Source organism: Occallatibacter sp. (assembly GCF_049510455.1).
Lineage (GTDB): Bacteria > Acidobacteriota > Terriglobia > Terriglobales > Acidobacteriaceae > Telmatobacter.
Window position 1 is genome coordinate 1 of sequence record NZ_JBEKYX010000022.1, and the last position, 55,289, is coordinate 55,289.

Consider the following 55,289-nt stretch of genomic DNA (forward strand, 5'->3'; position numbering starts at 1 on the left):
TTTCCCATCGTCCCCCCGGCGCGTTACGTAATCACGCTCAGCTCCACCGGCTTTGCCGCTCAGACGCGCACAGCCGATCTGCTCGTCGATCAGCCGGCCACCATCAACTTCACACTCAGCGTGCAGGCAAATACCGTTACCGTGGACGTCAGTTCGGCGGCGGAGACGCTCAACTTTACAGACGCATCGATGGGCAATGCCGTCGGCAATACCACCATTGAAGCGCTCCCCATGGATGGCCGCAATCCCATCAACCTGCTGAGCTTGCAACCCGGCGTGCTATACATGGGCAATGAAGTCTCAGACAGCAGGCAAGGCGCTGTGGCCGGCGGCAGATCCGACCAGGGCAACATCACCCTCGACGGCATGGACGACAACGATCAGATCTTCGGCACTGCCTTCTCCGGCATTCTGCGTTCCACGCTTGATTCCACCGAGGAGTTTCGCGTAACCACTTCGAACGGTAACCACTTCGAACGGCACTGCCGCGGCGGGCCGTTCCTCCGGCGCTCAGGTCAACCTGGTCACCAAGAGCGGAACCAACAAGGAGCACGGCTCGCTCTACGAGTACTACCGCCCCACCAACACGGTGGCCAACTCCTTCTTCAACAAGAACCAACAGCTCATCTCGAACGATCCGAACATCCCTCAAAAATACGTCCTCAACACGTTTGGCGGCACCGTGGGCGGACGGATCAAGACGAACAAGCTTTTTTACTTCTTCAACTATGAAGGCCAGCGCCAGGCCATCTCCGATATCGTCGAAGCCACCGTCCCTACGCCTACCTTCATGCAGGGCAGCCTTCAATACACTGACACGGGCGGTGTGAACCAGCTCCTTACGCCATCGCAGGTAGCCACCTTGGACACGCCCTGCCTGAGCAACACCTTCAACGGCCAGCCGGTTTGCACCACGCCCGGCGCAAACGCCGCCGTGCTCAGCTACCTTGCGCCCATCAAGACATCCACCAACCCGGTTGGCGGAGACGGCGGCTTGAATAGCGCCGCCCTGTTCTTTGCCTCGCCTGCGCCATCCAGCCTCAACACCAGCATTATCAAGCTGGACTACATGCCCACCAGCAACCACCACCTCTTCGTTCGTGGAAACCTGCAGAAAGACACTGCCGCGGGAGCTGAAAACCTTCCCGGACAGGGTGCGTCCACCTTTTACGACGACAACACCAAGGGCATTGCGGCGGGCCACACCTGGACACCCACCATTCACATCGTGAATGACGCTCGTTATGCCTATATCCGCCAGGGATATCAGACCGGCGGAATCGCTCCCGGCAACTGGGTTGACATCTACGGCCTCACGCAGCCCACCGCGCAGACCGGCACCACCCTGCTCCACGTGCCGGTAAATAACATTACAGACACGCTCACATGGAATAAGGGATCGCACACCTTTGCCTTCGGCGCAAACTGGCGCGGCATCACCAACCACCACTCCGGCAACACCGCCTCTTTCGCCGGCGCCAGCACCACCTATCAGTACGCCAACTCCCTTGACCTGCCCACGCCCCCAAACATGAGCGCCAACTTTACAAATTCCTGGTCGCTTGCCTGGGCCGATCTCATGGGCATCATTCCGCAGGCAAGCCAGCCTTATAACTACTCCATTACCAGCCCCACTGCGGCAACAGCCCTGCCGGAAGGCACACCCGTCACCCGAAACTTCCGCTCCAACGAATGGGAAGGCTACGCTCAGGACGCCTGGCATCTTCGCAGCAACCTCACCATCACCTACGGCCTGCGCTACACCCTGCTGCAGACGCCCTATGAAACCAACGGACAGCAGATTTCCTACACCACGGACATGGATGCCTGGTACAAGAAGCGCGAGTCGGAAGCGCAGCAGGGCATTATTTACGAGCCCACCCTCGAGCTGGCCCCTTCCGGCAAGGCCAATCATGCTCCGGGGTTCTGGCCTGCGCAGAAGACGAACTTCGCCCCGCGCCTTGGCTTTGTATGGGCTCCCACGGCAAAAACCTCCGTCCGCGCCAGCGGCGGCATGTATTACGACCATTACGGCGAGTCGATCGTAAATACGTGGGACACCAGCGGCCAGAGCGAGATCGGCCTTGCGGCGGAAGTCACAAATGCGGCGGGCCAGTATGGCTTTGAGGAAGCGCCGCGCTTCACCGGGCCGCACGACATACCCGACATCCCGCTGCCGGCGCCTCCGGCTTCACCGACCTACCCCTTCGCGCCCGAAGTGGGTAACTATGGCATCAACTGGGGCATGGACAACCACCTCAAGACGCCGTATGCGTATTCCTTCAATCTTTCCTTCCAGCACCAGTTTCCCGCCGGCTTCACATTTGAAGAAGCCTACGTGGGACGACTTGGCCGGCACCTGCTGCAGCAAATCGATCAGGCCGAGCCAGTGGACTACGTTGATCCGCAGGGCGGCGGCGACTACTTCGGCAACGCCGCAATCCTCTCCAGAGAAGTGGACGAGTCGGCCGCTGTCCCCGGCCATCCCAACGAGAAGGTCAACAACAACATCCAGGCCATCCCTTACTTCGAGCATGTCTTCCCCTACATGAAGAACATTGACTACCAGGGAGAAAGCGCCACCCAGTCTGTCTTCAACAACGCATGGGCACCGTTCCGCTACAACAATGGCGAAACCTTCTCCCTCATCCTGATGGACGCATTCGGCGTATTTCCGGGCTCTCCCGGCACACCGGGCGGCGCGCCTCAGTCAACCTTCTGGAACAATCAGTTCGCCTCGCTGTACGCGCTGTCTTCCATCGGCAACAGCTCGTACAACGCGCTGCAGTTCACCCTCCGTCATCCCGCCTCACACGGTTTGACCGTTGACCTCAGCTACACCTTCTCAAAATCGCTCGATCTCGGCTCTGAAACCGAGCGCGCCAGCGTCTTCACAAATTCTGACGACGCATATACCAACTTCGGCATTCAGAACACCTGGAATCCCAAGCTCAACAAGGGAGTCTCGGACTTCGACACGCGCAGCCTGGTCAGTGGCGACTGGGTATACGCGCTTCCCGTAGGCCGCGGAAAGGCCGCGCTGAGCGGACTCAACCGCGTCGGAGACGCATTCCTTGGTGGATGGCAATTTGCCGGCCTTACGCGCTGGACCAGCGGACTGCCTTTCAGCCTCGAATCTCCAGCCTTCCCCACTAACTATGAAAACCCCGCAATGACCTTCAACGTGGGCGGCGTCAGAACTCACAGAAATTTCCAAAGCGGAATTCCGCACGTCTTTGACGCCGCAACCACCGCCGCCATTGGCAATGGAATTTATACCGGCAGCCCCATTCGCCTGCCCTATGCCGGAGAAGCCGGAAGCCGCAATGCCTTCCGCGGAGACGGCTACTTCGACATTGACTCGTCGCTGGCTAAAACCTGGGGCCTGGGCGACTGGGCAAAGCTGAAGTTCGTCGCCGAAGCCTACAACATCACAAACTCAGTCCGCTTCGACCCCAGTCCCAATGGCCTCACGGCGGGCACCGGAAGCGCTACCCTCGGCACCTACAACACTCCTCTCTCCACCTATCGCCGAATGCAGTTCGGCCTGCGGCTGGACTTCTAAACCTTCCACGACGCCCACGCAGCAAAAAGGCCGGAGTTCACGCTCCGGCCTCAGACTGATGAAAAACCCCATCTTCGCTTTTCCGGAGGGAGCGTGAGGCTTCAGCCTCACGAATAAGGCCAACGTATTCGAGAGGGCTTTAGCCCTGGGCTCTTCCTTGAAACCGCCAGACTGACTTTGTCGGCAATCTGAGGCCGGAGTTCACGCTCCGGCCTTTCATCGATGCCGGCCTTCCATGAGTAGGATGAGTTATGGGACTCAACACGCTCGATCTGGGAGTCATCGCCCTTTACCTCGCAGGCGTCACTCTCTTCGGACTCCGCTTCCGGTCCCGATCGCGCACCCTCAAGAGTTATTTCCTCGCGGACAAATCCATCCCCTGGTGGGCCATCTCGCTCTCCATCGTCGCCGCGGAAACCAGCACCCTCACCATCATCAGCGTCCCAGGCCTCGCCTACGACAAGGACTTCCGCTTCCTTCAGCTCGTCCTCGGCTATCTTCTCGGCCGCATCCTCGTCAGCTTCCTCTTCATCCCGCAATACTTTCGCGGCGAGCTCGTCACCGCCTACCAGCTCATCGATCGCCGCTTCGGCAAGCGCCTCCATTTCATCGTCGCTGGAATCTTCCTCGCCACACGCGCCGCCGCGGAAGGCGTCCGCGTCTTCGCCGTCGCCATCGTCATTCGAGCAGCAATGGGAGCGTTGCTCGGCAACTTCTCCGATCTCGGGCGCGACGTATGCGCCATCGGCATCGTGACCCTGCTCACGCTCGCCTACACATTTGAAGGCGGCCTCTCCGCCGTCATCTGGACCGACGTCGTCCAGCTCGCCATCTACATCGCCGGAACCATCACCGCCGTCTTCACTATCCTTCATCTCGTTCCCGGCGGATGGCCCGCGATCCATACCATCGCCGCCAACGCAGATAAATTCCGCCTCTTCGATTTCTCCTTCAACCTCACCAGCACCTACACACTCTGGTCCGGCCTCATCGGCGGAGCCTTCTTAACCGCAGCCAGCCACGGCACTGACCAGCTCATCGTCCAGCGTCTGCTCGCCGCGCGCACCCAGCGCCAGTCGCAGGCCGCATTGCTCACCAGCGGCCTGGTCATCTTCATCCAGTTCTCGCTCTTCCTCCTCATCGGAGCCATGCTCTACGCCTTCTATAAACTCATTCCGCCAACATCTTCGATCAACCGCACAGACACGCTCTTCCCCACCTTCATCGTCACCCGTATGAGCCACGGCATCGCCGGCCTTCTCATCGCCGCCATCCTCGCCGCCGCCATGTCCAATCTCTCCGCCGCGCTCAACTCGCTCTCTTCCACCACCATCGTCGATTTCTACTCGCGTCTCCGCCCGCAATCCTCTGAAGCGCAGCGCATCCGTCTCTCGCGAGCTTCAACCGTCCTCTGGGCGCTCGTACTCTTCGCCCTGGCAATCCTCTCGCGCAACGGCGGCAAAGTCATCGAAAACGGCCTCGCCATCGCTTCCATTGCTTACGGCGGTCTTCTCGGCGTCTTTCTACTCGGCGTGCTCACTCGCCGCGCCTCTGAGAACGGAGCCATCCTCGGATTCATCCTCGGATTCGCCGTCAATCTCTACCTCCGCTTCGGCACATCCATCGCGTTCACCTGGTACGTCGCCATCGGCAGCATCGTCACCTTCATCACCGGTTATCTCGCCAGCCTTATCCTGCCAATAAAACCCGTAGCTGTTTCAACAGAGGTCCCCCCATGCAGCAACTGAAGGAGCTCACCACCGAGCGCCGCAACCGCGCCTCCGAGCATCTTGATTCCATGACCGCGCTCGCCATGGTCTCGCTCATGAATCGCGAAGATGCCATCGTCCCTCGCGCCATCAAAAAAGTTTTGCCCAACATTGCGGAAGCCGTTGACGTCATCGCCGCCGCACTCGCCAAAGGAGGCCGCCTTATCTACGTCGGCACCGGCACCAGCGGCCGCATCGGCGCGCTTGACGCAACAGAAGTCCACCCCACCTTCGGCGCGCCCCCGGAAATGGTTCAGTTCGTCGTCGCCGGCGGAGAAGCCGCGCTCACCCGCGCCGTTGAAGCCTCGGAAGACTCCTCCGAGCTCGGCCTGGCAGACATCGCCGCCCGCAAGCCCACCAAGCGCGATGTCATCGTCGGCCTCGCCGCCTCCGGTCGCACACCCTACACCATCGCCGCACTGGAATACGCCGCCCGCAAAGGCGCAACCACCATCGGCATCGCATGCAATCGCGGCTCCGAACTCGGCCAGATCGCCCACCACTCCATTGAAGTCGACGTAGGCCCTGAAGTCCTCACCGGCTCCTCGCGCCTCAAGTCCGGCACCGCGCAAAAACTCATCTGCAACATGCTCACCACCGGCGCAATGGCCCGCCTCGGCTACGTCTACTCAAACCTGATGGTCAACCTGCACCTCAAAAACGAAAAGCTCCTTGAGCGCGGCATCGCCATCGTCGAAACTCTCGCGCACGTGGACCGCACCACCGCCGTCACCACACTCGAAAAAGCCGGCATGAGCCTCCCGTTAGCACTCGTCATGCTCATCGCCAAAACCGGCAAGCAAGATGCACAGAAACGCCTCCGCAAATCCAAAGGCAACGTCCGCAAAGCCATCGAAGGCTGATAGTAGTTCGTTCCACCACAACAACGGGTGCCCCTGGTCCCTCGCATTTGGGGACCAGGGATAGCAAGAACAAGGACCACCTTCTTCAGCCCAGGGGGTGGTAAGTCGAAGAACCTGCTTCTGTTTTTAAGTAAGTTCAACCACAATGACGGGTGCCCCTGGTCCCTCGCATTTGGGGACCAGGGACAGCAAGAACAAGGACCAAATGAACCAACCAAAACTACGCAGCCTCGCCATCCTCGCCGCCCTAACCCTCCAGGCCTTCGCAGCCGAACCAGTCCACCTCGACCGCAAAGGCGAGCACTGGGCCCAATCCACCCTCCACCACATGACTCTCGAAGAAAAAATCGGCCAGATGCTCATGATCTGGGTCCACGTCCAGTACATGAACACCCAGAGCCCCGAGTACCAGAAGCTCACCGACGCCATCCACACCTATCATCTCGGCGGATTCGGCGTCTCCGTAGCCGTCGAAGGCGGGCTGCTCCAAAAAGGCGATCCCATCGAAGCCGCCTTCCTCACCAACTCGCTCCAGAAGCAATCCAAATACCCGCTCCTCATGGCCGCCGACTTCGAACGCGGCGCATCCATGCGCCTCATCGGCGCCACCGACTTCCCCGCCGCCATGGCCTTCGGCGCAACAGGCGATCCCGCGCTCGCCCGCCAGTTCGGCCAGGTCTCAGCACAAGAAGCCCGCGCCATCGGCATCCACTGGAACTGGTTCCCAGACGCCGACGTCAACTCCAATCCCGCCAACCCCATCATCAACACTCGCTCCTTCGGCGAAGACCCCGCGCAGGTCAGCACCATGGTCACCGCATACATTCAAGGCGCACGCGGCGCAGGTCTGCTCACCACCGCCAAGCACTTCCCCGGCCACGGCGATACAGACACCGACTCCCATCTAGCACTCGCCCGCGTCACCGGCAACACAGACCGCCTCAACTCGCTAGAGCTAGTCCCCTTCCGCGCCGCCATCGCCGCAGGTGTCGATTCCGTCATGATCGGCCACCTCGTCGTCCCCGCCGTCGAGCCCGACCCCAACAAACCCGCCAGCGTCTCGAACGCCGTCATCACCGGCCTGCTCAAAGACAAGCTCGGCTTCAAAGGCTTGGTCGTTACAGACGGCATGGACATGAACGGCCTCGTCAGCACCTTCTCCGGCACGCGCCCGCAAATCTCGGCAGAAGAATCCATCGCCGCCGTCCTCGCCGGCGACGACATGCTCATCCTCCCGCCCGATCTCGACGGCGCCTACCACGGCCTCATCGACGCCGTGCACCAGGGCAAAATCAGTCAGCAGCGCATCGACGAATCCGTCCTCAAAATTCTCCGCATGAAAGCCTCCGTCGGCCTCAACACCAACCGGCTTGTCTCACTCGACGAAGCTCAGAAAAACATCGCCGCGCCTGAAAGCGTCACCCTCGCCCAAACCGTAGCCGACCGCGCCATCACCCTCGCCAAAGACATCTCCAATCTCGTCCCAATCCAGCCCACGCAAAAAGAAAAACTCACCGCCGTCATCTTCACTGACTCACCCCGCGGCTCCGACGGCACCCGCGCCTTCATCTCCGAACTCCGCCAGCGCGCCCCCGAAGCAACCATCCTCGCCGTCGATAACGTCAACGCAAAATTCATCTCAGACAGCGTTCTCGATGCAGTCAAGCAATCCGACCGCGTCATCATCCTCGCCGAAGCCGTTCCCAGCGCAGGCCGCATCCGCGCCGGCAACGCCACAGGCTCCGCCGGCCTCGATTCAGGCCCCGCTGAACTCCTGGCCTCCATCGCAGAGACCGCCGGCTCCAAAACCATCTTCACCGCCTTCGGCAATCCCTACACCGGCGTCAACGTCCCCGGCATCGAAACCTACATCTGTACTTTCTCCAACGTCCCCACCTCAGCCCGCGCATTAGTCCGCGCCCTCTTCGCGGAAATCCCCATCCACGGCCACCTTCCCGTCACCCTCCCCGGCATCGCCACCCGCGGCACCGGCCTCACCCGCTAACCATCTTCGTTCCACCAAAAACTTTGGGTGCCCCATTCATGGCGCAGTCTCATCGCCACCCTCTCACAACCGCTCATACAACCGCCCTTTGCGCATACCAGCGGCAATCGGCGCAGCCTTGATCATCCCCGTCAGCCGCTGATGCCATGCAACATCCCGCCACATCCCCACAAACTGCGGCTCGCAGAAATTACTCGTAGCCATCGCCAGCCACTGCCCCGTCGCCGCGGCCCGCTCCACGCCCACCGCGCACAGCTCCTTCACCCAGTCCCACTTCAGCAGCGGCCAGTCTTTGTAATCCACAATCGCCCAGCACTCGGTCGTAACCAGCGGCACATGAATCGCGCGCGATACCGCCGCCATCCGATCGATTTTGTCCGTCAGCAGCTTCTGCCAATACTGCGGCCGCGCGCGATAAGCCTCCTCCGCCTTCAGGCTCAGGTTCGTATACCCCTTCGGATCGAACTTCTCATAGCCGTATCCCATCAGCTTGTAGAACTCGCCGCCATTCTGCTGCACCATCCACTCATGCAGGTCCAGAAGGTCAAAGTCAGCCAGTTCCGCGCCGTCGCTATCGTCCGGCTCCCCGGCAATCGAGTACAGCAGCGGTAGTTGCGGATACCGCTCCCGCACCACCCCCAACGCGCGATGCATCCAGCGCAGTGAAGCCGGCTCCTTCCACTGCCCAAACGTCAAATGATCCGGCGCAAATGGCGCCCAATCCTGCCCCGGCCACTCATTGCACAGGTCCACATAGAGAATCGTCTCCAGCAGCCCCGCCTCCCGGATCAAATCCAACGTGCGAATCCACTGCTCGGCCTGCATCTCCGGCGACAAAATCTTCTCGCGGGTCTTGTCCTCATCCTCCCGATACCACGTCGAGAGCCCTACCTTGATTCCCCGCTTCCGGCACTTGCCAAGAAACTCCGTCAGCGCCGGCAGCAGCGTCACGCGGTTCACATCCGGCGAACCCCAATCCTGCGTATTCCAGTGCGGCAGCAGCGTCCATGTCTTATGCGGGTCCGCGGCCAGCAGGTGCGGAAACGGATCGATACGCACCGCATCGTAGCCGCGCAATTGCAACCCATCCAGCACCGCATCCCAATCCTCAAACCCAGCCCCCGGCCAGCGCCGCTCAATCCACGAAAACTCCCACATGGTAATCGCGCGCGGCCGTTTGCCTATCCCCGTCGCCGCGTAAGAGGAGGCTGTCGCCAGTGCGGCAGCAGAGGATGTTGTCAGGAATTCACGCCGATTCATTTCGAGTCTTTCATTTCGCATCCAGCATACTTGCCCGCGGGTGCCCCCCCCGTCTCGATTCTGAGACCGGGGATAGCACTCCCACCCAGCCCCCAAAAATTGCCATCCTGAGCGAACGGAGCCCCAGACCCGGTATCCCCGCTTTTCTTGTCAAGCCCCAAACTCAAAACTATTTTCTAACCCACTCATTCTAAAGGCCAAGATTTTTCGCCCACTTTGCACATAATTACGTGGCTTTATGCCACACTAAGAATCAGCAGCAAAAGAACCGCCATCCTCACCGGGTGGCGGTTTTATTTTTGGCCGCCGAGCACATCGATCACAAGGAGACATATATGTCCATCACCCTCCCCCAACCCTACGAACCCGGCGTCAACCCCGCTGTCCAGCACTGCCTCGATGCCTGGCAGGAGACCCTTGACCGGCAGGTTGCCAACGGAATGGATGAATACTCCGCCGCCCGCTCCGCGCATAAGGCCTATCGCCTCGCCATGCCCAATCCCGACAGCGACCAGACGATCCGGGACTTCATCGCCTGCGTCAGCCGCGGCATTCTCATCGGAGCCATCAAGGACTCCGACGCCGCCCGGCTCCTCTACGCCGCCCAGGTCGCCCGTCAGGCCTGCGGCACTCCGGCAAAATCCCAGCGCGAAAGCGGAACAAAGAAGCCCATCCAGCCGGAATCCGCCTCCAGCACCGAGCAGGCGGTTGCCTGACACCCCCACCCCCACCCTTTCGAAATTCAACTCGAAATACCAATTAACATCACTGAAATCAACAACTTGAAAAATAAAAACCTCCTGAAAATATCGATGCGGGAGCGATGCGAATTCGAAGCGCAAGCCTCAAAACCTTGCTCCTCCTGCATCAAACGCGGTGCTTTTTCATCCCAACCAGGGTTTCTGGCCACGCTACAGCAGAATCCGAGTTGCTATATCCGGAACCGGCACTGGCTCAGTTTGAATTGCTTTGTAACAGGGCACGACTTCAGTCGTGCCGAAAATCCGGCTGATAAAATCTTCGGGCTTTAGCCCCTGCGGGATTTTTTCAAACTGAGCCATTACCCCGGAACCGCATCGCTCGGATTCTGCTCTACAATCGCCTCACCATGAACCGCCGCAAATTCGTCACCGGTTCGCTGGCCGCGGCGGCGCTGTTGCCGCGCGCCAGCCATGCGGAAGCTCCGCCCGTCGATTCCGACATCTCCTTCACCACCAGCGATGCGCATTACCAGGCTCGCTACCAAAGCGCGCTCGATACCCTCGCTGCCAACACCGTTGAGCTGGCCGGGGTTCCCGGCCCAGTTCCCAGTCCGGTCTTGATCGAAGGCAGTGAATATCGTGGAATCTGGCTCGAATGCGCCCCGCACGAAGGCCTCGTCTATTCGCTCATCCGCAGGGACATTGCCCACAACAACCACATGGCCTTCTTCAAGCTCCAGCGCGAAGACGGCCAGATTCCCTGCAACATGCGCTCCGGCGGCATCGGACTCAGCCAGATCCAGATGGTAGTACCCATCGCCGCCACAGCCCTCGAACTCGCCCAGCAAACCGGCGATGAGGAACTCCTCACCACGGCTTACGAGTCATGCAGCCGCTGGGACGCATGGCTCCGCAAGTACCGCGACACCCGCAAAACCGGCCTCTGCGAGGGCTTCTGCATTTGGGACACAGGCCACGACAACTCCCCGCGCTGGGCCGGCATGCCCAACGCCTGCCCAAACGGCGACGCCCGCAAATGCCCGCCAAATCCGAGCCTGCCGCGCCTCTGCCCCGACCTCTCGGCCACCGTTTACGGTGGCCGCATGGCCCTTGCAGCAATGGCCAATGCTCTTCACAAACCCGCCGATGCCGAAAAGTGGGAAACCGACGCCGGATCCATCCGCAAGACAATCCTCGACCGCCTATGCGACCCCACCATCGCCTGCTTCTACGACCTCGACGCGCAGAACAAATTCGTCCGCATCCGCGGCGACCTGCTCACCCGCGTCCTCGGCGAACATGTAGTAGATCAGCAGCTTTTCGACACCATCTACCAGCGCCAGATCCACAACCCAAAAAGCTTCTGGGCACCATATCCACTGCCCTCCATTGCACTCGACGATCCAACCTTCGTCCGCCCCATCCCACGTAATTCCTGGGGTGGCGCATCGCAAGCACTCACTGCCCTCCGCGCCCCACGCTGGATGGAGTACTACAACAAACCCGCCGATCTGGCGCACCTCATGCAGCAATGGGTAGCCGCCCTGCTCCACGCTCCGGATGGCATCCAGGCCTTCCGCCAGCAGATGGACCCCATGACCGGCGAATTCACCCAGAGCGGCTCACCCGGTTACTCTCCCGCCGCACTCGCATTCATCGATTCCACTTGGCGTCTTGCCGGCGTTCGTTACGCCAGGAATACATTTGAATGGAATATTCGCCCTGGTTTTGCGGGGCCCAACGCCATCTTCCGGCTTCGTGTCTCACCCATCGAAATCGCTGAAATCCGCTACTCAGGCAACCGTGCAGAGCTATATATCAACAATCAACTGCTCCACCGCGTTACGGGCACACTCCGGCTGAAGACAAGGCGCGACGGATCGATCATTGAACAAGCAGGCATAGCCGATACACAATCAACCGCGATGGTGGAGTCTCCCGATGGCAAACAGGAGCCATTCAGACTCGATCCCAATCAGGTCATTGGGTTCCTAATGCGCTTGAATCGCTAATTCGCCGCCTGCACCGGCACAGTCTCCAGCGTCTTGAGATAGTTCCCCGCACCCACGACAACCGTGGACCCGATCAGCAGCAGAATACCTACCGTGACCAGCAACTTGGTCCGCACGCTGGTTCCCTTCCACTCCTTCAGCACCAGCCCCCATAGCGTCGCGAACAGAATGATGGAAGCCATGTGAAGCGACCACGAAGAGAAGTCGAGCTTGCCCATCTTGGTCTGCCCCATGGAGTAGAAGAAGAACTGGAAGTACCAGATGACTCCGGCCAGCGCGGCAAAGAAGTAGTTCGCTACGAGCGTAGAGCCGGGCAGTTTTTGCAGCGCCGGATCGGTAGGGTCAAGATTCGCCACCGTATAGCCGCTGCCTGCGGATGAGCGCAACGGATTACGCCCCGGCTGGCCGAAGAACTGTGCGCCGGTGTGGTTGCGAAGAATCAGAATCGCCGACCAGATGAAGTTGGTAGCAAAGCCGCCCCAAAGCACCACGATCAGAACGGGAAGATTCTGCCACAGCTCCAATCTGCCGGAAGCGACAAGCTGGGCGCGGGACAGTTCGGCAATGGGCTTGCCTGCGTCTAGCCCTACGGCAAAGAAGCTGCTCATGATCCCGGCAAAGACGGCCACAGCCAGCCCGCGCCAGAGATTGAAGTCGCGCTCGCCCGCCTGCGACAGCTCTGCCCGCGAAACCTCATGCTCCTTGAAGTAACCGGCGACGCCATTGACAACAATGGCAAGGAGGCAAACGCCTACGCCTGCCAGCACCACCATGCCGGAGCGCTCATGCGCAATGGCTCCAAGCTGCCCATGCACGATAGGCGGCAGCAGCGTGCCGAATGCCGTGCAGAAGCCGAGCGCGATGGCATAGCCGAGCGCCAAACCAAGATAGCGAATGGAAAGACCGAATGTGATGCCGCCCATACCCCAGAGAACACCCCAGAAAATCGTCCACGCGATGACGCTGTGCGGAGTTTGCGCGAGAATGGCGAAGGGATGCGGAACAAAGATGGAGCAAAGAATGAGCGGCGCGACGATCCACGCTGCAAAACCCTGAATGATCCAATAGATCTCCCAGGACCATCTCTTGATGCCGCGAAAGGGAATAAAGTTTGTGGCGGAGGCAAACCCGCCGATCCAGTGATAGATCACTCCAAGAAACGGGTTGGCTCCCATGCGGCTCCGATCTGCAAGAATCTGTGAGAAGAGAATTGTAGCCAGCGCTGATTACATCTGGGAAATACAGCGGAATCCGAGCGGATGTACCGAGAGGCACGCCCCTCAAGTGGCTTTTTCATTAAGAAAAAGTCACTTCGCATGCATATCGGCTAGGCGCTGTTGCTCGGATTCCGCTCTAGAATCCCTATTGGAGGAGAAGCTGCTTGCGCGTATCCCTGTTTATCGCCTGCTATAACGACACTCTGTTCCCGGAGACGGGCAAGGCTGTGGTGCGGGTTCTGGAACGGCTGGGACATACGGTGGAGTTTCCTGCTGCGCAAACCTGCTGCGGGCAGATGCACTGGAACACGGGGTACGAGGAACTGGCTCTGCCGCTGGTGGCGCGCTTTGTGGAGCAGTTTGAGCATGCCGAGGCGGTGGTGGTTCCGTCTTCGTCCTGCGTGGCGATGATGCGCGACCATTACCCGCTGGCGGCGGAGAGGATAGCGCGCGAAGGCGGCGACGGGGCACTGGTGGAGCGCGTGGCTACGCTGTTGCCGCGTGTGTGGGAGTTTACGGAGTTCCTGACAAAGAAGCTGGAGCTGACGGATGTGGGCGCCTATTATCCGCATCGCGTGACATACCACGCAAGCTGCCACGGGCTGCGCAATCTTGGGCTGGGCGATGGACCGGAGAAGCTGCTGAAGGCGGTAAGCGGGCTGGAGCTTGTTGAGATTGAACGCAAGGAGCAGTGCTGCGGATTTGGCGGAACCTTCGCGGTGAAGAATGCGGATGTCTCCGGCGCAATGCTTGAGGAAAAACTACAAGCTGTGCTGAAGACCGGTGCGGAAGAGTGTACGGCGTGCGACAACTCCTGCCTGATGCATATCGGCGGTGGGTTGCATAGAATGCGCGCGGGAGTTGGAACGATCCATATTGCCGAGATACTGGCCGGCGAAGATAAGAGTGCCGCGCAATGAATAAAGCCGAACTCGATCCGCGCGTTGCGCTGCCGTTTCCGAAAGCGGCAAAGGCATCCTTGCGCGATGCGCAGCTACGCGCCAATGTGCGGCGTGCGACAGACACGATCCAGGCGAAGCGGCGCAAGCTGGTGGACGAAAAGAAGGACTGGCAGGAGCTGCGGGAGAGCGCGCGGCAGATTCGCGCGCATGTGCTTGAACATCTGGACGTGTACCTGGAAGAGTTCGAGCGCAACTTTACGCGCGCCGGCGGCCATGTACATTGGGCGCGCAATGACCGTGAAGCGCAGGAGATTGTTGTCGCGATTGCAAAGCAGGCGGGCGCGGACGAGATCATCAAGATCAAGTCCATGACCACGGAAGAAATTCATCTGAATGATGCGCTGGAGGCTGCGGGAATCCACGCGTATGAGACAGACCTTGCGGAGCTGATTATTCAGCTTGGTCATGACCGGCCTTCACATATCGTCGTTCCAGCGCTGCATAAAAATCGCGCGCAGATTCGCGAGATATTTCTGCGCGAGATGCATTTGACCGAGCTTGGCGAAAAACCGGCGGACCTGGCTGAAGCGGCGCGGAAGTTTTTGCGGGAGAAGTTTCTGCGTGTCGGAACGGCGGTGAGCGGCGCGAATTTCCTCATCGCGGAGACGGGCGGAATCTGCATCGTGGAGAGTGAAGGCAACGGGCGCATGTGTTTGACGCTGCCGGAGACGCTGATCTCTGTTGTTGGCATCGAGAAAGTGATTCCGCGATTCGCTGATCTCGAAGTGTTTCTGCAGGTGCTGGCGCGCTCGGCTACCGGCGAGCGCATGAATCCATATAGCTCGATCTGGAGCGGTGTGACGCCGGGCGATGGGCCACGCAATATGCATGTGGTGCTGCTCGATAACGCGCGTACGGCTGTGCTTGCGGATGGCGAAGGACGGCAGACGCTGCAGTGCATTCGCTGCGCTGCCTGCCTGAATGCCTGCCCTGTGTACAGGCAGACGGGCGGCCATGCGTATGGGAGCGTGTACGCGGGACCGATCGGCGCGATTCTCACCCCGCAACTGATGGAGATGCGGCATGGCGAGTCGCTTCCATACGCGTCGTCACTATGCGGCGCGTGTTATGAGGTTTGCCCGGTGAAGATCGACATTCCCGAGGTGTTGATTCATCTGCGGAACAAAGTGACGCAGCGGAACGGCTGGTTTGCGCGAGAAGCAATGGCGATGAAGGCTATGGCGACGATATTTCGATCGGAGCCGCGGTTTCGGGCGGCGCAGCGATTGGCGCGAATGGCGCAGCAGCCGCTAGCGAAGAAGGATTTGCCGATTGTGGGGCAAGATACGCAGGCGAGACCGGATTCGGCAGCAAGTTGGGTGAAATGGCTGCCTGGCATCTTAGGAAATTGGACTCAGACGCGTGACTTACGCGCCATTCCGCGGGAGAGTTTCCGCGAATGGTGGGAAAAGAGGCGCGCATGAGTTCGGCGAGAGAAGAGATTCTTGCGCGTGTCCGAAAGGCTTGCCCTGGAGATGTGGAAGATGTGGCGGCAGGCTATAGCCGGATTGCGCGGCAGTATCAACAGACTGCGAAACTTGGCAGAGATGAGATTCTTAGCCTCTTTACTGAGCGGCTGATCGAGTATGACGCGCACGTCTATCGAGCGCGTGAAGGGGAAGTTGCTGCGATGTGCGGCGAGCTCTTTGCGCGGAGAAATGCGCGGCGAATTGTGGTTCCGGGAGATTTGCCGGCAGAGTGGCTGTCTGGCGCGGAGTTTGTGGTGGATGAAGACCTGGATGCGCGGGCACTGGATCGCGTGGATGGGGTGATGACTGGCGCAACGCTGGCGATTGCTGAGACGGGCACGATTGTTCTGCAAAATGCGCGCGCGCAGGGTCGCAGAGCTATTTCTCTGGTTCCGGATTATCACCTTTGCGTGGTGCGCGAGCGGGATGTCGTCGAGACGGTAGTTGAGGGAATGCGCCTGCTGGAGGCCACTCGGCATCTTCCTACGACTCTTTTCAGCGGGCCTTCCGCAACCGCGGATATTGAAATGACGAGGATCAAGGGTGTGCATGGGCCGCGGTTTGTGGACGTTGTAATTCTCGAGACGTAGCTCGGTCAGGCGGCACTTTTCCTGCTGCGGAGACCGATTGCGGGCAGCGATGGGAAGATGTTCCAATAGATAGGTAATTTCAGAGGTAAACTTTTCATGAACCTGCACGACTGTGTCTTTGCCGCGCTCGATAGGTTTCGCATGGAAGTCCCGTCGTGGGGATTTGCGAATACTGGAACACGGTTCGGAAAGTTTATTCAGGCCGCGGCGGCAACATGCCTGGAAGAAAAATTTGCCGATGCAGGCGAGGTGAACAGGCTCACAGGCGCAGCGCCAACAATCGCTCTGCATGTGCTGTGGGATGTGGCAGGCGGCGTACAAGATGCAGCGGAGATAAATAGGCTGGAAGCGAAGTTCGGGGTTAAAACCGGGTCCATCAATCCGAACCTCTTTCAGGATCAGGCTTACAAGTTCGGATCGATTGCGAATCCCAGCGCGGAGATTCGCCGGCAGGCATTGGAACACCTGCTGGAGTCTGTTGAAATTGCTGCTGCGCTGGGAGCAAAGGATATTTCCATCTGGGATGCGGATGGATCGAATTATCCCGGCACGCAGAGCATGCGCCGAAGAATTGAATGGACTGAAGCGGCCATGGCTCGGGTTCATGGAGCGTTACGCCCGCAGCAGAGAATGCTGATCGAATACAAGCCCTTCGAGCCGCACTTTTATCACATGGATATTGGCGACTGGGGAATGGCTCTCTCGCTGGCTTATAAGGCAGGCCCGCAGGCAAAGGTATTGGTGGACACGGGGCATCACTACCAGGGGCAGAATATCGAGCAGGTCGTCGCGTGGCTTCTGCATCTGGAGATGCTGGGAGGCTTCCACTTTAACGACAGGAAGTACGCGGACGACGATCTTACGATCGGCTCGATCGATCCCTACCAGATCTTCCGCATCTTTCATGAGATTTTGAGCGATGAGACCGGCGCGGCTGCGAACGTCGCGTTCATGATTGACCAGAGCCATAATCTGAAGGGAAAGATGGAAGCGATGGTTCAAACTGTAGCCACGGCACAGGAGATATATGCGCGCGCCGCGCTGGTGGATCACGAACAACTTGCTGAGTTGCAGGACAAATGCGATCTGGTAAATGCGGAAGAGCTTTTTCGTAATTGTTTCTGGACGGATGTACGCCCAACTGTGCGGGAGTGGCGCGAATCGAAAAGGCTTCCGCCCGATCCGCTGGCAGAGCTGGCGCGCAGCGGATACGTGGAAGATGCGGCAAAAAATCGCGGACCGCGGAATACCGGGCTGATGGCGACTTACGCATAAGTGTTCGCTGCATAAATGGGCAATTTTAGATATTGCAAAAATCAGAATGGATGTGTGAGATGGCGGGAACGCTGTGTTTTCTGGAAGACAAGTGGGACAAGAAGCTGGCCGCTACGCTGGATGAGCCGGAGCTGCTGCGCTATCGATCGAATCTGCTTGGCTCTGACCTGCGTATTACGAACTTTGGCGGCGGGAATACCAGTTCCAAGATCGAAATGACCGATCCGGTGGACGAGACGAAGAAGCAAGTGCTGTGGGTCAAAGGCAGCGGCGGCGACCTGGGTTCCATCAAGCGTGAAGGCTTTGCAACGCTATATCAGGATAGGCTTCTCGCAATTGAGCGTATTTATCCGGGTGTGGAGCGCGAAGACGAGATGGTTGCGCTGTATGCGCTATGCACCTTCGGCGCAAATCCTGTGGTCGCTTCGATTGATACACCTCTTCACGGCTTTCTTCCGTTTCCTCATGTGGATCACCTTCATCCGGATTGGGGTATTGCGCTGGCAGCTTCTGCCAATGGCAAAACGCGGATGGAGGAGTTCAATGCGGAGTTTGGGCACAAGCTGGTGTGGCTGCCGTGGCAGCGCCCTGGATTTGAGCTCGGCATGATGATGAAGCGTGCCGTGGCGGCGACACCGGATTGCGACGGTATTGTTCTCGGTGGACATGGAATCTTTACGTGGGGCGATACACAGCGCGAATGCTACCTGAACACAATTACGCTGATTGACCGGATTGGGCAGTTCATCGAGAAGCATGACATTCGGCGCGGCAAACCGCACTTCGGCGGGCAGAAGCATCCAGCGCGTGAGGACAGAAAGAAAATTGCAGCCAGACTCTTTCCTGTGTTGCGCGGAGCGGTGAGCCTCAAACAACGGTTGATCGGCAATTACGTCGATCAGGAAGATGTGCTGACCTTTGTGAACAGTGTGCTGGCGCGCGAGTTGGCACATCTCGGTACAAGCTGCCCGGACCATTTCATCCGCACCAAGATTCGTCCCATGTTTGTACCCTGGGATCCGAGAGGGGATGAAAAGGAGCTGCCTGAACTGATTGAAGCGGCGCTTGAGCAATATAGAAAAGAGTACGGTGAGTATTACAAAGCTCATGCTCTTGCCGATTCTCCCGCACTGCGCGATGCCAGCCCTGCTGTGGTTCTGATCCCAGGGCTTGGAATGTTCACTTTCGGGAAGAACAAGACGGAAGCAAGACTTGTTGGCGAGTTCTACACCAATGCGATTCATGTGATGCAGGGAGCAGGCTCACTTGCGGGAGAAGCAGCAAGCTCCGAGGTGCCGCAGGCGGGTCCGGCTGCAAGCGCCGACCAATTCGGCAGGTGCGGGAATTACGTCGCGCTTCCTCCAAGCGAGGCATTTCGGATTGAGTACTGGGCGCTGGAAGAAGCGAAGCTTCGCAGGCAGCCTGCGGAAAAGGAATTGAGCCGCCGCGTTGCGCTGGTGGTTGGGGCAGGAAGCGGAATTGGCCGCGAGGTTGCCCTGCTGGCGGCTCAACGCGGAGCCGTGGTGGTGGTGGCGGATCTTGATTTTGCAGGAGCCCAGACGGTGGCCGCAGAGTGCCAGAAAATCGCGGGCAAAGAGATGGCGTTCGCGGTTGCGATTGATATTACAAAGCGAGAAACGATTCAGGCAGCGCTGGAGGCTACAATCCATTCCTTTGGCGGCCTCGATCTGTTAATCAACACCGCAGCGATTTTTCCGTCTGCTCCCGATGGCGCGATACCGGATGCGCTATGGACAACTACCCTGGAGATCAATGTCACGGCGAACTATAAGCTGTGCGATGAAGCCGCGAAGATTTTCAAGGCACAAGGTATCGGCGGATCGATTGTGTTGACAAGCTCGGCGAATGCCGTTGTTGCCAAGCGCGGCAGTGAAGCGTATGACGTATCAAAGGCCGCATTGAACCATCTTGTGCGGGAACTGGCTGTGGGCATGGCTCCAGTGCGCGTGAATGGCATTGCGCCGGCAACTGTGGTGAAGGGATCAACCATGTTTCCGCGCGATCGCGTGAAAGCATCCCTCACGAAATACGGAATTATTTTTGAGGACGCAGAGAGCGATGACGAACTGCGAAACAAGCTGGCTGCGTTCTATGCAGAGCGCACGCTGACGCATATTCCGATTGATCCAAGAGATTGCGCTGAAGCGATCCTCTTTCTGGCCGGGCCCAAAGCGCCAGTGACGACAGGGCACATGATTCCAGTGGACGGCGGACTGGTGGAGGCCTATCTGCGGTGAGTGACCGTAGCGCGCCTGAGATTGAGGATGATCGCGCGCTTATTGCCGTGGATCTTGGCGCGGAGAGTTGCCGTGTTTCTTTGTTGCGCTGGAGGCAAGAGGCTGCACAGATCGAAGTTGTGCATCGGTTTGCGAATGGCCCCGAGCAGCGCGCCGATGGCCTGCGATGGAATCTCGACCGCATCGTAGATGGTGTTGATGAAGGTTTGCGGCAATGCGCTGCGATTGCGAAAGAAGGTGTGCGTTCCATCGCTGTAGATGGTTGGGCAGTAGATTATGTCCGCCTATCGGAAGACGGCGCGGCGCTTCAATATCCATTTTGCTATCGAGACCCGCGAAGCGAAATGGCGCTGCAGGCGCTGCACAAGAGAATTTCCGCTGAGCGTTTGCGAGAGCTTACCGGCATTCAGATCCAGGCGCTCAATACCGTATATCAGCTTTATGCGGACCGGTTAGACGACGCATGGCAAGCGCGATGGCTTAACCTTCCTGAGTATCTGCTCTATCTTTGGGGCGGTGAACCGGTGACTGAGAGGACGAACGCCACTCACACAGGATTGGTTGGATTAAGCGGCAGTTGGTGCGAGGAGATTTTTGCGGCAGCAGGGTTGGATATAGCGCTTGCGCCGCGCATGGTTGAGGCGGGAACGAAGGTTGGCATCTATCGTGGCACAGTGACTGAGTTGCACGGCGCAGATCTGATTGCGCCATGTTGTCATGACACGGCAAGTGCCGTGGCGGGGATTCCGGCCGAAGGAGATGACTGGGCTTATATCAGTTCTGGTACGTGGTCGCTGGTTGGGTCAGTGCTGAATACGCCTTGCAACAGCGCGGAAGCTTCGCTTGTGAATTTTACAAATCTTGGCGCGGGTGGAAGCCGAATCCTGTTTCATAAAGGAATTCCGGGCATGTGGCTGCTGCGCCAGTGCATGAACACGTGGGGCACGGACGATGTGGACAACATGATTCAGAAAGCCGGCTCAGCGCCATCCTTTGGGCCGGATGAGTGGATCGACGTGGAAGATCCGAACCTGGTGCTGCCTGGAGATATGCCGGCGCGCATTGCCGCACAGCGCGAGCGAAAGCATCTGCGGCCCGTACATGAAATGCATGAGATGGCGAGATTGATTCTTGATTCGCTTGCCGGCCGTTATGCCGCGGTGCTTCGCGCGCATGAAGATATCACGAATAAGAAGCTACGGCAGATATATGTGGTTGGAGGCGGGTCGCGGAATGAATTGCTAAACCGCCTCACAGCGGAAGCAACGGGGCTGGATGTAAAGCGCGGCAGCATGGAGAGTTCCACGATCGGTAATTTCGTTGTTCAACTGGCTGCCGGAGAAGACGATATCTCTGCCAAAAATATTGCGAAATGGGCTGCAAGATTGACTTGATGGTGGTCAGCATTACTCTTTCCTGCCCGGCAAGCTACGCGACTTCATTTTTCATTAGGGAAATCCAGGTGCCTTTTGTATCCTACGCAAAATCCGCGGAGTTACAGTTTTGCCTAAGAAGAAAAACCTGTATCTGATTCCCGTATTGTCCAAGGCGCTCGATATTCTGGAGTTCCTGCAGACCGAGAACCGTCCGTTATCGCTTGAGGCTATTCATCAGCGCACCCGCGTATCGAAGACGACGGTCTTCCGAGTGCTTAAGACGCTGGTACATCGCGGCTACATTGTGCAGGCGCCGGATCGGACCTATCGCCACGTGGTGTGGCGGCGGAAGATGCGCTTTGGCTTTGCCGGCCAAAGTGTAGATATGCCTTTTTCAAATGATGTGACTCTGAGCCTTTCCGATGCGGCGCGGGCAGTTGGAGTAGAGCTGGTTATTTTGGATAACCACTACGATGGTCCCACCGCGGTGCAGAATGCTGAGACGCTGATTCGCAGCGGCGTAGACCTGATATTTGAGTTTAATGTTGCTCATGAGGTAGCTCCGGTCATTGGCGATCGGGTTGCTGCAGCTGGAATTCCTCTTATCGCCATCGACATTCCACATCCCAATGCGATCTTCTTCGGTGTCGACAACTACCGCGCGGGGGTGGACGCAGGTGAACTGCTGAGCGCCTACGCTGCAGAGCATTGGAAGAATACGGCTACGTGGATGCTGGGACTTGATTTGCAGGCCGCCGGCACCCTGGTTCAGGGGCGCATTTCAGGCGCATTTGAAGCGGTGCGCGCGGCGATTCCATCTCTTGCTCTGGAGCAGTGTCTGCGTATGGATGGACACGGACAGTTTGAAGCCAGCCGGAAAGCTGTTGGCGAGTTCCTAAATGCCCATCCGAAGGAAAAATGCATTTTGATCGCCGCAGCCACCGATACAAGCGCACTTGGAGCGGTTGCGGCAGTCCGCGAGAGGCGGCGAACACAGCATGTCGCAATCGCCGGACAGGACTGCATTGCAGATGCTGTTACGGAGATGTCTCGCGCGGATTCTCCGATGATTGGAACCGTCTCCCATGAGCCGGCCACGTATGGCCCGAGCCTGATGCACCTGGCGCTGGAACTGCTCAAGGGGCAGCCTGTATCCCCTTACAACTACGTCACGCATAAGGTGGTTCCGCGAGCGTCTGTTCTGCGGTGATGACGGCCCCATGAGATTGCAAACGGAATGCAAATCGCATAACGGAGAGAATTGTTGTCAGGAGGTATGGAAGACTCTTGTTCGTTGCGGTTATCCCCAGATAACCGGACATCAGCCAACATCTGAATAGCTGCAAGCGCGCTAGGGTCGCTTTACCAAGGTAAGATTCTTTCGCACGCTACTGGGATCGAGATTCATCATGCGGAAAGATCGCGGAAGATCCTTTTCCTCGAATTCAATTCCCGATGCTGCGAGTTCCAAGGCCGTCCTCTCAAGAGGAGCTCTTTTCGCCTGCAATTTTCCTGCGGCGTCGTCGCGATCTGCAGGTGAGGCAAACTCTCCGAAGTTGTCCAGGTAAGCGAGTTTGCGATCATACAGATCGATCTCCTGATGAAGATCTCGCAGAAAGTATTTATCGCGTTGCGGAGCTGGCTTCTTCATGGATTTCCTCCACCGAACCAAAGGGGCGGTCTAGATGGCCGCCCCTTTGAATGCGCTGTTTCAAACTTTAGGCGATTCTTACGTTTTCGGCCTGAAAGCCCTTGGGGCCTTTCACGACTGTGAACGTCACGGCCTGGCCTTCCTGCAGGCTTCTGAAGCCATCGCTCTGAATTGCCGAGAAATGTACGAACACATCCTCGCCATTGGGGCGGCTCAGAAAGCCGAATCCCTTCGCATCGTTAAACCATTTAACTGTTCCCTGTTCCATTGCACTTGTTCCTTTGAATAAATGTACCGCCGAACTCAATTTGGAGTTGATTGCGAGTAAGGCAGAGTAGCTGAACAAGCAACGAAGACCAGATCGGATTCACGATCTATCTCAGTGTACACCCCGGATAACGTTAAAGCAGCATAACGACTGCTTATTTGCCAGAGATGAGCGTTCTATATCCGCAGAAGATATGCATAATCAGTCGTTTTGAGGGATGTCTTCGGTTGGCTCGAACCTTCGCCGCATCCTGGGCGAATCGCCAGAAACGAAGGGCGCTCTCGTGTTGAAGAGCGCCCGATAAGTCAGTTAGCGGCTATAGCGGCGTCCGCCGCCACCTGCGCCACGGTTTCCACTATCTTTCTTTTTGGACTTGTAGCAGTCCTGGCAATAGACAGGGCGGTCGCCCCGCGGCTCAAACGGCACAGTGGTCTGCTTCCCGCACCCGGAACATGTGACCGTCGTGCCTTGCGGCTCACTCCGATAGTATCCACCGCCTCCTCCACCGCCGCCGCCCTGCTGCTCGTTCTTCTTTGCCTGGCGACACGGCTTACAGCGCTTCGGAGACGAGTAGCCGCGTTCCTGAAAAAATGCCTGATCTTCGCTTGAAAACGTGAACTCCTGCCCGCAATCGGAGCAAGTTAGTTGCAAATCCTGAGTCATAAAATCCCTTTGTCCGTGCTGTATTTCATTTCGCAGGATTGCTCGTTAACGAACATAACCTGGTAGTGGATTGACGATCTCCCATCCGGGAATCCAATGGCGCTGCGACGTAGTGCCGCTAAGCCCTGATAATTCTCCTCGGACTAAGCACTAAAGCGTGAAGATAGGAGCCTGATCTCAGCTTGGGACAAATACCAGACTCATCGAGCGCTTGCAGGGTAGCGTGCCACGACAATCTGATCTATCGGCTTGATTTGCCGACCAGCGCTATGGCAAGCTCACCTTTTCGGTATCTGGTTACCGCTAGGCTATCTGGACGTTATCTGCCTGCCAACCCTTAGGTCCCTTCACCACGTCGAACTGGACCGCCTGCCCCTCTTTGAGCGTGCGGAATCCCTCGCTCTTGATGGCCGTGTGGTGAACGAATACGTCCTCGCCGTTGGCGCGGCTGATGAATCCGAAGCCTTTGGCGTCATTAAACCATTTCACTGTTCCGTGTTCCATAACCGTTCCTCTATTGCTTGCTGTGCCGCTGAACTCAGGATGGAATTATTTGCGAGTAAAGCCGAAAAGCAGAACAGGCAAGAACGCCAAGTCGGATTCGACGACCAGCCGTAAGCATAGCACCTTTCTGAAGCGAGAGATAACAAATCCTGAGTGCCTGATACATACCTCCACAGTAGATAACCGCGGCAAATTAGGAAAAACGGCTTGCGTAGCGTATGCTGAACCCAGGGAAGATCGGTAATCCAATACCCTACGATCCTCGGCCCTCCTCGATATCCGCCGAACCTGCCTGCTACATTGTGAATCTTGAAATCATGCCGCAGACTGCTGCGGAGGCGAGCCAGGCTTTTGTTTCAAACGCTCCATCACCGGGAATTGAGGCAATTATGCGATCAGAGTTGGTGTATCAGGCCGGTCTGAAAATTGAGAATCGCTTTCTGCTGGCCGCAACAGCGATGCGGGCAGCGCGGAAGTTGCACGTCAGCTCGACGCGAACCGAAGACACTGTCAATAGAGTATTTACCGAAGTGGCAAGTGGCACGCGCGTATTTGGAAAGCTGCCCGAGATCACGCCGCCTCCGGCCATTGATGTGCTGCTGATTGCGCCTGCGGCCTAACGGCGGCAGACGCGCCTTTCGTTGTGCTGTTAAGTGGAATGCGCGTACAGAAAAAGGATTCTACTCTCAATAGTTTACCGATGCCGTAAACGTGGGCTCCGCTCCATTTTGTGAGGAGCCCATCGCCATTAAGGCACTCTCTTAATTACAGACGCGGAGTCGGGGCTTACACGATATTTCCTGGTATGAATGGCCAGCGCGCGTTCGATCTTCTTGAGAGCGTGCGCCTCGTCTGGAGCGGCAAAGGTTGACACCACTCCATTGCTTGCTGCCCAGCACGTTCGCCCCATGCGATGCACAAAATCCTCGGCTTCCTTCGGCACATCGTAGTTCACCATATAGGCAACACCGGCAACATCAATGCCGCGCGACGACAAAAGTTGCCCCCAGCGCGCGATGACGTCCCTCGGGAAGGCCCCGCAAAGCAGGACTCCGCTGTGACTGCGACCGGCCTCTGTATCTGTAGATGGGGGCCGCCGCGCGACACGATCCGTGCCTGGTTCGCATAGAGACCCGCATTTGTTGAACATCGCTTTATCTTGATCTTTTGGAGAACCTATCCCAACACCGATGGCGCTGAAGAGACCATTCATAAGCACAATCGGAAAGATAGCCGCTTGAGGCTCAGGAGCACTTGAATTAGAGACCTTCACTGGTTTTGAAAGGAGGGGTACGAACAGTTATTTACTAAACTTTAATTGGTTGCCCCCCAGGGATTCGAACCCCGATATGATGCTCCAGAGGCATCTGTCCTACCATTGAACGAGGGGGCAACTAGCGCAGAAAGCCCAGCCGGCGGCTTCCTGTGAGCTCATCATGACTGGCGTCACGTTTTTATGAGCCAACTCATCGATCATAAGGGATTGGCTCCTTCAGGTCAAACGATCAGCGGTGCCAGGTGGCAGGTTGTTTCATACTGACGAACGAATCTCAGTTCTTCTGACGGGACTCCTGCGGCACGCGCGTGGCCGGTTCAACTGCGCACCGCAGATTTTTTGCACTCCCTTTATGGCTCTGTTATGTCTAAGTGTGCAGAATCTGTATTAGACACCTAATTCTGAAATGAAACGGAAGGCTTACTTAGCCTGCTGGTAGAATAAGATCGGGATTGAGCGTGGAAATTTTTCTCAATATCGCCTGGGCTGTTCTGGCCATTGCGCTCGTGGTTTTATGGCTCCGTATCGGATGCCGCATGGACCAGAGCCGGCGCAGTCAGATCATTGCCATTGCGGTTCTGATCGCGATTCTGTTTCCGGTCATCTCCGTAAGCGATGACCTGATGGCAGTCCAGAACTCTGCCGAAACAGATAATGGCCAGCGAAGAGATCATCTTGCATCGGGAGATGCGCATCTTTTGCATACAGCTACGGCTATAGAGCCGCCTCCAATCATCACTGGAGCTGCTTTCGGCTTTTTGCAGCATGTTTCTCCTGGACAGGACGCGCCCAAAGTCTCTGATCATCTTAAATTGACTCCGTATGCAAACCGCCCCCCGCCAATGGCATAGCCGTCCTCTCCTCCTTGCATAACTAAGCTTTCTCACCTTTCCGAGTTCGCCGTGCAGACCGCGGCGCAAGGCATGTGTATGAATAGAGTCTTTCCTTCCCTGTCCGCACCGGCGGTGGCAGTGCTGCTAGCACTTGCTCCTGTCTCCGTGGCTGCGCAGCAGAGTCTCACCTGGGATCAGGTGAAAGTGCGCTTTGAGGCCTCGAATCCAGCCTTGAAGGCAGATGCGGACAATGTGGCCGAAATGAAGGCGGAGGAAGTTACCGCCTACCTGCGTCCCAATCCACAATTCAGTGTCACCGCGGATGGTACACAGATTGCGCCGCACAACGGCGTTTGGCAACCGTTGGCAGGCACCTTTGTTGTCCCCACCCTTAGCTATCTCCACGAGCGCGATCATAAACGTGAACTCCGCCTTGAGAGCGCACAGGAAGGCACGCGGATCACACAGTCTCAGCATGAAGATCTGGAGCGTAATCTGATATTTAATCTACGTTCCGCATTTGTGGCTACTCTGCAGGCCAAATTTATCCTGGAACTGGCCAGGGCAGATCTCGTTTATTACGACAAAATTATCGACATCAGCCAAAGCCGCTTCAAAGCCGGCGATATCGCCCAGATTGACCTGGATCGCATTGAACTGCAGCGCGTGCAATACGAATCGGAGATTCAAATTGCGATTGTCAATCTGCGCACGGCGAAGATCCAGTTGTTGCAACTTCTCAATGACCGTACTCCTGTCGATCAATTCGATGTGACCGGGGTCTTTGATTTCAACGATTCCCTGCAGACCGCTGAGACCTATCATGACGCGGCTGTAGCAGCGCGGCCTGACCTTCAGGCCGCACTGCAAACGATCCAGCAATCGCAAACCAACCATAAGCTGGCCATTTCCAACGGCTCAACCGATCCGACCTTCGGCGGCTGGTACACATGGAATTCGTCGAACAATAATCTCAATGCCACCCAAACGCTTGGCCTGAGTGTCAGCGTTCCGCTGCGTATCTTCGACAAGAACCAGGGCGAAAAGCAGCGCACGCAGATCGATATCGATCGTGCAGCGCAGGCAGCCGAGGCCACACGCGCTCAGGTTTTCAGCGACGTGGATACCGCCTATGAGCTTGTCCGCAGCAATGTTGCACTGTTGAAGCCATACAAAGAAAAGTACAACGACCAGGCAGTGCGCGTGCGCGACACCGTCAGTTACGCCTACCTCCACGGAGGGGCTTCTCTGATGGATTTCCTGAACGCGCAAAGCGATTACCGCCAGGTGCAACTGGCCTACGCGCAATTGATTGGCGCGTACCTGACCGCCGCTGGGCAACTCAATCTTGCAGTCGGACGCGAGGTAATTCCATGACGCAGCATTTGTACACCAAGAAATATCCTGCAGCTCTTATCTCCCTAACCTTGGGCGCTAGTTTACTCGCAGGCTGCAAGTCAAAAGTAGAGGGCGACGGAGCTCCGCCGCCGGCTCAGGTTGTCACTACCGGAGATATGAGCCTTGTCTCTGTAGACAAGCCTGAGCTGTTCCCTCTGGTCGCGGCAGAGTCCTATGACGCACAAAACGAACTAAGTGTTACAGGAACTGTCAATCCGGATGTAGCGCGCGAGATTCCCGTTATCTCGCTGGCCAGCGGGCGCGTCGTGGACATCAAGGCGAGACTGGACGATTACGTCAAGAAAGGTCAGCTGCTTCTTAAGATTCAAAGCCTGGACAGCTCGAATGCGTTCGATACCTATCTGAAAGCACGCAACGACGAGACCATGAACAACAAGGCCTACGTACGCGCTAAAGACCTTTTTGCGCACGGAGCAATCTCGCAGTCCATGCTTGAGCAGGCTGAAGATGCCGAGAATGACTCGCTCGCGGACCTGAAAGCTGCCGAGGAACAGCTTGAGACACTGGGCATCGACAAGAATCATCCTTCGCCTATCGTTCCGGTATACTCGCCAATCTCCGGGGTCATTATCCAGCAGAATGTAACGCAGGCCGCAGCGGCTGGCGTTACCTATTCCGGATCAGCTACAGCATTTACCATTGCCGACCTATCCAGCGTTTGGATTATCTGCGATGTGTACGAAAACGACATTCCAAAACTAGCGCTGGGTCAGTCCACGACCATCAAGCTTAGCGCTTATCCAGATCGTACTCTGACCGGACACGTCTCCGACATTGGTCCAGTGCTCGATCCTCAAATCCGTACGGCCAAGGTGCGTATCGAAATTCCCAATCCCGGCATTCTGAGACTTGGAATGTTCGTCAACGCGACCTTTCAGAGTCTGAAAAAGGACCACTTTGCGCTCGTGCCCGCGCCAGCCATTTTGCATTTGCACGACCGTGACTGGGTCTTTGTGCCGGCAGACGGCAATAAATTCCGCAGAGTGGAAGTGAAGACAGGCAAGACGGTCGGCGACAAACAGACAATTCTTTCAGGCATCCAGGCGGGCCAGAAGGTTGTCTCGAATGTCCTGCAGCTCGAAACGACGCTGGAGGGGCAATGATTAAGGCCCTCGTCGATTTCGCACTGAAAAGTCCCTTCATTATTCTGGGGATGGCGATTCTGCTCTTCGGATGGGGTGCTATTTCATTCAAAAATTTACCCATCGACGCCTATCCCGACGTGGCGAATAACTACGTCAACATCATTACGCAGTGGCCCGGCCACTCCGCGGAAGATATAGAGAAACAGGTGACGGTTCCGACCGAGATTCAGATGGCCGGAATTCCGCACATGGACAATCTTCGTTCTTTCACGCTTGCCGGCATCTCCAGCATCATGATGAATTTCGACGATTCATCGGATAACAACTGGAACCGCGAGCGCGTTCTCGAGCGCCTGAGCATGGTCACGCTGCCTGCCGGCCTGGTACCACAACTGCAAACCGACTGGAGCCCCGCCGGCCAGATCTACTGGTACACGCTGGAATCGAAAAATCCTGCCTACGACGTGATGGAGCTGAAATCTATTGCGGACTGGACACTGGAAAAACAATACAAGAGCGTACCGCACGTTGTTGATCAGGCGACCTTCGGCGGTTTGACCAAGGAGTACCAGATTCGCCTGGACCCGAACAAGCTGATCAGCTATGGCCTCAGCATTTCGCAGGTTGAGCAGCAATTGGCCGGCAACAATGCCAACGCAGGCGGTAGCTATATCCAGATGGGGCCCCAGCAGATCAATGTTCAGGCGCAAGGCCTCTTTCAGACCGTCCAGGACATCGAGAACACCGTTGTTGCATCCGCCAACGGAGCCTCCATTCGAATCAAGGATATTGCTGTCGTTGAGCAGGGGCCCAAAATACGCCTTGGCCAGATCAGCAAAGCGTGGCGCGATGAGAAGACCGGCAACATTATCGACGAACCGGATGTCGTTGAAGGGACAGTATTGCTGCAGAAAGGCGACGATGCTGACCCGGCGCTTAAGGGCATCGAGGCGAAAACAGACGAGCTCAATAATGGCTTGCTACCCAAAGGCGTTAAGGTTACTCCCTTCCTTGACCGCTCAGTGCTGGTCAAGTTCACTACGCATACGGTGCTACACAATCTCACCGAGGGTCTCATTCTCGTCGTGATTGTTCTGTTTATCTTTCTCGGCAATGCGCGTGGCGCCTTTATCGTTGCCTGTACTATCCCCTTCTCTCTGCTCTTTGCTGCCACATGTCTTAACCTGAACCACATTCCCGCCAACCTGCTCTCACTTGGCGCGCTGGATTTCGGCATGGTGGTCGACGGCGCCGTTGTGATGATTGAAAATATCATCCGCCATCTCAGCAAAGAAGATCCATCTCGTACGCCCATCCAGAAGATTCGCGATGCCGCGCAGGAGGTGCAGCGTCCCGTCTTCTTCGCTGTGGCGATCATTATCGCCGCCTATCTTCCGATTTATACGCTGCAATCCGTCGAGGGCAAACTCTTTCGGCCAATGGCCTGGACGGTCGGCTTTGCACTCGCCGGAGCCATGCTCTTCTCCATCGTCATTGCTCCAGTTCTGGCCAGCCTTCTCTTCCGCAAGGGCGCAAAAGAATGGCACAACCCCGTGATGACGTGGATGACGAATTGCTACCGAACAGCGCTGCGCTGGGCCATTCACCGGCGGCCTGTGATTCTCGCCGGTGCGGTCGCATGTCTTGCGTTGACGCTGTACCTGGGCTTCAGTGGCGTCATTGGCTCTGAATTTCTGCCGCATCTCGATGAAGGTTCCATCTGGGCGCGCGGCACGCTCGCACCTTCCACAGGGCCGGACGAGAGCTATCGCATCTCTACGCAGGCCCGCCACATCATGGCTTCCTTCCCTGAGGTCATTAATGTCGTCGACCAGATAGGCCGTCCGGATGACGGCACAGACTCCACCGGCTTCTTCGACACGGAATACAACATCAACCTGAAGCCTAAAGACGAATGGCGTCCCGTCTTTCATGAGAACAAAGAAGCTCTGATTGATTCCATGGATAAGCAGCTCGAAAAAATCCCAGGTGTCATCTGGGGCTTTTCGCAGCCCATTGAAGACAATATGGAGGAAGCCGTTTCCGGCGTAAAGGGTGAACTCTCTGTGAAAATCTACGGAGACGATCTGCGCACGCTTGAGACCAAAGGGAACGAAATTGTTTCCGTTTTGAGCAAGGTTCCAGGCGTGGCCGATCTAGGCCTCTTGCGCATCATTGGACAACCAAACCTCACTTTTGTCGTAGATCGCGCAGCCTGTGCACGCTATGGCATCAACGTTGCCAACGTGCAGGACGCAGTTCAAACTGCGGTAGGCGGCAGCGCGGTCACTCAACTTTTACAGGGTGAAGCGCAATTCGACGTTGCGCTCCGCTATCAGAAGCAGTACCGGGACACACGGGAGGCAATCGAAAACATCCGGCTTCTCGCTCCTTCAGGCGAGCGCGTCTCGCTCGCACAGCTCACCAAAGTCAATACCGACGATGGCGCCGAGGAGATTTACCGGGAAGGCGAACAGCGCTACATCGCCATCAAGTACAGCGTGCGCGGCCGCGACCTCGGCAGCACAGTTGAAGAAGCCATCAAGAAGGTGCATTCAGATATACAGTTGCCGCGCGGCTATCACCTGGACTGGGCAGGCGAATACAAGAGCAAACAGCGAGCCGACGCCCGTCTGGCGGTCGTTAGCCCCATCACCATGCTCATCATTTTCCTCATTCTCTACGCGATGTTCCGCTCACTGAAATGGGCCATGCTCATCATGCTCAATGTGATGCTGGCGCCCATGGGCGGCTTGCTGGCACTACTCATTACACACACCAACTTCAGCGTCTCGGCAGCCATCGGCATGTTAGCGCTCTTCGGCGTCTCAGTGCAGACCGGCGTCATCATGCTGGAATATATCAACCAGATTCGCGCCAGGCGGCGCGGCATGGAAGAATCTAACGAGGACCACATTCGCGAAGCCGCAGTGGAGGGCGCGGTGCTTAGATTGCGCCCCATCATTATCACCATGTCAGTAGCCACGCTGGGCCTGATTCCCGCGGCACTCTCACACGCCATCGGCTCTGATTCACAGCGGCCATTTGCCATTGTGATCGTTGGCGGCCTCATTACGGCCCTGCTCATAAGCGTGTTTCTGCTGCCTACGCTCTATGTATGGTTCGCAGGCGAAAATGACATTCTTCCGGCAGTGGACATAAGCGAGGAGTTCTAGGACTTACTCCTCGCGCAGCACTTCGAGCGGCCGCAGGCCAAGTATGCGATAACTCGCAAGCCAGCCTGTGGCCGTGGCAAGAATGGCAGTACCAATCAGTGCCGTGGCCAGAGCGGCCCACTCAATGTGGAATGAGATCTGCATTCGATGCAGCAAACGCTCGGTAAGAAGATTGGCGAAGATGGCGCCCACGAGTCCGGCAAGCAGGCCCAGAACGCTGAACTCCACGCTGAAGGTGCGAATAATCCGCATTCGTGTCGCGCCCAACGTTTTCATCACTACGGCTTCACGCATCCGGCGAAAACGTGTGCTGGCGATTGAGGAAGCGAGAATCATTAACCCGGCAAAAATGGAAAAACCCGCCAGGAAGCGGATCACAAATGTGATTTGATCGACAACGGACTCGATGCGATTCAGCACGTCGGCCAGATTGATAGTGGATACCGTCGGATAGGACGCAAAGAGAGCACGCTCGATATTGCCCACTTGCCGCGGGTCGATGTGTGCGCCGCCATACCATGTCGCCGTCTCGCCTTTGAGCAATGCTGAGGGCAGAACAAATGGAACGCGCGTACCAAGGTGCTGTCCGTCTGCTCTGTAAATCACCGCAACTTTCAGCTTATGGTTTCCATTCACGGCGGTTGACAGCTCGACTGAAGAACCGATGCCGAGGTGCAGCCTCTGCGCTGCTCCTTCCCCAATCGCAATCTCCTGCGCATTCTGCGAGGACCACCATTTGCCTTGCGTTATTTTGTCTCCGGCGGGCGGTGTGTCCGCCCAACTCAGCTCCGCGTTTTCCAGCATTCGTAACGGAAAATGCTGCCCGCGGAGTTGCTCCAGCGAAGCGCCGTTGATGGAAACAAACTGCCCCCGAACTACCGGCATCAGATCGAGCGGCTCCGTCACTCCCGGAAGCCGATCGAAGAATGCCTTGAAGGCGCCTGCTTCTTCGGTTGTGACGTCCACCACGAAGAGATTCGGCAGCTTGGGCGATACCGTCTCATGTATCTCATGCAAAATGGCAGACTGCATTAGAAATACCGCGAGAATCAACATGACGCCTGTGCCGAGCGATGCAAGCACCGACGCAGACTGGTTGCCGGGACGGTAGAGATTTGCCAGTCCCTGGCGCAGAAATGAGGGAAGGTGCAGCCGCACGCGATTCAGAAAGAAGCGCAGTGTGCGCAGTGTGATGGCAGAAAGCGTGAGAAGAACAGCAAGCGCCGCGGCAAGACCAATGGCGAACACTGTACCGACTGCGGGTGAATCTGAGAGCGCCCAGGCAATACCACCCAGAGCAGCAAGCACAACAAGCGAAAGCAGAAGCTGCAACCTGCGAGACCAGAGTCGAGAGATGAATCCACGCATTCCCGCTGCATCCTGCTCGACAAGTCTCCGCAACACAAGAACCGGACGCACACCCCGCACATCGAGCAGAGGTGGCAGGCAGAAGAGCAGTGTGGTCAATAGGCCGGTTCCCAAGCCTGCGCCAATGGAGCGCCAGGGAAAAGAAAATACCGCATGCACCGGGAGTAGTTTGCCGAATACGGCCGGAAGAGCCGCCATTACGCCAAGCCCTGCGGCTACTCCTAACAGCGCGCCGGCAAGGCCAAGCCCCAAAGTTTGCAGAAGAAAAATCCGCAGGAGGTCTGCCGAATTTGCGCCGATGGCTTTGAGAATTGCGAGCATATCCATGCGCTGTTCAAGGTGCGCATGCATGGACATTGCTACGCCAATCGCTCCCAGCACCATGGCAACCAGGCAGATCAGCGAGAGGATTGCCGTTGCTCGATCCAGACCATCCGTCAATGCGGGATTGCCTTCGCGGTAATCCATCACCTGCGCATCCGGCAATGCGCCTTCCAGATCACGCCGGACGGATTGCGGCGTAACGCTGGACGGAAGGTTGGCAGGCAGTTTGAAGAGTAGCCGTTGACTGGCGCGGCTGCCGGGAGCGAGCAGACGCGTGCTGTCCAGTCCAGAACGGGAGATCATGACACGCGGTCCCATACCCGCTCCAGCGCTCATGCGGTCCGGCTCCTGGCGGAGCACGGCCGATATACGAAAATTTTTGCCTCCGAGCCGCAAGGTCTGGCCCACATGCGCGTTCAGCCGAATGAGAAATTCGTCCGCCACGATCACGGAATCGCCGGCAAGCGCCTGCTGCATCGGCATGGCCGGTTCCAGCTCAGCGGAGCCATAGTATGGATATTCCGCTGGATCTACGGCCTTGAGACTGACAAGCAGAGGCACAGGATCGGGTGGCGCGGAAGCCATCGAGATCGTTTCGACAATCCATGTTCCACGGCTGCCTGGAATCTTCTTTTCTATCGCATCGACTTTGCTTAATTGATCGGGCGTTGGAGCGCCAAAGATCCGCGCGTTCAGGTCGCCGCCCATCAACGAGCGTGCCTCCGCGCCGAGCGTACTGCGAAAGCTGTCACTGAAACCTCGCACACCCACGAGTGCAGCCACGCCGATAGCGACCGAGAGAACAACAAAGATAAACTTTCCCGGCGCAGATTTCAGGTCGCGCCAGGCAACTCCGGCCGCACGCTTCCAACTCAGCGGACGTTTTTTTAATCGAGGCCTATCCATGCTGCGCCTGCTCTTCAGCTATAGGTTCATGGGGCAGCGTGTCTTCAACAATCTGACCATCGCGGAGAACGATCTTCCGATCCGCCATGGCCGCCACTTCCGCGTCATGCGTTACCAGCACCAGAGTGGTTCCCGCACGTTTGTTGCGGTCCAGAAGCAGATCGAGAACAAGGCGTCCATTGGTGGAGTCAAGATTTCCTGTGGGCTCGTCTGCCATCACAATCGGCGGCTCGACGACAAAAGCCCGCGCCAGGGCAACGCGCTGCTGTTCGCCACCGGAAAGCTGAATTGGATAGTGATCCATCCGCTCCGCCAGGCCAACGGACTTGAGCAGGCTGCGAGCTTTATCCAGGCCGTTCCCGCTTGCATTCAGCTCAAATGGCAACAAGACATTCTCAAGCGCTGTGAGCGTGGGGATGAGCTGATACGACTGAAAGACAAAGCCGATCTTGTTGCCTCGCACGGCAGCAAGCTGCCCTTCTTCAAGATTATGAATGGGCACGCCATCCAGCCAGATCTCACCGGAACTGGGCGAATCCAGACCGGCCAGCAAGCCGAGCAAAGTGCTCTTGCCGCTTCCACTGGCGCCTACGATTGCTACAAACTGGCCTGCGGGAATTGTGAGCGAGATTCCTTTCAGAATCTCGACCCGCCGAGCGCCGTTCTGAATGACTTTCTTGGCATTCTGGACTTGGATCAAAGAAAACTCCGTTTCGGGGTCATATAAGAATACGCAGCTTGCGCGCTCCAGTTCCCTGCTTCTGGTTTTACACTGTCGAGGTGGACGTTCGACGCGTGCTCTTCGTTTCATTGTCTCTGCTGATACTGCTTCGCCCGTCTTTTGCGGCAGAGCAGCGGACCCTGATCTGCTTTGGAGACAGCATTACTGCGGGATACGGCCTGCCGTCTGGCCAGGGTTTTCCCGAGGCGCTACAGCGGAAGTTGGATCGCAGCGGATACCACTATAAAGTGGACAATCAAGGAACTCCGGGAGCTACCACGAAGGATGCCGTTGCCAGCCTGCATACTATCCTTGCATTGCACCCGGATGTGGTCATTGTGGAGTACGGCGGCAACGATGGGCTTCGCGGTCTGCCGCTCGACGTGACCCAGCAGAATCTCGACCTTATCCTTACAACGCTTGCGAACGCGCACATCAAAACTTTGCTTGCCGGCATTACGCTGCCGCCGAACTATGGTTCTGACTACATTCAGTCCTTTGAGGCGATCTTTCGGGAGTTAGCGGCCAAACACCATGTCGCGTTCGTTCCGATGCTTTACAAGAATCTGGCGCATGTGACGGGCACTCTGCAGGAGGATGGCATTCACCCTACGGCAAAGGGCTCTGAAATTATTGCCGACACGCTGATGCCTACGCTGACGCCTCTTCTTCGCAAGAACTGAAGTTCACCCCAGGACGACGATGGGCTGAAATAGCGTGCCCGCTACACGTCGTGCAATTGCGGCGAGATCCCGCTGCGCTGCAAAGACCTTCACGAGCGGTGCTGACGAAAACTCCGGGAGATTAGCCTGCCCGCCGTTCCGCATCCGGCCCAGAACATGTGCATCCGCAGTTACCGCCGGCATCTCAGGAAGCAGGCTGCGCGGATGTACGAGCTTCTCTTCGACTCCGGACGAGTTTCCGGCAAGTTCCTGCAGCTCATCGAGCTTGTGCGCTTCAGAGAGCGTAAATACACCTGCGCGGGTACGGCGCAGACTGCTTAGGTGCGCTCCACAGCCTAGCGTCTGTCCCATTTCATGAGCAATGGAGCGCACGTAACCTCCGGCGCTGATGCTCAGCGTGAAAGCGGCCTGATCGCAGTCCAGTCCAGTGATTTCGAAAGAATCAATATGGACCGTCGCAGGCTTGAGTTCCACTGGTTTGCCGGCGCGAGCCAGCTTGTAAGCGGGTTTACCTGCAATTTTTTTGGCAGAGAAGGTAGGGGGTATCTGCTGCATGGTTCCGTAGAAACGTGCTGCTACATGCCGGACCTGCTCAAGCGTCAATTCAGGATCTGTAGCTGCAGACGCTGGTTCACCCTCGGCGTCGTAGGTGTCCGTAGCAAATCCGAAACGGATGGTACCTGTGTAGGATTTTTCAGCTGAAGAGAAGAACTGCGCCAAACGTGTAAACTTTCCCAGCAGCAGCGGAAGAACGCCTGTCGCCATTGGGTCCAGCGTGCCCAGATGCCCGATGGACTGCTCTCCTGTAATCCTGCGAAGGCGGCTCACCACGTCGTGGCTCGTCATACCGCCAGGTTTGTCGATTACAAGCAGGCCGTTCACTTGTTTACTTTAGCCGATGCACCGGCTAGCGGTCAGAGCGTGACTGTTCCCGTTTGCCGCATCAGCGAGAGAAACTCCGAGCGCGTTTCCTTCTGCCGGAAGCAGCCTACCATTGCCGAGGTCACGGTAGAGGAGTTCTGCTTCTCGATGCCGCGCATCATCATGCATAGGTGGCGAGCCTCAATCACAACACCAACACCATGCGGCTCAATGGCATCCTGAATTGCATCGGCAATCTGGCGCGTCATGCGCTCCTGCACCTGCAGGCGGCGTGCAAAGACTTCGACGAGACGTGCAATCTTGCTGAGCCCGATGACCTTGCCCTTTGGGATATATGCGACATGCACTCTGCCAAAGAATGGCAGCATGTGGTGCTCACAGAGCGAGAACATCTCCACGTCCTTCACGATGACCATCTCATCGTAATCCACATCAAAGAGCGCTCCGTGCAGAATCTCGTTGGGATCCTCATGGTATCCCTTGGTGAGAAATGCCAGGGATTTTTCGACGCGTTTCGGCGTGGAAAGCAGCCCGTCACGCTCGGGATCTTCTCCAATACGACGTAGAATCTCGCGATACAGGTCTTCTGTACTGAACGCTGCAAGATCGTCCGGCTTTACAAGAGCCTTCAGCATCGATTTGCTTACAGCTGCGGTCTGCGCCATGAGAGATGGTCCTTTCTGTACAACATTCGTACTTACGCCGCTTTCGATCCAGCTGCGGACGGCGCGTCGAAGCACTGGAAGAAGTTGTTCTCCGTCTCTTCCACACGAACGGATGCGAGCTTGCCTGCGCGCAAATTTTCCTTCAAAAGGCCGAATACTATGCTGCATAAATTTTCCGTCGTTGGAACTACGGAGGCAAACAAAGGATCAAGATTCAGGTTTGTGTGGTCGAAGCGCTCGATCACAAGTCTCTTTACTGTTTCATCCAGATCCACCAGGTTGATGACCATGCCCGTCGCCTGTTCCACTTCGCCGCCGACAAGTACTTCAATCGTGTAATTGTGTCCGTGGCCATGCGGATTGTTGCATTTGCCGTAAGCGATACGGTTCTCGTCGGGCGTAAGCGCATCACTGTGCAGCCGGTGACTGGCGCTCAGCATATATCTGCGGCCAAAGTATGCTTTCAAAATTCACCCCGGTACTCGGCAAATATCTCTGGCGTCTCGTAAACGCGAATCGCACTCAGGCTTGCTCCTTTGGCGGCTTTCACTGCAAGCTCCAGCCGCTTCCATGCTGCAATCGCAATGTTTTCGGTCGTGGGAATGGCTTTGGCAAACTCGGCCACTTCGAGATTCAGATGACGATGGTCCCAGGCAGAGAGCACTTCATGCTCAATCGCATCCTTGAGCCACTTGAGGTCGACAACAAAGCCCGTTTGCGTGTCCGGTTCGCCGGCAACGGTCACCTCAAGCGTGTAATTATGCCCGTGTCCGTTGCGATTAGCGCAGCGGCCAAAGACCTGTTCGTTCTTCTCAGCGGACCATGCCTCATTCCAGTAGTAGTGTGAGGCGGAAAAGGTGGCGCGCCGCGTAAGAAAGATCATGAAAACCTCGAATATAGAGATGATCCTGCAGGGGGATCGGGTTCATAACAATGCAATTGGCCCGGCATTTGGCCTCATTGCGAGTATGTTCGGCCCTTCCAGCTTACCTGTTTCAGGATGCGGTGCTGAAACCAGCTGCGGTAGAGCAGAAAAATCAGTAGCGGCAGTCCCAAAGGGGCTAGAGCGCAGTCAGCGCCAGGAAAGTTCGACTTTGCAACGCGCACATAAAAACGGAATAGCGTTCGCACCCAGAGAAGAGCCAGAACCCATCCTGCAGCAAGCCACTGCATTCCTCTGGGTGTAAAGCGCGCACCCCATAGTTCCGCGGCGAGAATTGGAAGCGCAATCAGCAACACCAGATCGAGAAGACGCCAGGCTGCCAGCATCAACGAATCGTTGAAGAGCAATGCCAGGTTCTTAGTCCAGCCTTCCATCATGGCAGCAGTTGAGCGATACATGCGTGTGGATACGGCATCACCCGCATAACGGAAGCGCAGTCCCACTTTACGCCGCTTAGCCAGGAAAGCCAGTTCGACGTCTTCCAGCACGCGATCCCTTACAGCGGCATGGCCTCCGATACGGCGGTAAGCCTCGCGCTCGACGAGAAGGAACTGTCCATTGGCTGCTGCTATTCGCTGGTTTGGGTCGGAGACCTTTGCCGGTGGATACGCCAGCGACAGTTCACTGAAGATGAGCGGCATGAGCGCTCGCTGTGCAATGCCAGTGACGATCTGGCGCGGAGAATAGCTGAGCATTCCTGCTTTGTGCCGCTCGGCCTCATGGATTCCGCGGTGCAAATTGCCGGGCTCGTGAATCGTATCTGCGTCCGTAAATAGCAGCCAGCGACCTCGTGCCTTGCGTGCGGCGGTCCAGATGGCGTTGGATTTGCCGGTCCAGGCTTCTCCTCGCTTCGCGCCAGGCTGGAATATATCTGCATTGTGAACCGTAACGCCATTGAAGCTGCGGGCAATCTCGGCGGTGCGGTCGGTTGACCCGTCGTCTACGACGATCAGCTCCCAGTCGCGGCCAAGCTGGAAAGCATCTTCAGACTGGGCGACAAGCGACTGAAGGCAGGCTCCAATGCAATCTTCCTCATTGCGCGCGGGAATGATAACAGTCAGCTCGATAAGCGGATCGGGCTCGGGCTGGTCAAAGACCGTTCCGGAGCGCGCAAGAAATTCGATAGGCTCGCTGGAAAGGCCCAGAACAGGCTTGAAACCGCCCTCCTCCTGACTTTCTCCGTTTTTCATGGAATCATTCGACATAGGTCAGTGCTGTTGTTTCAGCGAGTTCCTCTACTTCAGTATTATAAAAACGTGCGCTCCCGTAGTATTTTTCCTCGTTTGCTGAGCTCTGCCGTACTGCCTGCGGCCGTGCTGGCGCTTGTTTCCGGTTGCAGCCGCGGCGCGCACCCTTCGCAGGTCGGTAAGGCAGCGCCTGATTTCACAGTAGCCGACAGCACGGACTCCGTTCACCTGGCCAGCTATCGCGGCAAGGTAGTAGTGCTGAATTTCTGGTGGAGCCAGTGCGTGCCGTGCATCGAGGAGACGCCGGGGCTGGAGGCATTGCACCATGAACAGCCGAACCTGGCTATTCTGGGCGTGAGCATCGATGAGGATGAGCAGCAATATCGCCATTTTCTTGAGCGCTATCACGTGGACCTTACCACCGTGCGCGACCCGAATGAGACCGCGGCAAAGCTGTATCACTCGGAAGCATGGCCGGAGACGTACATTATTGACCGGCAGGGCGTGATCCGGCGCAAGATTGTCGGCAATCCGGATTGGACGAACCCCGAGATCCGGGCCTATCTCAAGAACCTCTAGTATCATCAAGCCATGACGACAGTGGAGATTCTCTACCGCTACGCGGCGCAACCGACAGAGGCTGTTCTCTTTGCGCTTTCGGCAGCGCGCGAAGTGTATGGCATCCGCCAACTGACGTTCGATCGTGCGGCGCAGACGGTGCGGGTGGAGTATGACGCCACGCGATTAAATGCTGCCACGGTGACGGCGCTCGTGCGGCGCGCGGGGCTTGAGATTGCCGAGGAACTGCCCCTCATTCCTCCTCCACCGCCGGAGCCTGCGGCGACACCAGAGCCCGCCAAGGCTTAGACATTTCACCTCAACGAGCGAGACTTGCCGAGGGATCCTCGGCGTTGCGTCCGGACCGATTCCTTGATATTCTGAGTGAGGTTCATTTCTGAACTTCACTTCTCTTTGCGCCCGTAGCTCAGCTGGATAGAGCGACTGACTACGAATCAGTAGGCCGGAGGTTCGAATCCTTCCGGGCGCACCATGATTCTAAAGACTTTAGCGGCAAAATTAGCCCTCCGTCCTAAGGATGTGAGGGGGTTCACTGTCTGCAGATTTGCAATGCGCTGTAATCCATTTTCACTAGACTTTGAGTGCCCCGTCAGCCATGTCACAGTCAACAACTATGCTCTTTTCTGTGCGGATTGAGAACCGACACCGCCGCGCGTTGCGCTGTTCGGCAAGCCGCTGCCCCGATAAGAGGCCCAATGTCCTTCTTGCTCCGTAATCGGTCCTGCGCTTCCTTAGCCGCATATGTTTCCTGTACTGCTTTCGTCACTACGTCCGAAAGTTGCAGGCGCTCAGCGCACATTGGAGCCGCAATATCAGATTTGTGGGGCATGGCCTCACCATCATAGCTCAGATATTGCAGCCCAATCCCTCTCAGCGGGTTTCCAGTGCCCCGTTTCGATGCTGTTACTAATAATCCTCTTTTCATTACTTTCGTGAATAGTTCGTAAGCTGATGCCTGTACTGCAACCAGCCTAAACCTCCGCCGACACATCGTAGGAGTTGTGCAACTGGAGGACGTATTGATTGATTTAGAGGATTTTTTATTCCTACAAAAAACGAATATCGAAGAAGTGGACGAGGGCGACGGCGGAGTGCTGACGTTGAAGTGTAATTATTTCGAGTCACTAGGAGAACTGCGGAGGGGAAACGTCAAAGAGATGAAATTCTGGATGTATAAAAATGAAGCTCAAAAACTGGCGTCGCTTCTAGCTGATGTCGTGGACCCGGCCTAACATACTGATCTTTTGAATCTCTCCCGTTGCGCCTTATCTTCGTTACCATGCCGCAGACGTGTTCCTGGGGAACTCCGACTACATGCATACGATCCAGGCGCAGTCTGGCAAACGACCTTAATTCTATGCAAAGTTTCTGAAGGAAATCCCAGCAAGAAAGTACATTGGACAGAAGTAACGACTGGGCCGGGATGAGCAACTCATTCCTCTTGCGCGCCATCGAAGGCGGGAATTCGGCTTCACGTGGAAGTTTTCCCCACTGTTTGGTTCGCATCCTGCAATGCAAGCGTCTCGCCATATTTTTTTGAAATACCTATTTTAAAAATAGGTATTTTGCGCTATCTTCGTTTCATGGCGAAGAATCCCAAACACCGCGATCTTTTTCCGGGAGCGCTGGAGATCATGATCCTCCAGTCGCTGCGCGTGAGGCCGATGCACGGCTATGCGCTTGTGAAGCACATCAAGGAAGTTTCCAATGACCTGCTGCAGGTGGAGGAAGGCTCACTGTACCCGGCGCTGCAGCGGATGCTGCGGGAGGGCTGGCTGGAGTCGGAGACTGGCACCTCATCCAAGGGCAGGCCGACGCGCGTTTACCGGCTGACGGATGCTGGAGTGCGGCACCTGGAAAAAGAAGTTGTGAGCTTTGAGCGGATGTTTGCGGGGATTACGCGGGTGCTGGCGGTTGTTGCGCCGCTGGAGGCCTGAGATGGGAATAGTCAAGACTGGATTGCTTGGACGCCTGTTTTCTCGGCGCCGTCGGTATGACGATATTTCTGTCTCGATCCAGGAGCATGTTGCGGAACGCGCCGACGAACTGATGGCCGAAGGGATGCCGCGCGCAGAGGCGGAACGGGCGGCGCGACGGGAGTTTGGCAATGTGACGCTGATGGAGGAGCGCAGCCGCGAAGTATGGCAATGTCCCACAGTCGAATCATTCTGGATTGACATTCAATATGCACTTCGGCAGATGCAACGTTCGCCCGGATTTTTCTGCATTGTGATTTGCATCCTGGCAGTGGGTTTCGGCGTCAGCGTTGCGATTTTCAGCATTGTGCGGACCGTGCTGTTGAGTCCTTTGCCGTTTCACGATCCCGGGCGGCTGGTGCAGATTGTGAGTTGGTGGCCCAAAACGGGCAACCAGACCGACTGGAGCGCGCCGCTACGGGATGCGATCGACTGGAAGGCCACCGTTCCGGCCTTTCAGGATGTGGCAATGTACCACTACGATCTGCACAATCTGACAGGGAAGGGCGAGGCGGAATCTCTCTACGGCTTGCGTGTGACAGCTAGCCTGCTGCCTATGCTCGGAGTGCATCCGCAGTTGGGGAATTGGTTTTCAGCGGATCACGATCTGCCGGGAAATACGCACGTGGTCATCCTTAGCGATGATTTGTGGCGGCGGCGCTTCGGCGCGGATACGGGAATCATCGGGAAAACGATTCATCTGGACGATGAAGGCTATGAGGTTGTTGCGGTAATGCCCAAAGGTTTCAATTTTCCGCTGAAGCTTGGGACCACTGCACTATTGCCGACGGACCAAATGCAGTTTTGGACGCCGCTGGCCCTCGACCTCGCCACTCTAAAGCACGGCGCGCAAGATGGCGGTGTGATTGCGCGACTGAAGCCGGGCGTTACGCTGGGCGAGGCGCAAGCGGAGTTGGGAATTGCCTGCCGCTCATTACAGCGGCAATATCCAGAGACGAATCGCGACCTGAGCGCCCGGATATTCTCCCTGCGCCAACTGACGGTGAGCCGTGTGAATCTGCCTTTGCTTGCCTTGTTGGCTGCTACGGGTTTGATTCTGCTGCTGGCTTGCGCAAATGTAGCGGCGCTTCTGCTTGCTCGCGGCGCGTTGCGCTACGGAGAATTGGCGATTCGAATGGCGCTGGGCGGCAGTGTCTGGCAGGTCGCTCGAATTCCGATGCTCGAAGGGATTCTGTTGTGCTGTTGTGGATGCCTGCTGGGCGTGCCCACTGCGGCGGCAAGTGTGAAATTGTTGTTGCGATTGGCCCCTGTCGATGTGCCTCGGCTGGCGGACGCCAGTGTCGATTTCAAAGCGGCGCTGTTTGCGGCCTTGCTGGCAATTGGCTGCGGTGTGCTGATCGGCGGATTGAATGCCCTGCAAGTCCTGGGGCGCTCACCGAGAGAGGTTCTGTCAGAGGCCTCACGCAGCAGCTTGGGAAGGCCCAGGACGAGGTTACGAAGTTCACTCGTTGTGGGACAGGTGACGCTTGCAGTGGTCTTGCTGAGCATGGCGGGACTGATGCTGCACACTCTGGCCAATCTTCGATCGACCGACACCGGTTATCGCGGGGACAATGCGTTCTATGCGGTGACGGTGCTGACGGCCCCTCAATATCGTCAGTTTGATCAGCGACAAGTGTTCTTCAGGAAAGTGCTGGATCGGCTGAGGAGTACGCCGGGAATCAAGGTTGCCAGCGTCTCGACGGGGTTCCCGTATGTTGGGCAATACGACGGCGTGAACGCACAGTCTGTGAGCATGTCGGCACGCAATGGCAGTCATGCCGGGATCGAGGCGGAATTCAACGCAGTTTCCTCCGACTATCTTGAAGCCATGGGTGTGCGGCTGATCGGCGGACGATTGATTGCCGAGACGGATACGAGCAATACACCCAAGGTCGCGGTGATTGATGAGACGCTGGCGAGGGCTTTATGGCCGAACGAGGACGCGCTCGGGAAGACGATCAATACTGACGATCCAGCGAAGCCTGTCTGGCGGCAGGTGGTCGGGGTTCTGGCCCCGATGCGCAATAAGTCGATCGATGTGGCGGCGCGGCCAGGGATATTCATTCCGCTCGATCAATCCACTGGAAACGTAAATTTTGTGGTGATCAAGGCTTCAGTGTCGGCACGTGAGGCGACGCGATTGATCAAAAGCGCGGTGGGGAGCGTAGATGCCAACCAGGATGTGTTCTTTGTTCAATCTGTGCGGGAACTAATCGGCGACACAATCGCGGTGCGGCGCTTTCTGTTTCTGATGCTTGCTTTCTTTGGAGGAGCCGCGCTCACTCTCTCCGTTATCGGTATCTATGGTCTCGTATCGTTTATCGCTGTTCGTCGCGCTCGCGAGGTCGGCATCCGCATGGCTCTGGGGGCGACGAGAGGGAGCGTTGCTCGACTCATGGTATTGCATGGTGCTCAGTTGGCCTTGATTGGCGCAACAGGAGGTTTATGCGTTTCGATTGTGTTGAATCACCTCCTTTCGAGCATGCTTTTTGGTGTCGGGGTCTTTGATGTGAAGACGGCGATTGTGGCTATTACTGCTATAGCGGCAGGAACTCTGGTCGCAACCTTTATTCCTGCTTGGCGAACCGCCAAACTTCAACCTTTGCAGGCTCTTCGAACTGAATAGGAGCAACTATGACTTGGCTGAAGCAGTTTTTCTCGCGTCGTCGGCGATATGACGATATTTCGGTTTCGATTGAGGAGCACATTACCGAACGCGCCGACGAGCTCATGGCCGAAGGGATGCCGCGTGCAGAGGCTGAACAGGCGGCGCGACGCGAGTTTGGGAATGTGGCGCTGATGGAAGAGCGCAGCCGCGAGGCGTGGCAGTGGATGTGGCTTGAGTCTGCGCTGAGCGATGCGAAGTTCGCGCTGCGGCGGCTGCGGAAGGCGCCGGGATTTGCGGTGACGATTCTGCTGACGCTGGCGATTGGAATTGGCGCGAACACGGCGGTGTTCAGCGTGGTGAATGGCGTGCTGCTGAAGCCGCTGGCGTATCCGGATTCGGGGCAGTTGGTGTCTTTGCACCTCGACGCGCCGGGAATGGCAGGATTGTCGAGCACGAGCGATGGTCTGCGGCTTTCGCGGTCGATGTACATGACATTTGCGCGGCACAACCAGAGCTTTGATTCGATGGGCATCTGGACATCGGTGAATGCCAATGTGACGGGCCTGGCGCAGCCGGACGAGGTGGATGCGGCGATTGTGAGCGGCGGCGTGCTGGAGACGCTGGGCGTGCAGCCTGTGCTGGGGCGAGCGCTTTCCGCCGCGGACCAGGACCCGCGCGGAGCGAAGACGGCGATGCTGGGCTACGCCTATTGGCAGAAGCGATTTGGCGGCGACCGCGGGGTGATTGGACGAAGCATTGACGTGGACGGAGTGACGCGCACGATTGTGGGCGTGATGCCGAGGGAGTTTCGCATTGAGGACGATCGCTTCGACCTGATTGTTCCGATGGCGATTGATACGGCAGATCTAAAGCTGTACGGATTTGGGCTTGTGGGAATTGGCAGGCTGAAGCCGGGAGTGACGGTTGCGCAGGCGGATGCGGATGTTTCGCGGCTGATTGGCGTTTGGATGAAAGAGTGGACGAATGGGCCGGGAACGAATCCGGAATACTACAAGGTGTGGAGGATTACGCCGCACTTCATACCGCTGAAGCAGGCGGTGGTTGGCGATATTGGAAGCGTGCTGTGGGTGGTGATGGCCACGGTTGGCCTGGTGATGCTGATTGCCTGCGTGAATGTGGCGAATCTACTGATGGTTCGAGCCGAGGCGCGGCAGCAGGAGCTTTCGATACGGGCGGCTCTGGGTGCGGGACGCGGAAGGATTGCGCGCGAGCTGCTGATTGAGAGCGTGATACTTGGGCTGTTGGGAGGCGTGCTTTCGATTGGCGTGGCAATGGCTGGACTGCGGCTGCTGATTGCGCTGGGACCGACGGATCTGCCGCGGTTGAGCGAGATTGGCTTCGATGCGGGATCGCTGGGATTCACGTTTGCGCTGGCGGTTGTGTCGGGGCTGCTGTTCGGGTCGATTCCGGCGCTGAAGTATGCGGGTGCGAAGGCCACCGCGATGATGGGAGGAGCGAATCGCACGGCAAGCGCGGGCAGGGAGCGGCAGCGGTCCCGCAACATGATGGTGGTGGCGCAGGTGGCGATGGCGCTGGTGCTGCTGGTGTGCTCGGTGCTGATGATTCGCACGTTCATGGCAATGCGCAATGTGGATCCGGGCTTCAAAGACGCGGCGCGCATCGAGACGCTGAATATCTACATACCGGAGCAGGTGGCGAAAGATCCGCATATCGTGGCGCGGATGCAGCGCGAGATTACAGACAAGCTTGCGGCGATTCCGGGCGTGGCTTCAGTGGGCTTTGCAGCCACAATGCCGATGGATGGTGCGGACGCAAACTGGGACATTGTTGCCATCGAAGGCAAGGCATATCCGGGTGGGGATGGGCCGCTGGAGCTCTACAGCTATGTTTCAGCGGGATTCTTTCAGACGCTGGGCACCCGCCTGGTGGCAGGGCGCGACTTTACGTGGGACGACCTGGAAGGCGTGCGGCCCATGATCATGGTTTCCGAGAGCTTTGCGCGCGAGAACTGGGGTTCTGCCGGCGCTGCGATTGGCAAGCGCTTGAAGAAGTACGACAGGTCGCCGTGGCAGGAAGTGATTGGCGTGGTGGAAGACGTGCATGTGCATGGCGTGGATGCAAAGGCGCCGAAGATTGTGTATTGGCCGGCGGTGTTTTATGACCGCTTCGATACGCCGCCCGTGCTGGATGGACTGCGGTTTGCCTGCTATGCAATTCACACGAGCCGCGCGGGCACGGAGAGTTTGCTTCACCAGATGGAGCAGGCGGTGTGGGGCGTGAATGGCGACTTGCCGCTGGCGCAGGTGGGCACGATGCAGGAGCTTTACTCGAAGTCGATGGCGCGGACCTCATTCACGCTGGTGATGCTGGCTATTGCGGGCTCGATGGCGCTGGCGCTGAGCATTATCGGGATCTATGGAGTGATTTCGTACTCGGTGTCGCAGCGGACGCGGGAGATTGGCATTCGGCTGGCGCTGGGGGCGCAGAAGGATGAGCTGCGGTGGATGTTTGTGCGCTCGGCGATGGTGTTGACCGTGATCGGTATGGCGATTGGCATTTGCGCGGCGGCCGGCCTGGTGAGTCTGATGAAGAAGCTGCTCTTTGGGGTCAGTCCGCTGGATCCGGTTTCGTTTGTTGCCGTGCCGATTGTGTTGGCTGTGGCGGCGGCGCTGGCTAGTTATTTGCCTGCGCGGCGGGCTGCGTCTGTCGATCCGGTGGAGGCGCTGCGGGCGGAGTAGTGCGGCGTCCCGAAGCTTGCGATATGCCCAACTGGTTCCGCACAGATAGCTTCAGCAAAGCCGACTTTGCGGGAATGATATTTCAGGGTCGATTTCTTGAGTTTTCCCCGGTCCCAAATGCGAGGGACCGGGGGCACCCGCCGACCTCGACGTGTACTTTGGCGATTACGGACGAGTTGAATTGCGGAATATAGTTGCTATCAGGCTAACAACAATCGACGATTCGCGAACGATCCTCGGACGGCAACGAACGGCAGTCGAACATCGACTTGGGTCCCTGCGCGACAAGAACAATTTGTGGAGCTAAGCGATTGATTCTGTGCGCCGAACGTGACAAATATAAAAGTACGGGGAATCACATTATTCTCGTTGCAAGCACCTTTGTGCTAAAGCGAGGCTCCGTATAATCGAGGTGACATGCTCACTCGGGTCTACATCGACAACTTTCGAAGCTTTCAGAACTTCGAGTTCAAGCCGGAGAAGAAGCAACTGCTGCTCGGGACCAACGGCAGCGGCAAGACTTCGCTGCTTGAGGTCATTCGACGACTGAAAGACTTCGTGAATGGAAATTTGAATGTCTTTTCACAATCGACCCGTACCCGCTGGGCCAATAGCTCAGCGCAGGTCTTCGAGATCGAAGCGAGGCTGGACGAGAAGAGATTCGAATATCGGCTCGAACTCGGCTACACGGGTGCGACGAAAGAACTAACGGTCGCACTTGAGCGGTTGACGGTCGAGGGTGAAACCGTGTTCCAGCTCGCCGAAGGAAAGATACGGTTCTTTCCGAGTACAAGCGAGTCGGTCGCCGTTCCCCTTCGGACCAATCGTTCCTCACTTTCACTCTCGGTATTGAGCAACAACGATGTGCGGCATTTCGTCGAATGGCTCAGCGATCACGTTCACTGTTTTGATATCGATCCCTATCCTGGCCAGATGGACGAGACAGCCGACAGCGAGGAGCGAGAACCCGACTTCGAGATGAATAATCTGGCGGGCTGGTATCGCTCTCTCATCACGACCAATCCCACCGAGAACGTGAAGTTTATCGAATCGATCAAGCGCTGCCTGGACGGGTTTCAGACGCTCAAGTTTTCGGCCCAGGACGACGACGTGCGAAAGCTTCGGGCGGAGTTCACCTCCCCCACGAAGAAGACCGTCAACTACTCCATCTCGGAATTATCCGAAGGTCAGCGCTGCCTGATCTCCCTTTACATGATCCTCCACTTCCGCATAGAACGCGGAGACACAGTCTTTATCGACGAGCCGGACAACTTTATTGCGCTGCGGGAGATTCAGCCGTGGCTTCTGGCTGCCGAAGAAGCCGTGGACGATCATAAGGGCCAACTGATCCTCGTCTCACATCACCCGGAGACCTTGAATCAATGGACCAGGCTTGACGCACTCCGGTTTTTCCGGGAGCAGAACGGGCAGGCACGTACAGCGAGGTTCTTGCCCGACGAGAGCGATCTGCAACCCTCCGAAGTAGTCGCCCGAGGGTGGGAGTAGTTGGCGAGACCATCGCTGGTTATTGTGCTTGTCGAAGACAAGCGGCAACAGCAGCTTCTCTTTCGCTACCTTCGGCGAATTGGGCTCGAGACGCACGCGATGCGCTTCCTCCTTCCCTCCTCGGGAAGTGGTGAGCATTGGGTTCGTGAGCAACTTCCGAAAGAGCTCCGCGAATACCGGAGAAGAAGTGCCCGGGCCGAGACCAAGCTGATCGCGGTCATCGACGCCGACAAATCAACTGTCCAGGATCGGCTCGCGCAACTGGACCGGAAGCTCCAGGAAGATGGAGTCGACCTGATCCGAGTGGACACCGAGCAGGTCGCCCGACTCGTACCAAAGCGCAACATCGAGACATGGATTCTCTGCCTCCATGGAATTGCGGTGGGCGAACGAGACGAAGACGACTACAAGAGAACACGGAATGACTGGGGAGATCTCATCCAACCATCTGCCAATACGCTCTGTGCGTGGAGTCACCCCGACACGCAGATCCCGGAACATTGCATTCCCTCGTTAAGACACGGGGTCGGAGAGCTTCGACGGCTCGACTTCAGCGACGTGTGAACAGGCGGCCAACTGCGCCCATGTTGGCGATACCGAGCCATTGTGTCCCTGCAAGGTAGACGGCTGCGAAAGGAATAAGAACGGATGGGCCTGTGAGGAGCGGAGCATTGAAAGGCAGAACCCGTTTGATCCCCGAACTGACTGCGGCGGCCGCAACTGCAACGAGCCATAGCTTGGCGATGCGCGATCTGGATGATGCTACGGCGCCTATCTGCCCGTGCAGTGCTCGACGCAGAAGAAGAAATTCTAACCAACCGGCAATACCAGCGGAGAGTGTCAGGCCTGCGGTGCCCCAACGCGGATCAACGCCGATAAGACGCGGCAATTTCAGCGCACAGAGGTAGCCAAGTGAAAGTGTGAGTGCAACGCGGATCAGAGCAAATTTGAGCGGAGTACGTGTATTCCGGAGCGCATAAAAGGCAGACGAGTAGAGGCGTCCCGAAGTGGAGGCAAGCAGCCCGACCGCGGAGCATGCCAGGATTCCCCAGACAAAGAGAACATCCTCGCCCTGAAAATGACCCGTGCGATAGATAGTGGCCACGATGACGTCTCCGAGCAGGACGAAAGCGACGGCTGACGGTATCACAAAAAAAGCAATTTGCTGCAAACCCTGCGTAAGGCGCTGCCGGAGAGCGTCGGAGATCTCAGCCGGCGTACCTAATGCGCTGGACATGGCCGGTAGCTCAGCAGCAGAGACGGCCATTCCAAAGAGGCTTACCGGCAGAGTGTACAGAGTTTGCGCGTATCCCAGTGCGGAAACAGCTCCGGTTCCGAGAAAGCTGGCCAGCCATGAGTCAACATAAGCGCTGATCTGCACGACGCCACGGCTGAGGAAGACTGGAAAGAAGTTTTTAGCTACTGTGCGGACATGCACGGTAGCAAAACTAATCTGCAGACGCAGCGGCCACAGGAAGCGCATGACTGTAGGAAGCTGCACAGCAAACTGCAGTCCGCTACCCACCACCGAGCCGATTGCAAGAAGCACGGCCAGCCGCGATTCGGAATGATGGCGACCGCCCCAGACCAGGGTTGCAATCATCGCGACGTTCCACACCACAGGCGCGGCGTATGACAGTAAGAATCTTCGATGACTATTTAGAATTCCGAGGCACCATGCGGAGAGTACCAGGAGCGCCGCGCCGGGAAAGAGGACTTGAACCAGTTGGATGGTAAGAAGGCGCTTATCGCCGTGAAAACCGGGTGCGATGAGGCCGATTAACCACGGTGTGGTGAAGACTCCAGCCACGACCAAGATCGTTGCAACGAAAAGCAAGAGGGAGAAGACCGCTTCAGCAAGCTGTGAAGCCTCTCCGCGTCGCTCCTCTGCGTTAAGACGCGCATAGACAGGGATAAACGACGCCGAAAGCACTCCCTCTCCAAAGAGGTTTTGCAGGAAATTCGGAATACGGAACGCGGCGCGAAAGGCGTCGGCGGCATCAGAATTGCCAAAAAAATGCGCAAACACCCGATCGCGGACTAATCCGACAATGCGACTGAGCAGAATGCCCATTGCAACGGCTAGCGCGTGTGTCCTGTAAGAACTATTGCGGGACTGTATATTCAAACCACGATTATAGGGAAACGGAGTTGGCGAAACCGGGCACAATTTGGCCGTGCCGAATTTCATAACAGTCTCAGTAACTCCTTCGGCCCGAGCGCAATTTATTACTTCCTTATGAATATGACTAAGTTGTGGATTCCGGTTAGCTTATTCTCAGGGATATAGCGCATGATTCATGCCCTGTTCATCTGGAAGTTCTATTACTTTTTAGCGCGACCTTTACAGCGCGCAGGAGGTCTGTAAGTCTATGGAGAAATTTGCAGCAGTCACGCTTGCCACATTGCTTGTGGCCGGCACCATGCCAGCCCCGGTGTACGCAGCCAACCCAGGCGGCGGCGCACCGACTGCCACCCCGATCAAGCATCTTGTCGTTATCTATCAGGAAAACGTCTCTTTCGATCACTACTTCGGAACCTATCCCTTCGCCACCAACCCCCAGGGTGAGCCCGCATTTTTCGCCAAGCCCGGCACGCCCACGGTGAACAACCTTCTGGGCAGCGGACTGCTGACCAGCAATCCGAACCTGCTGAACTCCGAGAATGGCGCAGGCGCGACGAATCCCTTCCGCCTGGATCGCAGCCAGGCCGCGACGGCCGATCAGGATCACGACTATACGCCGGAGCAGAAGGCATTTGACCGCGGACTGATGGACGCGTTCCCGGCCTCTGTTGGCACGGGCGACACCTCCGCCGTGAAGAATGTGGGCTCCGCACCCGCAATTGCAGACACCACCGGCTTGACGATGGGCTACTTCGACGGCAACACGGTGACTGCCTACTGGAACTACGCGCAGCGCTATGCGATGAGCGATAACTTTTACGGCACGGACTTTGGTCCTTCGACGGACGGCGCGGTGAACCTGATCTCCGGACAGCTCAACGGCGTAATCGAAGACAAGAATCCGGGCGGATCGACGATTGATGACAGCAACGGCGGCCTGACGCTCATCAGCGACGCCGATCCGTTTGGCGACACCTGCTCGACGACGACCGGCGAGACAGTACGCTTTGGCGGCAAGAACATTGGCGATCTGCTGAATGCCGAGGGCGTGAGCTGGGGCTGGTTCCAGGGCGGATTTAACCTGAAGCTCACCAACAGCAACGGCACCACGAACTGCAAGCGCAGCACCACCTCCGCTGTCACGGGCGTGACCGAGGGAGACTACATTCAGCACCACGAGCCGTTCCAGTACTATGCCTCAACGGCGAACCTGACACATGCTCGTCCGTCTTCTGTTTCCAACATTGGTTTTACGGACACAGCAAACCACCAGTACGACATCAACGACTTCTTCGACGCGCTGAGCGCCGGGAATCTGCCCTCGGTTTCGTACCTGAAAGCTCCTGGTTTTGAGGACGGCCATGCCGGCTACTCCGATCCGCTGGACGAGCAGAACTTTGTGGTCACCGTCATCAACGCCCTGCAGAAGTCGCCCGAATGGAACTCGACGGCGGTCATCATTTCCTATGACGACTCCGACGGTTGGTATGACCACCAGCAGAGCCCGATTGTGAACCAGTCCGCCACGGCGGCTGACATGGTTGCAGGTCAACCTTCCTGCGGCACGGGCGCGAATGCGCTGCCGGGCGCTCTTGGCGCAGCACACGCGCAGGGCCGCTGCGGTTATGGTCCTCGCCTGGTGCTTCTGGCGGTTTCTCCGTGGTCCAAGTCGAACTTCGTCGATCACACGATCATCGACCAGACCTCTATCCTTCGCTTTGTGGAAGACAACTGGCTGAAGGGCAAGCGGATCGGCGACGGCTCGTTTGACGTGCTGGCCGGGCCACTCGACAGCCTGTTCGACTTTACACGCGAGGGCGACGGCGGAACATTCATCCTGAGCCCCAGCACCGGATTGCCGGATCAGAACGGACGCGGCGGCAACGGCAACAACAATCGAGGCTGGTAAGAAACACAGCCTTGCACTACGGAAGTGGGAGTGCGGAGGATTTTCCTTCGCGCTCCCAACCTTTTTATACTTCTTATACTGTTGGCAGCAAGAGAGCCTATTCGTTGATTACACGCCGAAGATTTTTGAGCCGTTCCGCGTGGGCCGCCGCAGGGGTGTGCGCCACTGGGCGCGCCCTGCCACAGTCCATGCATGGGTCTGCAATGCGTACGCCCGCGCGCACGCCGAATCTCGATCCCGACACGCTGGCACGCTGGGTGGATGCGCTGCCTATGCCTCAGATTGCGCGCGCTGTGGAACACCGCGCCGCGCCGGACGGCAGCGGGAAACAAGTGCCGTTTTACCGCGTGCCCATGCGGGCAACAGCGGCGAAGGCGCATCGTGATCTGCCCCCGACAAATTTCTGGTCGTATGGCGGAGTTGTGCCGGGTTTGCAGTTTGAAACGCGCAGCGGCGAGGGACTGCTGGTGGAATGGGCAAACGAGCTGCCGAAGAAGCATTTTCTGCCGATTGACCATACGCTGCATGGCGCGGAGAAAGAACTGCCTGAAGTGCGCGGCGTGGTGCATCTGCATGGCGGACGCACGCCGGCCGAGAGCGACGGCTACCCGGAGGACTGGTATGCATCGGGCGAGTCGCGAACGTACTACTATCCCAACCGGCAGGACGCCGCGCTGCTCTGGTATCACGATCACGCGATGGGGATTAACCGGCTGAACATTCATGCCGGGCTTTTTGGCCTGTTTATGGTGCGCGATCAGGCGGAAGATGCGTTGGGGCTGCCGAACGGGAAGTATGAGATTCCACTGGTGCTGGCGGATCGCGACTTTACTCCGGACGGGCAGATGAGTTACCCGGTTTCTCCCGATCCCGCGGCTCCGTGGGTTCCGGAGCAGTTTGGCGAAACTCATCTGGCGAACGGAAAGCTGTTTCCGTACCTGGATGTGGAGGCGCGGCGCTATCGCTTCCGGATTCTGAATGCAGCCAATGGGCGCTTTTATGATTTGTCGCTTGCGGGCGGCGGCGAGATGGTGCAGATCGGCTCCGACCAGGGATTGCTGGCCGCGCCGGTGCGGCTGAAGTCTCTTATGCTGGCGCCGGGTGAGCGCGCCGACGTGGTGATCGACTTTGCGGAGCATCGCGGAGCGCGGATTGTGCTGAAGAGCGAGCCGTTTGAGCTGGTACAGTTTCGCGTGAGCGCACAGGCGGCGAACGATTCGAGTTCCCTGCCCACAACTTTGCGGCCTGTGCAGCGCATCGCGGAGTCAACGGCCGTGCAGACGCGCCGGCTGACTCTGGACGAGAACCTGAATAAGGTGGCGCAGTCCATGGGCATGCTGCTGAACAAAACGCCGTGGCACGCGCCGATTACAGAGAAGCCGGTGCTGGATACAACGGAGATCTGGGAGTTCGTGAACCTGACCGACGACGTGCATCCGATCCACCTGCACATGGTTCGATTCCAGATACTGGACCGGCGGCGCTTTGACTGGTTTGACTACATGAACTACGGCAAGCTGCGCTTTACCGGCGAACCGCTGCCACCGGAAGCCAATGAGATGGGATGGAAGGACACGGTGCGCGTGAATTCGCATACGGTGACGCGGATCATTGTCCCCTTTGCGGGGTATGCCGGCCGCTATGTGTGGCACTGCCACATTCTGGAGCACGAAGACAACGAGATGATGCGGCCATACGAGGTGGTAAACAGCTAGGAAGCGGGTTGGCGGCCTTCCGGATGACGGTTTCTTTTTCTATCTCTGGCCTGGCGAGAGGCAGGGCTGGCTGCGCGGGTGGACGAGCGCGGCGGAATGTTCCCTGATAGAATTTGCTTGAATAGTTATTTCCAGATCAACACATCCAAGCCCTAGGGCGTGTCATCTAATTGGTTATATGCGCGGAGCCTGGGCAGATTTTAGCTTGAGGTCATGACTGTAAGGCGCTATGGATTACGGGACGATCAGTGGGATCGGATCAAGGATTTGTT

Annotated in this window: 44 protein-coding genes and 2 tRNA genes; 30 read left to right on the forward strand and 16 right to left on the reverse strand. The window is 57.3% G+C overall.

Annotated features, from left to right (window positions below; genetic code table 11):
* Positions 1–520 precede the first annotated feature (520 nt).
* The 4 genes from ABSG47_RS05970 (at position 521) to ABSG47_RS05985 (ending at position 8,202) form a co-directional block, all read left to right on the forward strand.
* Positions 521–3,565: a TonB-dependent receptor domain-containing protein gene (locus tag ABSG47_RS05970; RefSeq protein WP_481133019.1), complete on the forward strand. Its 3,045-nt coding sequence runs from the start codon at positions 521–523 to the stop codon at positions 3,563–3,565.
* Between the two features lie 251 nt (positions 3,566–3,816).
* Positions 3,817–5,313: a sodium:solute symporter gene (locus ABSG47_RS05975; RefSeq protein ID WP_424167698.1), complete on the forward strand. Its 1,497-nt coding sequence runs from the start codon at positions 3,817–3,819 to the stop codon at positions 5,311–5,313.
* Entirely contained in the window at positions 5,301–6,197 is an 897-nt protein-coding gene (gene murQ / locus ABSG47_RS05980; RefSeq protein WP_424167701.1) for an N-acetylmuramic acid 6-phosphate etherase, read from the forward strand. Before ABSG47_RS05975 ends, murQ begins: the two co-directional genes overlap by 13 nt.
* A gap of 205 nt (positions 6,198–6,402) precedes the next feature.
* Positions 6,403–8,202 carry a glycoside hydrolase family 3 protein gene (locus tag ABSG47_RS05985; RefSeq protein ID WP_424167704.1) on the forward strand — a complete coding sequence of 600 codons (1,800 nt, stop codon included), beginning with the start codon at positions 6,403–6,405 and terminating at the stop codon, positions 8,200–8,202.
* Positions 8,203–8,265: 63 nt separating this feature from the next.
* Here the strand turns inward: ABSG47_RS05985 and ABSG47_RS05990 are convergent, their stop codons facing one another.
* A complete protein-coding gene (locus tag ABSG47_RS05990; protein ID WP_424167707.1) occupies positions 8,266–9,462 on the reverse strand; it encodes a cellulase-like family protein in 1,197 nt (398 codons plus the stop codon).
* Positions 9,463–9,797: 335 nt separating this feature from the next.
* On the opposite strand from ABSG47_RS05990, the gene ABSG47_RS05995 reads away from it, so the two are divergent.
* On the forward strand, positions 9,798–10,178 hold the full coding sequence (locus ABSG47_RS05995) for a hypothetical protein (protein WP_424167710.1): 381 nt from the start codon (positions 9,798–9,800) through the stop codon (positions 10,176–10,178).
* A gap of 392 nt (positions 10,179–10,570) precedes the next feature.
* The gene (locus ABSG47_RS06000; RefSeq protein WP_424167713.1) at positions 10,571–12,175 is read left to right on the forward strand and encodes an MGH1-like glycoside hydrolase domain-containing protein; all 1,605 of its coding nucleotides are present in this window, start codon (positions 10,571–10,573) and stop codon (positions 12,173–12,175) included.
* Here ABSG47_RS06000 and ABSG47_RS06005 read toward each other — a convergent pair.
* Positions 12,172–13,350 (reverse strand): L-rhamnose/proton symporter RhaT, encoded by a 1,179-nt coding sequence (locus tag ABSG47_RS06005; RefSeq protein ID WP_424167716.1) that lies wholly within the window; start codon positions 13,348–13,350, stop codon positions 12,172–12,174. The genes ABSG47_RS06000 and ABSG47_RS06005 overlap by 4 nt on opposite strands.
* A gap of 206 nt (positions 13,351–13,556) precedes the next feature.
* Between ABSG47_RS06005 and ABSG47_RS06010 the strand changes: the two genes are divergently transcribed.
* The 7 genes from ABSG47_RS06010 to ABSG47_RS06040 all read left to right on the forward strand — a co-directional run bounded on the left by ABSG47_RS06010 (position 13,557) and on the right by ABSG47_RS06040 (position 22,532).
* Complete coding sequence (locus ABSG47_RS06010) at positions 13,557–14,312, forward strand: (Fe-S)-binding protein (RefSeq protein WP_424167719.1); 756 nt, start codon at positions 13,557–13,559, stop codon at positions 14,310–14,312.
* The gene (locus ABSG47_RS06015) at positions 14,309–15,778 is read left to right on the forward strand and encodes a LutB/LldF family L-lactate oxidation iron-sulfur protein (protein WP_424167721.1); all 1,470 of its coding nucleotides are present in this window, start codon (positions 14,309–14,311) and stop codon (positions 15,776–15,778) included. The genes ABSG47_RS06010 and ABSG47_RS06015 overlap by 4 nt, the downstream gene beginning before the upstream one ends.
* Complete coding sequence (locus tag ABSG47_RS06020) at positions 15,775–16,413, forward strand: LutC/YkgG family protein (RefSeq protein WP_424167724.1); 639 nt, start codon at positions 15,775–15,777, stop codon at positions 16,411–16,413. Before ABSG47_RS06015 ends, ABSG47_RS06020 begins: the two co-directional genes overlap by 4 nt.
* 96 nt (positions 16,414–16,509) lie before the next feature.
* A complete protein-coding gene (locus tag ABSG47_RS06025; RefSeq protein ID WP_424167726.1) occupies positions 16,510–17,688 on the forward strand; it encodes a sugar isomerase in 1,179 nt (392 codons plus the stop codon).
* 59 nt (positions 17,689–17,747) lie between these two features.
* On the forward strand, positions 17,748–19,946 hold the full coding sequence (locus ABSG47_RS06030) for a bifunctional rhamnulose-1-phosphate aldolase/short-chain dehydrogenase (protein WP_424167729.1): 2,199 nt from the start codon (positions 17,748–17,750) through the stop codon (positions 19,944–19,946).
* Positions 19,943–21,340 (forward strand): rhamnulokinase, encoded by a 1,398-nt coding sequence (locus ABSG47_RS06035; protein WP_424167731.1) that lies wholly within the window; start codon positions 19,943–19,945, stop codon positions 21,338–21,340. The genes ABSG47_RS06030 and ABSG47_RS06035 overlap by 4 nt, the downstream gene beginning before the upstream one ends.
* 109 nt (positions 21,341–21,449) lie before the next feature.
* Positions 21,450–22,532: a sugar ABC transporter substrate-binding protein gene (locus tag ABSG47_RS06040; protein WP_424167734.1), complete on the forward strand. Its 1,083-nt coding sequence runs from the start codon at positions 21,450–21,452 to the stop codon at positions 22,530–22,532.
* A gap of 141 nt (positions 22,533–22,673) precedes the next feature.
* Here the strand turns inward: ABSG47_RS06040 and ABSG47_RS06045 are convergent, their stop codons facing one another.
* The 4 genes from ABSG47_RS06045 to ABSG47_RS06060 all read right to left on the reverse strand — a co-directional run bounded on the left by ABSG47_RS06045 (position 22,674) and on the right by ABSG47_RS06060 (position 24,408).
* On the reverse strand, positions 22,674–22,973 hold the full coding sequence (locus tag ABSG47_RS06045) for a hypothetical protein (RefSeq protein ID WP_424167737.1): 300 nt from the start codon (positions 22,971–22,973) through the stop codon (positions 22,674–22,676).
* Positions 22,974–23,040: 67 nt separating this feature from the next.
* Positions 23,041–23,241, reverse strand: coding sequence for a cold-shock protein (locus tag ABSG47_RS06050; RefSeq protein WP_058186358.1), 201 nt, complete (start codon positions 23,239–23,241; stop codon positions 23,041–23,043).
* A 309-nt stretch (positions 23,242–23,550) separates the two neighbouring features.
* Positions 23,551–23,904, reverse strand: a complete 354-nt coding sequence (locus tag ABSG47_RS06055) for a CxxC-x17-CxxC domain-containing protein (RefSeq protein ID WP_424167741.1) — start codon at positions 23,902–23,904, stop codon at positions 23,551–23,553.
* A 303-nt stretch (positions 23,905–24,207) separates the two neighbouring features.
* Positions 24,208–24,408, reverse strand: coding sequence for a cold-shock protein (locus ABSG47_RS06060; RefSeq protein WP_058186362.1), 201 nt, complete (start codon positions 24,406–24,408; stop codon positions 24,208–24,210).
* Positions 24,409–24,797: 389 nt separating this feature from the next.
* Here ABSG47_RS06060 and ABSG47_RS06065 point away from each other — a divergent pair, with 389 nt between their 5' ends.
* Positions 24,798–25,028 carry a hypothetical protein gene (locus ABSG47_RS06065; RefSeq protein WP_424167743.1) on the forward strand — a complete coding sequence of 77 codons (231 nt, stop codon included), beginning with the start codon at positions 24,798–24,800 and terminating at the stop codon, positions 25,026–25,028.
* A 128-nt stretch (positions 25,029–25,156) separates the two neighbouring features.
* Here the strand turns inward: ABSG47_RS06065 and ABSG47_RS06070 are convergent, their stop codons facing one another.
* Both ABSG47_RS06070 and ABSG47_RS06075 read right to left on the reverse strand, forming a co-directional pair.
* Positions 25,157–25,405: a helicase-related protein gene (locus tag ABSG47_RS06070; protein WP_424167746.1), complete on the reverse strand. Its 249-nt coding sequence runs from the start codon at positions 25,403–25,405 to the stop codon at positions 25,157–25,159.
* 322 nt (positions 25,406–25,727) lie between these two features.
* Positions 25,728–25,801 (reverse strand) — tRNA-Gln (locus ABSG47_RS06075).
* 341 nt (positions 25,802–26,142) lie between these two features.
* Here ABSG47_RS06075 and ABSG47_RS06080 point away from each other — a divergent pair.
* The 4 genes from ABSG47_RS06080 to ABSG47_RS06095 all read left to right on the forward strand — a co-directional run bounded on the left by ABSG47_RS06080 (position 26,143) and on the right by ABSG47_RS06095 (position 32,197).
* Positions 26,143–26,535 carry a hypothetical protein gene (locus ABSG47_RS06080; RefSeq protein WP_424167749.1) on the forward strand — a complete coding sequence of 131 codons (393 nt, stop codon included), beginning with the start codon at positions 26,143–26,145 and terminating at the stop codon, positions 26,533–26,535.
* Positions 26,536–26,613: 78 nt separating this feature from the next.
* A complete protein-coding gene (locus ABSG47_RS06085) occupies positions 26,614–27,894 on the forward strand; it encodes a TolC family protein (protein WP_424167752.1) in 1,281 nt (426 codons plus the stop codon).
* Between the two features lie 137 nt (positions 27,895–28,031).
* Entirely contained in the window at positions 28,032–29,039 is a 1,008-nt protein-coding gene (locus ABSG47_RS06090) for an efflux RND transporter periplasmic adaptor subunit (RefSeq protein ID WP_424167755.1), read from the forward strand.
* Positions 29,036–32,197, forward strand: a complete 3,162-nt coding sequence (locus ABSG47_RS06095) for an efflux RND transporter permease subunit (RefSeq protein WP_424167758.1) — start codon at positions 29,036–29,038, stop codon at positions 32,195–32,197. Before ABSG47_RS06090 ends, ABSG47_RS06095 begins: the two co-directional genes overlap by 4 nt.
* A 3-nt stretch (positions 32,198–32,200) precedes the next feature.
* On the opposite strand, the gene ABSG47_RS06100 is transcribed toward ABSG47_RS06095, so the two are convergent.
* Positions 32,201–34,795: an ABC transporter permease gene (locus tag ABSG47_RS06100; RefSeq protein WP_424167760.1), complete on the reverse strand. Its 2,595-nt coding sequence runs from the start codon at positions 34,793–34,795 to the stop codon at positions 32,201–32,203.
* Positions 34,788–35,495, reverse strand: a complete 708-nt coding sequence (locus ABSG47_RS06105; RefSeq protein WP_424167762.1) for an ABC transporter ATP-binding protein — start codon at positions 35,493–35,495, stop codon at positions 34,788–34,790. Before ABSG47_RS06105 ends, ABSG47_RS06100 begins: the two co-directional genes overlap by 8 nt.
* A 38-nt stretch (positions 35,496–35,533) precedes the next feature.
* Here ABSG47_RS06105 and ABSG47_RS06110 point away from each other — a divergent pair, with 38 nt between their 5' ends.
* Complete coding sequence (locus tag ABSG47_RS06110) at positions 35,534–36,199, forward strand: arylesterase (RefSeq protein ID WP_424167765.1); 666 nt, start codon at positions 35,534–35,536, stop codon at positions 36,197–36,199.
* A gap of 3 nt (positions 36,200–36,202) precedes the next feature.
* Here ABSG47_RS06110 and truB read toward each other — a convergent pair whose 3' ends face one another.
* The 5 genes from truB to ABSG47_RS06135 form a co-directional block, all read right to left on the reverse strand.
* On the reverse strand, positions 36,203–37,081 hold the full coding sequence (gene truB, locus ABSG47_RS06115) for a tRNA pseudouridine(55) synthase TruB (RefSeq protein WP_424167768.1): 879 nt from the start codon (positions 37,079–37,081) through the stop codon (positions 36,203–36,205).
* 32 nt (positions 37,082–37,113) lie between these two features.
* Positions 37,114–37,716 (reverse strand): GTP cyclohydrolase I FolE, encoded by a 603-nt coding sequence (folE, locus tag ABSG47_RS06120; RefSeq protein ID WP_424167804.1) that lies wholly within the window; start codon positions 37,714–37,716, stop codon positions 37,114–37,116.
* 62 nt (positions 37,717–37,778) lie between these two features.
* Positions 37,779–38,186, reverse strand: a complete 408-nt coding sequence (locus ABSG47_RS06125; protein WP_424167771.1) for a 6-carboxytetrahydropterin synthase — start codon at positions 38,184–38,186, stop codon at positions 37,779–37,781.
* Positions 38,187–38,209: 23 nt separating this feature from the next.
* On the reverse strand, positions 38,210–38,629 hold the full coding sequence (locus ABSG47_RS06130) for a 6-pyruvoyl trahydropterin synthase family protein (protein WP_424167773.1): 420 nt from the start codon (positions 38,627–38,629) through the stop codon (positions 38,210–38,212).
* A 74-nt stretch (positions 38,630–38,703) separates the two neighbouring features.
* Positions 38,704–39,879, reverse strand: coding sequence for a glycosyltransferase family 2 protein (locus ABSG47_RS06135; protein WP_424167776.1), 1,176 nt, complete (start codon positions 39,877–39,879; stop codon positions 38,704–38,706).
* A 93-nt stretch (positions 39,880–39,972) separates the two neighbouring features.
* Between ABSG47_RS06135 and ABSG47_RS06140 the strand changes: the two genes are divergently transcribed.
* The 9 genes from ABSG47_RS06140 to ABSG47_RS06180 all read left to right on the forward strand — a co-directional run bounded on the left by ABSG47_RS06140 (position 39,973) and on the right by ABSG47_RS06180 (position 49,832).
* Positions 39,973–40,455, forward strand: coding sequence for a TlpA family protein disulfide reductase (locus ABSG47_RS06140; RefSeq protein ID WP_424167778.1), 483 nt, complete (start codon positions 39,973–39,975; stop codon positions 40,453–40,455).
* Between the two features lie 12 nt (positions 40,456–40,467).
* Positions 40,468–40,743, forward strand: a complete 276-nt coding sequence (locus ABSG47_RS06145; RefSeq protein WP_424167780.1) for a hypothetical protein — start codon at positions 40,468–40,470, stop codon at positions 40,741–40,743.
* 107 nt (positions 40,744–40,850) lie between these two features.
* Positions 40,851–40,927, forward strand: a tRNA-Arg gene (locus ABSG47_RS06150).
* Positions 40,928–41,456: 529 nt separating this feature from the next.
* The gene (locus ABSG47_RS06155) at positions 41,457–41,687 is read left to right on the forward strand and encodes a hypothetical protein (protein ID WP_424167782.1); all 231 of its coding nucleotides are present in this window, start codon (positions 41,457–41,459) and stop codon (positions 41,685–41,687) included.
* 351 nt (positions 41,688–42,038) lie between these two features.
* Complete coding sequence (locus tag ABSG47_RS06160; protein WP_424167784.1) at positions 42,039–42,392, forward strand: PadR family transcriptional regulator; 354 nt, start codon at positions 42,039–42,041, stop codon at positions 42,390–42,392.
* 1 nt (position 42,393) lies between these two features.
* A complete protein-coding gene (locus ABSG47_RS06165; RefSeq protein ID WP_424167786.1) occupies positions 42,394–45,060 on the forward strand; it encodes an ABC transporter permease in 2,667 nt (888 codons plus the stop codon).
* Between the two features lie 8 nt (positions 45,061–45,068).
* Positions 45,069–47,762 (forward strand): ABC transporter permease, encoded by a 2,694-nt coding sequence (locus ABSG47_RS06170; protein WP_424167788.1) that lies wholly within the window; start codon positions 45,069–45,071, stop codon positions 47,760–47,762.
* 417 nt (positions 47,763–48,179) lie between these two features.
* The gene (locus ABSG47_RS06175; protein WP_424167790.1) at positions 48,180–49,268 is read left to right on the forward strand and encodes an AAA family ATPase; all 1,089 of its coding nucleotides are present in this window, start codon (positions 48,180–48,182) and stop codon (positions 49,266–49,268) included.
* Complete coding sequence (locus ABSG47_RS06180; RefSeq protein WP_424167792.1) at positions 49,269–49,832, forward strand: hypothetical protein; 564 nt, start codon at positions 49,269–49,271, stop codon at positions 49,830–49,832.
* On the opposite strand, the gene murJ is transcribed toward ABSG47_RS06180, so the two are convergent.
* Positions 49,819–51,459, reverse strand: coding sequence for a murein biosynthesis integral membrane protein MurJ (gene murJ / locus ABSG47_RS06185; RefSeq protein WP_424167795.1), 1,641 nt, complete (start codon positions 51,457–51,459; stop codon positions 49,819–49,821). The two genes, ABSG47_RS06180 and murJ, sit on opposite strands and share 14 nt — an antisense overlap.
* A gap of 181 nt (positions 51,460–51,640) precedes the next feature.
* Here murJ and ABSG47_RS06190 point away from each other — a divergent pair, with 181 nt between their 5' ends.
* Positions 51,641–53,302: a phospholipase C gene (locus tag ABSG47_RS06190; RefSeq protein ID WP_424167798.1), complete on the forward strand. Its 1,662-nt coding sequence runs from the start codon at positions 51,641–51,643 to the stop codon at positions 53,300–53,302.
* Positions 53,303–53,427: 125 nt separating this feature from the next.
* Entirely contained in the window at positions 53,428–55,017 is a 1,590-nt protein-coding gene (locus tag ABSG47_RS06195; protein WP_424167800.1) for a multicopper oxidase family protein, read from the forward strand.
* The last annotated feature ends 272 nt before the right edge of the window (positions 55,018–55,289 follow it).

What these genes read in the sequence shown, in the direction of transcription:
- ABSG47_RS06125 (WP_424167771.1), bottom strand. Translation starts at nt 38,186, where the DNA reads ATGCTGAGCGCCAGTCACCGGCTGCACAGTGATGCGCTTACGCCCGAC.
- ABSG47_RS06005 (WP_424167716.1), bottom strand. Translation starts at nt 13,350, where the DNA reads ATGGGAGCCAACCCGTTTCTTGGAGTGATCTATCACTGGATCGGCGGG.
- ABSG47_RS06095 (WP_424167758.1), top strand. Translation starts at nt 29,036, where the DNA reads ATGATTAAGGCCCTCGTCGATTTCGCACTGAAAAGTCCCTTCATTATT.
- ABSG47_RS05995 (WP_424167710.1), top strand. Translation starts at nt 9,798, where the DNA reads ATGTCCATCACCCTCCCCCAACCCTACGAACCCGGCGTCAACCCCGCT.
- ABSG47_RS06160 (WP_424167784.1), top strand. Translation starts at nt 42,039, where the DNA reads ATGGCGAAGAATCCCAAACACCGCGATCTTTTTCCGGGAGCGCTGGAG.
- ABSG47_RS06060 (WP_058186362.1), bottom strand. Translation starts at nt 24,408, where the DNA reads ATGGAACACGGAACAGTGAAATGGTTTAATGACGCCAAAGGCTTCGGA.
- ABSG47_RS06130 (WP_424167773.1), bottom strand. Translation starts at nt 38,629, where the DNA reads ATGATCTTTCTTACGCGGCGCGCCACCTTTTCCGCCTCACACTACTAC.
- ABSG47_RS06100 (WP_424167760.1), bottom strand. Translation starts at nt 34,795, where the DNA reads ATGGATAGGCCTCGATTAAAAAAACGTCCGCTGAGTTGGAAGCGTGCG.
- ABSG47_RS06030 (WP_424167729.1), top strand. Translation starts at nt 17,748, where the DNA reads ATGGCGGGAACGCTGTGTTTTCTGGAAGACAAGTGGGACAAGAAGCTG.
- ABSG47_RS05990 (WP_424167707.1), bottom strand. Translation starts at nt 9,462, where the DNA reads ATGAATCGGCGTGAATTCCTGACAACATCCTCTGCTGCCGCACTGGCG.
- folE (WP_424167804.1), bottom strand. Translation starts at nt 37,716, where the DNA reads ATGCTGAAGGCTCTTGTAAAGCCGGACGATCTTGCAGCGTTCAGTACA.
- ABSG47_RS06190 (WP_424167798.1), top strand. Translation starts at nt 51,641, where the DNA reads ATGGAGAAATTTGCAGCAGTCACGCTTGCCACATTGCTTGTGGCCGGC.
- ABSG47_RS06055 (WP_424167741.1), bottom strand. Translation starts at nt 23,904, where the DNA reads ATGACTCAGGATTTGCAACTAACTTGCTCCGATTGCGGGCAGGAGTTC.
- ABSG47_RS06175 (WP_424167790.1), top strand. Translation starts at nt 48,180, where the DNA reads ATGCTCACTCGGGTCTACATCGACAACTTTCGAAGCTTTCAGAACTTC.
- ABSG47_RS06045 (WP_424167737.1), bottom strand. Translation starts at nt 22,973, where the DNA reads ATGAAGAAGCCAGCTCCGCAACGCGATAAATACTTTCTGCGAGATCTT.
- murQ (WP_424167701.1), top strand. Translation starts at nt 5,301, where the DNA reads ATGCAGCAACTGAAGGAGCTCACCACCGAGCGCCGCAACCGCGCCTCC.
- ABSG47_RS06145 (WP_424167780.1), top strand. Translation starts at nt 40,468, where the DNA reads ATGACGACAGTGGAGATTCTCTACCGCTACGCGGCGCAACCGACAGAG.
- ABSG47_RS06020 (WP_424167724.1), top strand. Translation starts at nt 15,775, where the DNA reads ATGAGTTCGGCGAGAGAAGAGATTCTTGCGCGTGTCCGAAAGGCTTGC.
- ABSG47_RS06065 (WP_424167743.1), top strand. Translation starts at nt 24,798, where the DNA reads ATGCGATCAGAGTTGGTGTATCAGGCCGGTCTGAAAATTGAGAATCGC.
- ABSG47_RS05985 (WP_424167704.1), top strand. Translation starts at nt 6,403, where the DNA reads ATGAACCAACCAAAACTACGCAGCCTCGCCATCCTCGCCGCCCTAACC.
- ABSG47_RS06000 (WP_424167713.1), top strand. Translation starts at nt 10,571, where the DNA reads ATGAACCGCCGCAAATTCGTCACCGGTTCGCTGGCCGCGGCGGCGCTG.
- ABSG47_RS06090 (WP_424167755.1), top strand. Translation starts at nt 28,032, where the DNA reads ATGAGCCTTGTCTCTGTAGACAAGCCTGAGCTGTTCCCTCTGGTCGCG.
- ABSG47_RS06170 (WP_424167788.1), top strand. Translation starts at nt 45,069, where the DNA reads ATGACTTGGCTGAAGCAGTTTTTCTCGCGTCGTCGGCGATATGACGAT.
- ABSG47_RS06050 (WP_058186358.1), bottom strand. Translation starts at nt 23,241, where the DNA reads ATGGAACAGGGAACAGTTAAATGGTTTAACGATGCGAAGGGATTCGGC.
- murJ (WP_424167795.1), bottom strand. Translation starts at nt 51,459, where the DNA reads ATGAAATTCGGCACGGCCAAATTGTGCCCGGTTTCGCCAACTCCGTTT.
- ABSG47_RS06135 (WP_424167776.1), bottom strand. Translation starts at nt 39,879, where the DNA reads ATGAAAAACGGAGAAAGTCAGGAGGAGGGCGGTTTCAAGCCTGTTCTG.
- ABSG47_RS05975 (WP_424167698.1), top strand. Translation starts at nt 3,817, where the DNA reads ATGGGACTCAACACGCTCGATCTGGGAGTCATCGCCCTTTACCTCGCA.
- ABSG47_RS06165 (WP_424167786.1), top strand. Translation starts at nt 42,394, where the DNA reads ATGGGAATAGTCAAGACTGGATTGCTTGGACGCCTGTTTTCTCGGCGC.
- ABSG47_RS06015 (WP_424167721.1), top strand. Translation starts at nt 14,309, where the DNA reads ATGAATAAAGCCGAACTCGATCCGCGCGTTGCGCTGCCGTTTCCGAAA.
- ABSG47_RS06025 (WP_424167726.1), top strand. Translation starts at nt 16,510, where the DNA reads ATGAACCTGCACGACTGTGTCTTTGCCGCGCTCGATAGGTTTCGCATG.
- ABSG47_RS06085 (WP_424167752.1), top strand. Translation starts at nt 26,614, where the DNA reads ATGAATAGAGTCTTTCCTTCCCTGTCCGCACCGGCGGTGGCAGTGCTG.